Annotated in this window: 55 protein-coding genes (1 of these 55 running past the window's edge); 37 read left to right on the forward strand and 18 right to left on the reverse strand. The window is 63.9% G+C overall.

What is annotated here, in order from left to right; translation table 11 throughout:
• The first annotated feature begins 80 nt into the window (after positions 1-80).
• From ahcY to secA, 8 genes are all read left to right on the forward strand, one after another.
• On the forward strand, positions 81-1,559 hold the full coding sequence (gene ahcY, locus AC1Q61_RS21110) for an adenosylhomocysteinase (RefSeq protein WP_003940766.1): 1,479 nt from the start codon (positions 81-83) through the stop codon (positions 1,557-1,559).
• An 80-nt stretch (positions 1,560-1,639) separates the two neighbouring features.
• Positions 1,640-2,281, forward strand: coding sequence for a dTMP kinase (locus AC1Q61_RS21115; protein WP_007731190.1), 642 nt, complete (start codon positions 1,640-1,642; stop codon positions 2,279-2,281).
• 116 nt (positions 2,282-2,397) lie between these two features.
• A complete protein-coding gene (gene mtrA / locus AC1Q61_RS21120; RefSeq protein WP_003941013.1) occupies positions 2,398-3,075 on the forward strand; it encodes an MtrAB system response regulator MtrA in 678 nt (225 codons plus the stop codon).
• A complete protein-coding gene (gene mtrB, locus AC1Q61_RS21125; protein WP_019747781.1) occupies positions 3,072-4,811 on the forward strand; it encodes an MtrAB system histidine kinase MtrB in 1,740 nt (579 codons plus the stop codon). The genes mtrA and mtrB overlap by 4 nt, the downstream gene beginning before the upstream one ends.
• Positions 4,808-6,586, forward strand: a complete 1,779-nt coding sequence (gene lpqB, locus AC1Q61_RS21130; RefSeq protein ID WP_003940768.1) for an MtrAB system accessory lipoprotein LpqB — start codon at positions 4,808-4,810, stop codon at positions 6,584-6,586. Before mtrB ends, lpqB begins: the two co-directional genes overlap by 4 nt.
• A gap of 33 nt (positions 6,587-6,619) precedes the next feature.
• Positions 6,620-7,351, forward strand: a complete 732-nt coding sequence (locus tag AC1Q61_RS21135) for a ComF family protein (RefSeq protein ID WP_003940811.1) — start codon at positions 6,620-6,622, stop codon at positions 7,349-7,351.
• A 175-nt stretch (positions 7,352-7,526) separates the two neighbouring features.
• On the forward strand, positions 7,527-8,207 hold the full coding sequence (gene hpf, locus AC1Q61_RS21140; protein WP_003940893.1) for a ribosome hibernation-promoting factor, HPF/YfiA family: 681 nt from the start codon (positions 7,527-7,529) through the stop codon (positions 8,205-8,207).
• A 131-nt stretch (positions 8,208-8,338) separates the two neighbouring features.
• Positions 8,339-11,182 carry a preprotein translocase subunit SecA gene (gene secA, locus AC1Q61_RS21145; RefSeq protein WP_007731191.1) on the forward strand — a complete coding sequence of 948 codons (2,844 nt, stop codon included), beginning with the start codon at positions 8,339-8,341 and terminating at the stop codon, positions 11,180-11,182.
• Between the two features lie 36 nt (positions 11,183-11,218).
• Here secA and AC1Q61_RS21150 read toward each other — a convergent pair whose 3' ends face one another.
• Positions 11,219-11,848 (reverse strand): Rv3235 family protein, encoded by a 630-nt coding sequence (locus AC1Q61_RS21150; RefSeq protein WP_042922160.1) that lies wholly within the window; start codon positions 11,846-11,848, stop codon positions 11,219-11,221.
• Positions 11,849-11,867: 19 nt separating this feature from the next.
• Between AC1Q61_RS21150 and AC1Q61_RS21155 the strand changes: the two genes are divergently transcribed.
• The 6 genes from AC1Q61_RS21155 (at position 11,868) to AC1Q61_RS21180 (ending at position 18,098) form a co-directional block, all read left to right on the forward strand.
• Positions 11,868-12,293 (forward strand): HAD-IA family hydrolase, encoded by a 426-nt coding sequence (locus AC1Q61_RS21155; RefSeq protein WP_003940859.1) that lies wholly within the window; start codon positions 11,868-11,870, stop codon positions 12,291-12,293.
• Positions 12,287-13,696: a WS/DGAT/MGAT family O-acyltransferase gene (locus AC1Q61_RS21160; protein WP_007731194.1), complete on the forward strand. Its 1,410-nt coding sequence runs from the start codon at positions 12,287-12,289 to the stop codon at positions 13,694-13,696. Before AC1Q61_RS21155 ends, AC1Q61_RS21160 begins: the two co-directional genes overlap by 7 nt.
• Positions 13,697-13,719: 23 nt before the next feature.
• Positions 13,720-14,220: a DUF6912 family protein gene (locus tag AC1Q61_RS21165; protein ID WP_030535010.1), complete on the forward strand. Its 501-nt coding sequence runs from the start codon at positions 13,720-13,722 to the stop codon at positions 14,218-14,220.
• Between the two features lie 92 nt (positions 14,221-14,312).
• The gene (locus AC1Q61_RS21170) at positions 14,313-15,431 is read left to right on the forward strand and encodes a ferredoxin reductase (RefSeq protein WP_003940928.1); all 1,119 of its coding nucleotides are present in this window, start codon (positions 14,313-14,315) and stop codon (positions 15,429-15,431) included.
• A 24-nt stretch (positions 15,432-15,455) separates the two neighbouring features.
• Entirely contained in the window at positions 15,456-16,718 is a 1,263-nt protein-coding gene (locus AC1Q61_RS21175) for a fatty acid desaturase family protein (protein WP_003940901.1), read from the forward strand.
• A 138-nt stretch (positions 16,719-16,856) separates the two neighbouring features.
• Complete coding sequence (locus tag AC1Q61_RS21180) at positions 16,857-18,098, forward strand: fatty acid desaturase family protein (RefSeq protein WP_003940700.1); 1,242 nt, start codon at positions 16,857-16,859, stop codon at positions 18,096-18,098.
• A gap of 98 nt (positions 18,099-18,196) precedes the next feature.
• On the opposite strand, the gene rsgA is transcribed toward AC1Q61_RS21180, so the two are convergent.
• Complete coding sequence (gene rsgA, locus AC1Q61_RS21185) at positions 18,197-19,234, reverse strand: ribosome small subunit-dependent GTPase A (protein WP_007731200.1); 1,038 nt, start codon at positions 19,232-19,234, stop codon at positions 18,197-18,199.
• The gene (gene aroA / locus AC1Q61_RS21190; protein WP_042922161.1) at positions 19,183-20,496 is read right to left on the reverse strand and encodes a 3-phosphoshikimate 1-carboxyvinyltransferase; all 1,314 of its coding nucleotides are present in this window, start codon (positions 20,494-20,496) and stop codon (positions 19,183-19,185) included. Before aroA ends, rsgA begins: the two co-directional genes overlap by 52 nt.
• A gap of 49 nt (positions 20,497-20,545) precedes the next feature.
• On the opposite strand from aroA, the gene AC1Q61_RS21195 reads away from it, so the two are divergent.
• The gene (locus tag AC1Q61_RS21195) at positions 20,546-21,298 is read left to right on the forward strand and encodes an SOS response-associated peptidase (protein ID WP_064112594.1); all 753 of its coding nucleotides are present in this window, start codon (positions 20,546-20,548) and stop codon (positions 21,296-21,298) included.
• A 3-nt stretch (positions 21,299-21,301) separates the two neighbouring features.
• On the opposite strand, the gene AC1Q61_RS21200 is transcribed toward AC1Q61_RS21195, so the two are convergent.
• Complete coding sequence (locus tag AC1Q61_RS21200) at positions 21,302-22,015, reverse strand: SIMPL domain-containing protein (protein WP_042922163.1); 714 nt, start codon at positions 22,013-22,015, stop codon at positions 21,302-21,304.
• Positions 22,016-22,039: 24 nt separating this feature from the next.
• Positions 22,040-22,534, reverse strand: coding sequence for a Cys-tRNA(Pro) deacylase (gene ybaK, locus AC1Q61_RS21205; RefSeq protein WP_030535005.1), 495 nt, complete (start codon positions 22,532-22,534; stop codon positions 22,040-22,042).
• Between the two features lie 207 nt (positions 22,535-22,741).
• Between ybaK and AC1Q61_RS21210 the strand changes: the two genes are divergently transcribed.
• Both AC1Q61_RS21210 and rsrA read left to right on the forward strand, forming a co-directional pair.
• The gene (locus AC1Q61_RS21210; protein ID WP_042922166.1) at positions 22,742-23,440 is read left to right on the forward strand and encodes a sigma-70 family RNA polymerase sigma factor; all 699 of its coding nucleotides are present in this window, start codon (positions 22,742-22,744) and stop codon (positions 23,438-23,440) included.
• Positions 23,437-23,718: a mycothiol system anti-sigma-R factor gene (gene rsrA / locus AC1Q61_RS21215; RefSeq protein ID WP_003940722.1), complete on the forward strand. Its 282-nt coding sequence runs from the start codon at positions 23,437-23,439 to the stop codon at positions 23,716-23,718. Before AC1Q61_RS21210 ends, rsrA begins: the two co-directional genes overlap by 4 nt.
• A gap of 102 nt (positions 23,719-23,820) precedes the next feature.
• On the opposite strand, the gene AC1Q61_RS21220 is transcribed toward rsrA, so the two are convergent.
• Entirely contained in the window at positions 23,821-23,895 is a 75-nt protein-coding gene (locus AC1Q61_RS21220; RefSeq protein WP_022597109.1) for a 50S ribosomal protein bL37, read from the reverse strand.
• A 136-nt stretch (positions 23,896-24,031) separates the two neighbouring features.
• Between AC1Q61_RS21220 and AC1Q61_RS21225 the strand changes: the two genes are divergently transcribed.
• Both AC1Q61_RS21225 and AC1Q61_RS21230 read left to right on the forward strand, forming a co-directional pair.
• Entirely contained in the window at positions 24,032-24,247 is a 216-nt protein-coding gene (locus tag AC1Q61_RS21225) for a biotin/lipoyl-binding carrier protein (RefSeq protein ID WP_007731208.1), read from the forward strand.
• Positions 24,248-24,255: 8 nt separating this feature from the next.
• On the forward strand, positions 24,256-25,758 hold the full coding sequence (locus tag AC1Q61_RS21230; RefSeq protein ID WP_003940890.1) for a sensor histidine kinase: 1,503 nt from the start codon (positions 24,256-24,258) through the stop codon (positions 25,756-25,758).
• Between the two features lie 119 nt (positions 25,759-25,877).
• Here AC1Q61_RS21230 and AC1Q61_RS21235 read toward each other — a convergent pair whose 3' ends face one another.
• Together AC1Q61_RS21235 and AC1Q61_RS21240 are read right to left on the reverse strand one after the other, a co-directional pair.
• Positions 25,878-26,132, reverse strand: a complete 255-nt coding sequence (locus tag AC1Q61_RS21235; RefSeq protein WP_003940950.1) for a WhiB family transcriptional regulator — start codon at positions 26,130-26,132, stop codon at positions 25,878-25,880.
• Between the two features lie 255 nt (positions 26,133-26,387).
• Positions 26,388-27,344, reverse strand: a complete 957-nt coding sequence (locus tag AC1Q61_RS21240; RefSeq protein ID WP_007731209.1) for a diacylglycerol/lipid kinase family protein — start codon at positions 27,342-27,344, stop codon at positions 26,388-26,390.
• Between the two features lie 41 nt (positions 27,345-27,385).
• On the opposite strand from AC1Q61_RS21240, the gene AC1Q61_RS21245 reads away from it, so the two are divergent.
• Positions 27,386-27,856, forward strand: a complete 471-nt coding sequence (locus AC1Q61_RS21245) for a hypothetical protein (protein ID WP_007731217.1) — start codon at positions 27,386-27,388, stop codon at positions 27,854-27,856.
• Positions 27,857-27,898: 42 nt separating this feature from the next.
• On the opposite strand, the gene AC1Q61_RS21250 is transcribed toward AC1Q61_RS21245, so the two are convergent.
• Positions 27,899-28,378, reverse strand: coding sequence for a GNAT family N-acetyltransferase (locus tag AC1Q61_RS21250; protein ID WP_003940724.1), 480 nt, complete (start codon positions 28,376-28,378; stop codon positions 27,899-27,901).
• Positions 28,379-28,395: 17 nt separating this feature from the next.
• Entirely contained in the window at positions 28,396-29,019 is a 624-nt protein-coding gene (locus AC1Q61_RS21255) for an acid phosphatase (RefSeq protein WP_080712671.1), read from the reverse strand.
• A gap of 71 nt (positions 29,020-29,090) precedes the next feature.
• On the opposite strand from AC1Q61_RS21255, the gene AC1Q61_RS21260 reads away from it, so the two are divergent.
• The gene (locus AC1Q61_RS21260; RefSeq protein ID WP_030535000.1) at positions 29,091-29,888 is read left to right on the forward strand and encodes a ParA family protein; all 798 of its coding nucleotides are present in this window, start codon (positions 29,091-29,093) and stop codon (positions 29,886-29,888) included.
• 13 nt (positions 29,889-29,901) lie between these two features.
• Here AC1Q61_RS21260 and AC1Q61_RS21265 read toward each other — a convergent pair whose 3' ends face one another.
• Positions 29,902-31,104 (reverse strand): Rv3212 family protein, encoded by a 1,203-nt coding sequence (locus AC1Q61_RS21265; RefSeq protein ID WP_275231471.1) that lies wholly within the window; start codon positions 31,102-31,104, stop codon positions 29,902-29,904.
• A 9-nt stretch (positions 31,105-31,113) separates the two neighbouring features.
• Positions 31,114-32,718, reverse strand: coding sequence for a DEAD/DEAH box helicase (locus AC1Q61_RS21270; protein WP_030534998.1), 1,605 nt, complete (start codon positions 32,716-32,718; stop codon positions 31,114-31,116).
• 377 nt (positions 32,719-33,095) lie between these two features.
• On the opposite strand from AC1Q61_RS21270, the gene AC1Q61_RS21275 reads away from it, so the two are divergent.
• Positions 33,096-33,791, forward strand: a complete 696-nt coding sequence (locus AC1Q61_RS21275) for a ferritin-like fold-containing protein (protein WP_029255047.1) — start codon at positions 33,096-33,098, stop codon at positions 33,789-33,791.
• A 107-nt stretch (positions 33,792-33,898) separates the two neighbouring features.
• Positions 33,899-34,129, forward strand: a complete 231-nt coding sequence (locus AC1Q61_RS21280; protein WP_003942312.1) for a DUF3107 domain-containing protein — start codon at positions 33,899-33,901, stop codon at positions 34,127-34,129.
• Between the two features lie 69 nt (positions 34,130-34,198).
• On the opposite strand, the gene fasR is transcribed toward AC1Q61_RS21280, so the two are convergent.
• Positions 34,199-34,870, reverse strand: coding sequence for an HTH-type transcriptional activator FasR (gene fasR, locus AC1Q61_RS21285; RefSeq protein ID WP_003942309.1), 672 nt, complete (start codon positions 34,868-34,870; stop codon positions 34,199-34,201).
• A 328-nt stretch (positions 34,871-35,198) separates the two neighbouring features.
• Here fasR and AC1Q61_RS21290 point away from each other — a divergent pair, with 328 nt between their 5' ends.
• The 3 genes from AC1Q61_RS21290 to AC1Q61_RS21300 are packed head-to-tail and all read left to right on the forward strand — an operon-like array spanning position 35,199 to position 38,380.
• The gene (locus tag AC1Q61_RS21290; protein ID WP_007731223.1) at positions 35,199-36,245 is read left to right on the forward strand and encodes a DUF3152 domain-containing protein; all 1,047 of its coding nucleotides are present in this window, start codon (positions 35,199-35,201) and stop codon (positions 36,243-36,245) included.
• A gap of 47 nt (positions 36,246-36,292) precedes the next feature.
• A complete protein-coding gene (gene moeZ, locus AC1Q61_RS21295) occupies positions 36,293-37,480 on the forward strand; it encodes an adenylyltransferase/sulfurtransferase MoeZ (RefSeq protein WP_125050606.1) in 1,188 nt (395 codons plus the stop codon).
• A gap of 45 nt (positions 37,481-37,525) precedes the next feature.
• Positions 37,526-38,380, forward strand: a complete 855-nt coding sequence (locus AC1Q61_RS21300; RefSeq protein WP_007731227.1) for a TIGR02569 family protein — start codon at positions 37,526-37,528, stop codon at positions 38,378-38,380.
• Here the strand turns inward: AC1Q61_RS21300 and AC1Q61_RS21305 are convergent.
• Entirely contained in the window at positions 38,377-39,057 is a 681-nt protein-coding gene (locus AC1Q61_RS21305; RefSeq protein ID WP_020907120.1) for a FadR/GntR family transcriptional regulator, read from the reverse strand. The two genes, AC1Q61_RS21300 and AC1Q61_RS21305, sit on opposite strands and share 4 nt — an antisense overlap.
• A 93-nt stretch (positions 39,058-39,150) precedes the next feature.
• Between AC1Q61_RS21305 and AC1Q61_RS21310 the strand changes: the two genes are divergently transcribed.
• The 7 genes from AC1Q61_RS21310 to AC1Q61_RS21340 all read left to right on the forward strand — a co-directional run bounded on the left by AC1Q61_RS21310 (position 39,151) and on the right by AC1Q61_RS21340 (position 47,467).
• Positions 39,151-40,413, forward strand: coding sequence for an MFS transporter (locus AC1Q61_RS21310; protein WP_019747810.1), 1,263 nt, complete (start codon positions 39,151-39,153; stop codon positions 40,411-40,413).
• A 113-nt stretch (positions 40,414-40,526) separates the two neighbouring features.
• Positions 40,527-41,927, forward strand: a complete 1,401-nt coding sequence (locus AC1Q61_RS21315; RefSeq protein WP_085989607.1) for an MFS transporter — start codon at positions 40,527-40,529, stop codon at positions 41,925-41,927.
• A 49-nt stretch (positions 41,928-41,976) separates the two neighbouring features.
• Positions 41,977-44,478, forward strand: a complete 2,502-nt coding sequence (nirB, locus tag AC1Q61_RS21320; RefSeq protein WP_003942314.1) for a nitrite reductase large subunit NirB — start codon at positions 41,977-41,979, stop codon at positions 44,476-44,478.
• A 90-nt stretch (positions 44,479-44,568) separates the two neighbouring features.
• Positions 44,569-44,982 carry a nitrite reductase small subunit NirD gene (nirD, locus tag AC1Q61_RS21325; protein WP_042922175.1) on the forward strand — a complete coding sequence of 138 codons (414 nt, stop codon included), beginning with the start codon at positions 44,569-44,571 and terminating at the stop codon, positions 44,980-44,982.
• Positions 44,979-46,139 carry a uroporphyrinogen-III synthase gene (locus AC1Q61_RS21330; RefSeq protein WP_073512809.1) on the forward strand — a complete coding sequence of 387 codons (1,161 nt, stop codon included), beginning with the start codon at positions 44,979-44,981 and terminating at the stop codon, positions 46,137-46,139. Before nirD ends, AC1Q61_RS21330 begins: the two co-directional genes overlap by 4 nt.
• Positions 46,126-46,875 (forward strand): sirohydrochlorin chelatase, encoded by a 750-nt coding sequence (locus tag AC1Q61_RS21335; RefSeq protein ID WP_037130090.1) that lies wholly within the window; start codon positions 46,126-46,128, stop codon positions 46,873-46,875. Before AC1Q61_RS21330 ends, AC1Q61_RS21335 begins: the two co-directional genes overlap by 14 nt.
• A complete protein-coding gene (locus tag AC1Q61_RS21340) occupies positions 46,820-47,467 on the forward strand; it encodes a maleylpyruvate isomerase family mycothiol-dependent enzyme (RefSeq protein WP_073512808.1) in 648 nt (215 codons plus the stop codon). Before AC1Q61_RS21335 ends, AC1Q61_RS21340 begins: the two co-directional genes overlap by 56 nt.
• Positions 47,468-47,502: 35 nt before the next feature.
• On the opposite strand, the gene AC1Q61_RS21345 is transcribed toward AC1Q61_RS21340, so the two are convergent.
• The gene (locus AC1Q61_RS21345; RefSeq protein WP_003942311.1) at positions 47,503-48,270 is read right to left on the reverse strand and encodes an 8-oxoguanine DNA glycosylase OGG fold protein; all 768 of its coding nucleotides are present in this window, start codon (positions 48,268-48,270) and stop codon (positions 47,503-47,505) included.
• Between the two features lie 89 nt (positions 48,271-48,359).
• On the opposite strand from AC1Q61_RS21345, the gene AC1Q61_RS21350 reads away from it, so the two are divergent.
• Together AC1Q61_RS21350 and AC1Q61_RS21355 are read left to right on the forward strand one after the other, a co-directional pair.
• On the forward strand, positions 48,360-48,938 hold the full coding sequence (locus AC1Q61_RS21350; protein WP_042922177.1) for a hypothetical protein: 579 nt from the start codon (positions 48,360-48,362) through the stop codon (positions 48,936-48,938).
• Positions 48,935-49,279: a hypothetical protein gene (locus AC1Q61_RS21355; RefSeq protein WP_007731243.1), complete on the forward strand. Its 345-nt coding sequence runs from the start codon at positions 48,935-48,937 to the stop codon at positions 49,277-49,279. Before AC1Q61_RS21350 ends, AC1Q61_RS21355 begins: the two co-directional genes overlap by 4 nt.
• A gap of 5 nt (positions 49,280-49,284) precedes the next feature.
• On the opposite strand, the gene AC1Q61_RS21360 is transcribed toward AC1Q61_RS21355, so the two are convergent.
• From AC1Q61_RS21360 to AC1Q61_RS21370, 3 genes are read right to left on the reverse strand one after another with little or no spacing between them, the layout of a single operon-like run.
• Positions 49,285-51,030 carry an NTP transferase domain-containing protein gene (locus tag AC1Q61_RS21360; protein WP_042922202.1) on the reverse strand — a complete coding sequence of 582 codons (1,746 nt, stop codon included), beginning with the start codon at positions 51,028-51,030 and terminating at the stop codon, positions 49,285-49,287.
• Between the two features lie 50 nt (positions 51,031-51,080).
• Positions 51,081-51,377: an MGMT family protein gene (locus tag AC1Q61_RS21365; RefSeq protein ID WP_003942322.1), complete on the reverse strand. Its 297-nt coding sequence runs from the start codon at positions 51,375-51,377 to the stop codon at positions 51,081-51,083.
• A 10-nt stretch (positions 51,378-51,387) separates the two neighbouring features.
• Positions 51,388-52,176: an alpha/beta hydrolase gene (locus tag AC1Q61_RS21370; RefSeq protein ID WP_042922178.1), complete on the reverse strand. Its 789-nt coding sequence runs from the start codon at positions 52,174-52,176 to the stop codon at positions 51,388-51,390.
• Positions 52,177-52,228: 52 nt separating this feature from the next.
• Here AC1Q61_RS21370 and AC1Q61_RS21375 point away from each other — a divergent pair, with 52 nt between their 5' ends.
• Entirely contained in the window at positions 52,229-55,591 is a 3,363-nt protein-coding gene (locus tag AC1Q61_RS21375; RefSeq protein WP_215515829.1) for an ATP-dependent helicase, read from the forward strand.
• Positions 55,592-57,671, forward strand: partial view of an ATP-dependent helicase gene (locus AC1Q61_RS21380; RefSeq protein WP_047271670.1) — the 5' portion only. 1,313 nt of this gene lie beyond the right edge of the window; 2,080 of the gene's 3,393 nt are visible here — the first part of the coding sequence; it begins with the start codon at positions 55,592-55,594; its stop codon lies beyond the right edge, outside the window.

Below are 57,671 nucleotides of genomic sequence, written 5' to 3' on the forward strand. Positions count from 1 at the left end.
GGGCGGGAGAGGGCGTCTAACCGATAGCCTGGTACACCGATAGGCTTGTGCAGAGTATGCACGTCAACCAGGAGAGGCAGATGACGACCTCAGTTTCAACAACGCCCGTGGCCGAGAGCCGTAACGGCATCGACTTCAAAGTTGCAGATCTTTCGCTCGCGGAGTTCGGTCGCAAGGAAATCCGTCTGGCAGAGCACGAGATGCCCGGCCTCATGGCGCTTCGTCGCGAATACGCAGAGGTGTTGCCGCTCAAGGGCGCTCGCGTTTCCGGCTCGCTGCACATGACCATTCAGACCGCGGTGCTGATCGAGACGCTGACCGCGCTCGGCGCCGAGGTCCGCTGGGCTTCATGCAACATCTTCTCCACGCAGGATCACGCTGCCGCCGCCATCGTCGTCGGTCCGCACGGCACCCCGGAAGAGCCCAAGGGCGTTCCGGTTTTCGCCTGGAAGGGTGAAACCCTCGAAGAGTACTGGTGGGCAGCCGAGCAGATGCTGACCTGGCCGGGTGAGCCTGCCAACATGATTCTCGACGATGGCGGCGACGCCACCATGCTGGTGCTCAAGGGCGCACAGTTCGAGAAGGCCGGCGTCGTCCCGCCGACGGACGACGACCAGGATTCCGACGAGTACAAGGTCTTCCTTGCACTTCTGCGTCAGTCCCTCGAGTCCGACAAGGGCAAGTGGACGGCAATCGCCGAGTCCGTCCAGGGCGTCACCGAGGAGACCACCACGGGCGTTCTGCGCCTGTACCAGGTTGCCGCTGCCGGTGAACTCACGTTCCCCGCTATCAACGTCAACGACTCGGTCACCAAGAGCAAGTTCGACAACAAGTACGGCACGCGCCACTCGCTGCTCGACGGCATCAACCGCGGCACCGACGTTCTGATCGGCGGCAAGGCTGCGCTGGTCTGCGGTTACGGAGACGTCGGCAAGGGTTGTGCCGAGGCACTTCGCGGCCAGGGCGCTCGCGTCGCGGTCACCGAGGTCGACCCCATCAACGCCCTGCAGGCGCTCATGGACGGCTTCGAGGTCAAGACAGTCGAGCAGGCCATCGGCTGGGCCGACATCGTGATCACGTCCACCGGTAACAAGGACATCATCACGTTCGAGCACATGAAGGCCATGAAGCATCAGGCCATCCTGGGCAACATCGGTCACTTCGACAACGAGATCGACATGGCCGGCCTCGAGAAGTCCGGCGACGTCACGCGGATCAACATCAAGCCGCAGGTCGACGAGTTCACGTTCGCCGACGGCCACTCGATCATCGTGCTGTCCGAAGGCCGCCTGCTCAACCTCGGCAACGCGACGGGCCACCCGTCGTTCGTGATGAGCAACAGCTTCTCCAACCAGGTCATCGCGCAGATCGAACTGTGGACGAAGCCGGACGAGTACGACAACGAGGTCTACCGCCTCCCGAAGCACCTCGACGAGAAGGTCGCCAAGATCCACGTCGAGGCACTCGGTGGCACGCTGACCAAGCTCACGAAGGATCAGGCAGAGTACATCGGCGTCGACGTCGAAGGCCCGTACAAGCCCGAGCACTACCGCTACTGACCCGGTGATTCGTCGCTGAGGATGTAGCGTCCGCCGTCCCCCGGTCTGCGCAAGCAGGCCGGGGGATAGGCTTGTCCGCCGTGGGAACACTGGTGGCATTGGAAGGCCTCGACGGCGCTGGAAAGCGAACGTTGATCGGCAAAGTGGAGAGCGAACTCCGCCGCGGCGGCACGTCGATCGCGACTCTGGATTTTCCGCGGTACGGGAAGTCGATCCACGCAGATCTTGCTGCCGAGGCACTCAAAGGATCGCACGGAGACCTGGCTGAATCCGTGAACGCGATGGCAGTCCTGTTCGCCCTGGACCGCGCGGGTGCGGCGGATCGGATCTCGGACCTGTTGTCCGCCAACGACATTGTTCTCCTCGACCGCTACGTGGCGTCCAACGCCGCCTACAACGCGGCGCGCGCGCATCAGGGCGTGGACGGCGAGATGGTCGCCTGGGTCCGTGAATTGGAGTTGGGTCGACTCGCTCTTCCCGCTCCCGATCTGCAGTTGTACCTCGACGTGCCGGTAGCTCTGGCCGAGCAGCGTGCCCGCTCGCGTGAGGCCGAGGACGCGTCGCGTCAGCTCGACGCCTACGAGCGCGACGGCGGCCTGCAGGCCAGAACCGGTGAGCTCTACAAGCAGTTGGCAGCGACGGACTGGGTCTCGCCCTGGTGGATCGTGGGGCCGGAGACGGACCCGGGCGAACTGGCGCGCAGGCTCGCGGATTTCGCGTGATCGGTCACCCTTGCGGCCGGGATTCGAACTTTCCGGCACAGTAGAGGGAAAGACGCGGCACGCCGCACGGCCTCGTAACGGTCTGATTCATCGCTCCGAGATGCAACGATAGGGATATGAAACCAAGGATTCTGGTTGTCGACGACGACACGGCACTCGCCGAGATGCTCACGATCGTGCTGCGTGGTGAGGGTTTCGATCCCTACGTGGTAGGCGACGGAACCCTGGCGCTCGCGGCAGTGCGTGAGACCCGGCCCGACCTCGTCCTGCTCGATCTCATGCTTCCCGGAATGAACGGGATCGACGTATGCCGGGTTCTGCGTGCGGATTCCGGCGTGCCCATCGTGATGTTGACGGCCAAGACCGACACCGTCGACGTCGTGCTCGGCCTCGAATCCGGTGCGGACGACTACATCATGAAGCCGTTCAAGCCGAAGGAGCTGGTGGCGCGGGTGCGTGCTCGCCTGCGCCGTACGGAAGAGGAGCCGGCCGAGCTGCTGAGCATCGCCGACATCGTGATCGACGTTCCGGCACACAAGGTCAGCCGCGGCAGCGAGCAGATCTCGCTCACACCACTCGAATTCGACCTGCTGGTCGCATTGGCGCGCAAGCCGCGCCAGGTGTTCACCCGTGAAGTCCTCCTCGAGCAGGTGTGGGGATACCGCCACGCCGCCGACACCCGCCTGGTGAACGTGCACGTTCAGCGTTTGCGCGCCAAGGTAGAAACTGATCCCGAGAATCCCGAAGTGGTTCTGACGGTCAGGGGGGTCGGCTACAAGGCCGGACCGCCGTGAGCGGAGTTTCCAGGTGGCGTCGTCGTCTCAACCGACGGCTGACGCCATTTCTGCGGTGGTGTCACTCGATGAGCAACACCCTCGCGCACACGTGGCGACGCTCGCTCCAATTGCGAGTGGTCGTCTCGACTTTGACGTTGTCCTTGATCGTCATCGTCATTCTCGGTGTCGTGCTGACCAGCCAGATCACCGATCGGCTGTTGGAAACGAAGATCACCGCGGCGACCGAGGAAATGGACCGAGCCCGCGGCATCGTCGAAGACCAACTCGCGGGCGTCGACGATTCGACGGCGCTCAACGTTCAATTGGAAAGCGCTGCATCCGGACTGACGAGCCGTCGAAACCAGACCTCGGGCCAGGCCTCCGGGTCAGCCGGCACCTTCGACCCGGTGCTCATCGTGCCGGGGGACGGGCCGCGCCAGCCGACGAGTTCGGGACCGGTCGATCAGATCCCCGACAACCTTCGCGAGTTCGTCAAACGCGGCCAGATCAGTTACCAATTCGCGACGGTGTCCAACCCGAACGGTTACTCCGGACCCGCGCTGATCATCGGTAGCCCCACCGCGTCGTCGATATCGGGACTCGAGCTGTATCTGATCTTCCCGCTCGCCAGCGAAGACCGAAGTCTGTCTCTTGTTCGAAGCACCCTGCTGATCGGTGGAGCCGTGTTGCTGGTGCTCTTGGCGGCGATTTCGCTGTTGGTTGCCAGACAGGTCGTGCTTCCCATCCGATCGGCCTCGCGAATCGCAGTGCGTTTCGCAGACGGCCGACTCAAGGAACGAATGCCGGTCCGCGGCGAGGACGACATGGCGCGCCTGGCCATGTCCTTCAACGAGATGGCCGAGAGTCTGTCCAAGCAGATCACCCAGTTGGAGGAGTTCGGCAGCCTCCAGAAACGCTTCACCTCCGATGTCAGCCATGAACTGCGCACACCACTGACCACGGTCCGGATGGCCGCCGACCTGATCTACGACGGCAGCGAGAACCTCGACCCCATGCTGCGTCGGTCGTCGGAACTGCTTGTCGCCGAACTGGACAGGTTCGAAGGGCTTCTGGCGGACCTCCTCGAGATCTCCCGCCACGACGCCGGTGTCGCGGAACTTGCGTCCGAACAACTCGACGTCCGTATGTGTGCGCGAGCGGCCGTTTCCACGGTTCGCCATCTCGCCCGCGAATCCGGCACCGAACTGATCGTGGACATGCCCGACGAGCCGGTCATGGCAGATGTCGATCCGCGCCGCGTCGAACGCATCCTGCGAAATCTCCTGGCCAACGCCATCGACCACGGTGAGGGGAAGCCGATTCTGCTTCGCCTTCGCGCCGACGACAATGCCCTCGCCTTCATCGTCCGCGACAGTGGCGTCGGGTTGCGTCCGGGCGAGGAGAAGTTGGTCTTCAACCGGTTCTGGCGATCGGACCCGTCCCGCGTGCGCCGCAGTGGCGGCACCGGACTCGGCCTCGCGATCAGCGTCGAAGACGCGAATCTGCACGACGGCAAGCTCGAGGCCTGGGGCGAACCGGGAGTCGGCGCCTGCTTCCGGCTGACGCTCTCGCGCACCCGTGGCAAGAAAGTCGTGTCGAGCCCACTGCCTCTCAAGCCGACGACCACAAAGTTCGTCCGCACGCCGAGCGAAGCCGACATCGTCGCCGATACCGTCGGCGAGGTCACGTCGTCCCTGCCGACTCCGCGCGAATCGGACTCGCGGAACGAGTCCAACGGTGGGGATCGATCATGATCGGAACCCGCCGCCGTCTGGCACTTCTCGCAACAACGCTCAGCGTGCTGTTGCTGACCGGCGCGTGCGCGAGTTTGCCGGAATCCTCCTCGCCGCAGGCAATCGGAACTCTGGCAACCGCTGTGCCCGGAACCTCCGTCGAATCACCGGCCTCGGGGCGAGAGCCGGACCTGCTGGTACGTGACTTCGTCAAGGCGAGTACCGATCCGTCCAACCGGCACGCCGCAGCCCGTCAGTACCTGACCAAGGACGCTTCGGCGCGTTGGGACGACGCGGCAAGTGCTGTCATCGTCGACAAGGTCGATGTGCTCTCGGTTTCTCGAACCAGCACCGAAGCCGTCTACACGATTCGTGTGAACAAGGTCGGTCGCCTCGACCCGGGAGGACTGTACGTTCCCGAAGAGGGCAGCTTCGAAGCGAGGATGACCCTGGCGTTGACCGACGGCGAATGGCGGATCAGTGATCTGCCTCCCGGCGTGATCATGGAGCGTCCGCAGTTCCTCGGCGCTTACCAGCGGAAGTCGTTGTTCTTCCTCGACCCCACCAGCCAGACGGTCGTCCCCGATCTTCGCTGGATCTCCGGCGGGCAGGACCAGGTGGCGGCTCAGCTGATCGGTCTGATGATCGACGGACCGAAGGCAGCGCTGGCGCCGGCTGTGCGAAACGAACTGGGCAATGGCGTGTCGGTGATCGGTCCGATCACCAAGGCCGACGGTAAGCCGGGACAGGTCGGAGTCGGTCTCGGTGGTGTGCGCATCAACTTCCGCCTTGACAACCCGATGGATGCTGCTACTCGCGGTTTGTTTGCAGCACAGGTCATTTGGACGCTCGCCAACGCCGATGTGGCAGGGCCTTACGTTCTGGAGATCGACGGCGAACCGCTGGACGCGGCTCATGCCGACGGCTGGACCACCGCCGACGTCGCATCCACCAACCCACTGGCCACCACGAGTGCAACCGTCGGACTGCACGCACTGCGCAACGGTTCACTGGTGAGTGTCACCGAGCAAGAGGCGACTCCGGTGCCCGGTTTCGCGGGCAATGCGGGCAACCTCACGGCGGCTGCTCTCTCACGGGACGGCAAGTTGGTGGCAGCCGTCGCGGACACCGCTCGGCCGGATCCCGGCACAAGATTCGACTTGTCGCTCGGGACATACGGCGAAGGGTCCGTTCCGGTACTCGAAGGCAGCGCCATCACCAGGCCTTCGTGGGAGCTGGACAACAACGCGGTCTGGACGGCTGTGAACGGCAATACCGTCGTTCGGGTCGTCCGTGAACCAGGCACCGGCCGGGTGTCGGTCACCAACGTCGACGTCGGGGCCCTGACGTCGGTCGGTTCGACGATCTCGGAACTGCGTCTGTCGCGGGACGGCGTGCGAGCGGCGATGATCATCGACGGCAAGGTCTACCTGGCTGTGGTCGTGCGCACCGCCAGCGGGGTCTACGCCCTGACGAGTCCACGCGCAGTGGCGTCCGGCTTGGGCAGTACCGCGCTCTCACTCGACTGGAGCAACAGCGACACCATCGTAATCGCGCGCAGTGGAGCCGACATACCGGTCGTCCAGGTCGCGATCGACGGCTCACGAATGGACGCGCTGCCGAGTGGAAACCTGACCGCTCCCGTCACCTCCGTGGATGCATCGCCGACCACCGAGTACGTCGCCGACGCGCGTGCGGTGTTCCAACTGAACAACAACGACCCCGCCGGGGATCGCCGCTGGCGTGAGGTGACCGTGCTGACCGGACAGAAGGCGATTCCGGTTCTGCCTGGCTGACGTCTCTGCGCTCTGGTGAATGTCTGCGCTCTGATGCATGTCGGTGCTCAGGTTCATGATTCGGCCATGGGGGACAAGAAATTCGGTGCCGGTCTGCTCGACCTGCTGTTGCCACGCGAGTGTGGTGGGTGTGGCCGCTCGGGGACTCTGTGGTGCGGTGAGTGCGCGGAACTGCTGCGCGATCATCCGCTTCAACTGAGTCCGCGCGTGGATCCGGGCGTGCCCGTCTGGGCACTCGGCCGCTACGACGGCCCCAGGCGACGCAGTGTGATCGAGATGAAGGAACGGGGTCGTCGGGACCTCGCGATGCCTCTGGGGATCGCTGTGGCCGACGCGTTGGCCACTCTGGAACGGTGGGGCGAGCTCGGCAGCGGGGGTCGTCCGCCGATCGTGCTGGTGCCGGCTCCCACGCGCGCCCGAGCGGCGCGATCTCGCGGGGGTGATCCGGTTCGCCGGATAGCCGAAAGTATGCGCGGAAAGCGGGAAATTGGTTCTGTCGCGGGTCGTCCGGTACGTGTCTGTCCGATTCTCCGGATGACGCGAGGTGTACGTGACTCGGTGGGACTGTCCGCGGCCGACCGGGTGACCAACGTGAACGGTCATGTGTCTCTCGACACCACTGCGATCTCTTCGATTGCCGGGGACAGTGACATCGTCCTGCTCGACGACGTCCTCACCACGGGAGCGACTGCGGCAGAGTCGGTTCGGGCCCTCTCGCTCAGTGGGATTCGGACAACTCTCGTGCTTGTCCTTGCAGGGGCTTAGATGAATTTCGTTGGAACAGTGGCACTCGCGCGCGTTACGTACTAGCGTCGGCGGCACACCCGAAAATACTGGTAGGAGGTGGTACTTCGATACTGGTGCCGGGCGGATCCCCTCTCGGTACTTGCAGAATTTGCCGCCGCCCACCGTGGGGCGGGGCCGTAATTGGGAGGTACGAGTGACGACCCCTTCGCAAGCCTCGTTTTTCATCGAGGACGCCACCATCGAGCGTTCCGAGAATGCCGCAGCTCCGAGATCCGACGTCGTAGTCAAGGGACGAAATGTCGAGATCCCCGATCACTTCCGAATCTACGTTTCGGAAAAGCTGGCGCGACTCGAACACTTCGACCCCTCCATATTCCACTTCGACGTGGAACTCCAACATGAACGCAACCGACGACAGGCCAAGAGTTGCCAGCGCGTCGAGATCACCGCTCGAGGTAAAGGCCCGGTGGCCCGAGCCGAAGCGTCCGCAGACAGCTTCTACGCCGCCTTCGAATCGGTGATCGACAAGCTCGAGAGTCGCCTCCGTCGAACCAAGGACCGCAAGAAGGTCCATTACGGCGACAAGCGACCGGTGTCCGTCGCGGAGGCAACCGCCTCCCTCGTCGACGCAGACTCACTCGGAGTCACACCGGACATTTCGCTGAACGGTCAAGAGCCGGACGAGTACGACGGCCCGGGACGCGTGGTCCGCACGAAGGATCACCCGGCCGAGCCGATGACCATCGACGACGCTCTCTACGAGATGGAACTGGTCGGACACGACTTCTTTCTCTTCCATGACAAGGAGTCGGACAAGCCGTCCGTCGTCTACCGTCGTCACGCTTTCGACTACGGATTGATCCGCCTGACATGACCCAATCGGTGGTGGGTTTGCTCGCTCGCCGCCGGTAGCGCCTACCATGGAATCCGGCCGGAGTTTTCGGACCCCGGCCGGATTTTCAGTGTGTGACCCCCTGTCGCCGAAGATTGAGGACGAAGAAGACTGTGCCGTCGCTGTCGCTATCGAAGCTGCTCCGTGTTGGTGAAGGTCGCATGGTCAAGCGGCTCAAGCACATCGCCGAGCATGTGGAATCTCTGTCGCCCGATGTCGAAGGCCTGACAGACGAGCAACTCAAAGCCAAGACCACCGAGTTCCGTGAGCGCTATGCCGCCGGGGAAACTCTCGACGAGTTGCTGCCCGAGGCATTCTCGGTTGCCCGCGAGGCGTCGTGGCGCGTGATCGACCAGAAGCACTTCCACGTGCAGATCATGGGCGGCGCGGCCCTGCACTTCGGCAACGTCGCCGAGATGAAGACCGGTGAGGGCAAGACCCTGACCTGTGTTCTTCCGGCATACCTGAACGCGATCGCGGGTGACGGCGTCCACGTGGTGACGGTCAACGACTACCTCGCCAAGCGTGACTCCGAGTGGATGGGCCGCGTTCACCGCGCCCTCGGCCTCGAGACCAGTGTGATTCTCTCGGGCATGACGCCGGCCGAGCGCCGCGTCGCCTACGCAGCCGACATCACGTACGGCACCAACAACGAGTTCGGCTTCGACTACCTGCGCGACAACATGACGCATTCGTTGGACGACCTGGTCCAGCGTGGCCATGCGTTTGCCATCGTGGACGAGGTCGACTCGATCCTCATCGACGAAGCCCGAACCCCCCTCATCATCTCGGGCCCGGCCGACGGCTCCAGCAAGTGGTACAGCGAGTTCGCGCGCATCGCGCCGCTGCTGAAGAAGGACGTTCACTACGAGGTCGACATCCGCAAGCGCACCATCGGTGTGCACGAGGCGGGCGTCGAACTGGTCGAGGACCAGCTCGGTATCGACAACCTGTACGAAGCCGCGAATTCGCCGCTGGTGAGCTACTTGAACAACGCGATCAAGGCCAAGGAGCTCTACACCAAGGACAAGGACTACATCGTCCGCGACGGTGAGGTCATCATCGTCGACGAGTTCACCGGCCGCGTGCTGGTCGGCCGCCGCTACAACGAGGGCATGCACCAGGCGATCGAGGCCAAGGAGAAGGTGGAGATCAAGGCGGAGAACCAGACCCTTGCCACCATCACCCTGCAGAACTACTTCCGTCTGTACGACAAGTTGTCGGGCATGACGGGTACCGCCGAGACGGAAGCTGCCGAGCTTCACCAGACATACACGCTCGGTGTGATCCCGATCCCGACCAACCGTCCGATGGTCCGAGTCGACAACGGTGACCTCATCTACAAGACCGAGGAAGCCAAGTTCGACGCGGTGGTCGACGACGTCGTCGAGCGCCACGAGAACGGCCAGCCCGTCCTGATCGGTACCACCAGCGTCGAGCGCTCGGAGTACCTGTCCAAGCAGTTCACCAAGCGCGGCGTTGCCCACAACGTCCTCAACGCCAAGTTCCACGAGAAGGAAGCGACCATCATCGCCGAGGCCGGTCGCTCCGGCGCGGTCACCGTCGCGACCAACATGGCCGGCCGCGGTACCGACGTCGTGCTCGGTGGTAACCCGGACATCATCGCGGACATCGCGCTGCGCAAGAAGGGCCTCGACCCGGTCACGACGCCGGACGAGTACGAGGCAGCCTGGGACGCAGTCCTGGACGAGGTCAAGGCTGAGGTCAAGGCAGACGCCGAAAAGGTCCGCGATGCCGGCGGCCTGTACGTCCTGGGCACCGAGCGTCACGAATCGCGCCGAATCGACAATCAGTTGCGTGGTCGTTCCGGACGTCAGGGTGATCCCGGCGAATCGCGGTTCTACCTTTCGCTCGGTGACGAGCTCATGCGCCGCTTCAACGGTTCGGCACTCGAGTCGATCATGACGCGCCTGAACCTGCCCGACGACGTCCCGATCGAAGCCAAAATGGTCTCGAAGGCCATCAAGAGCGCTCAGACCCAGGTGGAGCAGCAGAACTTCGAAATTCGCAAGAATGTCCTCAAGTACGACGAGGTCATGAACCAGCAGCGAACGGTCATCTACAAGGAGCGCCGCCAGATCCTCGAGGGTGAGGACATGGAAGGCCAGGTCGAGCAGATGATCACTGACGTGGTCACCGCCTACGTCGACGGTGCCACCGCTGAGGGATACGTCGAGGACTGGGATCTCGAGCAGCTGTGGACGGCGCTGAAGACGCTGTACCCGGTCGGCATCGATCACAAGACGTTGGCAGGGGAGGACGGCGCAGGCATCAACAGTGACCTGAGCCGTGACGACCTGCGAACCGCTTTGCTCGAAGACGCCCACGCGGCGTACAAGAAGCGCGAAGCCGAGATCGATGCGATCGCCGGCGAAAACGGTATGCGTGAACTCGAGCGTCGTGTCTTCCTCTCGGTCCTGGACCGTAAGTGGCGTGAGCATCTCTACGAGATGGATTACCTCAAGGAGGGAATCGGTCTGCGCGCGATGGCCCAGCGCGATCCGCTGGTCGAGTACCAGCGCGAGGGTTACGACATGTTCATCGGCATGCTCGACGGATTGAAGGAAGAGTCCGTCGGATTCCTCTTCAACCTGCAGGTCGAGGCAGCTCCGGCGCAGCCCGCAAGTGGAATTTCCGTCACCGCGGGCTCTGCCGCCGCGGCGTCCGCCACGGCGCCCAAGCCGCTCCCCACGCAGGAGGCTGCGGCCAGGACAGCCGGAACTGCTGCCCCGACGGCTTTGCGCGCCAAGGGACTTGACGACGAAGGTCCGTCGCGTCTGACGTACACCGGCCCGGACGAGGACGGCAAGGCAAAGGCAACACGTGACTCGGCTGCCGACACCGGCGACGGTGCCGCCTCTCGTCGCGAACGTCGTGAAGCCGCACGGACGCAGTCGAAGAGCAATCGAGCTCCGAAGTCCAAGCGCAAGCGCTGAGGTATTAGCGCAGTCAGTACTCGGCAGGCTGGACGGTCACACCACGTGTAGTGCGGTGACCGTCCAGCCTGTTTCGTCTGTGTGGTCGATCCGGCCTGCGACGGCAAAAGTCTGCGTGCCTCGTGTGTACGTCGCACAGACTTCGGCGGTACTCTCCGACACTGCTTGAACGTGGGTGCGGTGAACCGCCGCGCCGCCCAGCTTCCGGGCCGAGGAATCCGAAGTGTAAAGTTGCGCAACAACTTCCAGGACGGACGGCGTCAACACGCCCTTGAGTTGCCGTGGATTTCGTCGTCGGTCGACGGTTTCGAGAACCAGACGTAGTGATCGGTTCCAGAAGATGTCGGCACCTACCAGCCGCGGTTCCGGAGCGTGAGTGAACCCGGTACTGGGCGACGTTCCGTTGTGTGGCGTCTTTCGCGGGCGACGCAGCATCCGGTCTGTTCGGCACTGCGTTCGGTCTGGCCGGCACTGTGGCCGCGACAGCACGACGGTATGCGGGTGAGGCTCGAATTGCGGCGCCGGCTCGAGAACGATCTTGCAGTCCTGCTCCATGACATCCCCCCGGATGATCCTGCGTCCGAGACAGCTGTCTCGGACTTCGCTCCCCCGAGCGATGGTGAGAAGCATGACACGAATCGCTCGAGATGTCGCCGTGATCACCATCGCGACTTAGGGTGATGGCGTGCGGGGACTTCTGTTGGATGTCGGTGGCGTGCTGTTCGGTCCGGGATCGGATCTCGACGGCTTGAGCGCGGTCGTGCGCGCGGTGAAGGCCCGCGGAATCGTGACGGGAATCGTCAGCAACGATCCCGGCGGCGCCAGTGCTCAGTGGTTGCGGGATCTCGGCGACGGGGTCTTGGTCGACGACGTGATCTTGTCCGGTGATGTCGAGATGGCAAAGCCCGACGCCGAGATCTATCTGTTGGCAGCGAGTCGTTTGGGCGTCGAGCCGGAGGATTTCGTTTTCGTGGATGATCTCGAAATCAACGTCCGGGCGGCTGTGGCCGTCGGGATGGTCGGGGTCCATCACGTCGGCTCGGAATCGACCATCGAGGAGTTGTCGATTCTGTTCGATCTCGGCGAAGGAGGGGACACGAAGCCATGGTGAACAGACTGACGACTCAGGATGCCGCTTTCTACTTCCTCGAAGCCGGGACGACGCCGATGCATGTCGGCTCGTTGGGGATCTTCAGGCAACTGCGAAACGGGATCGATCACGAGGAGTTGCTTCGACTTGTCGAAGAGCGGCTCGGATCGGTTCCGCGGTACCGACAGAGAGTTCGCGAGGTGGCGTTCGGTCTGGCCCGCCCCGTCTGGGTGGACGACTCGGATTTCGACATCACCTATCACGTACGCCGATCGGCTCTGCCCAAACCAGGTTCCGACGAACAGCTGATGGATCTGATCGCGCGGCTGACGTCGAGACCACTCGACAGCACGAGGCCGTTGTGGGAGATGTACCTGGTCGAGGGGCTGACCAGAAACAGATTTGCCATCTTCACGAAGTCTCATTCGTCGTTGGTGGACGGCGAGGCGGCTCCAGAGATCAGTCAGGTGATCTTCGATCCGGAGAAGAATCGAGCGCCAGGCCCCGAAGAATTGTGGATGCCCGCCAGGCCGCCGAGCGACACCAGCTTGTTGGTCAGTGCACTGGCAGATCTCGTGACGAGCCCGGGGGAGGGGATCGCGCGGGCGCGTGCAGCGTTCAACGACGTGACCACGTCCGTCACCGAGGCAGTGAGTGCACTCGGGAAGCTTGCAGAAGTGGTTCGAACGGCGACCCAGGTGGCCCCGTCGAGCCCGCTCAATGCCACCATCTCGCGCAATCGGCGCCTTGCGGTGGCCAAGACGTCTCTGGAGGACTATCGACGCATTCGTGCGCGGTACGGGTGCGAGATCAACGACGTGATCCTGACCGTCATCGCGGGTGCGATGCGGAACTGGTTGCTCTCGCGCGGTGAACCGGTGACCGAGGCGACCATCGTGCGAGCGATGGTGCCCATGTCGGTCTACACCGACGGCCCGGAGAGTCCTGACGTCGACGATCCGCAAGCGCCCGGACATGTTTCCTCGTTCCTCATCGACCTGCCTGTCGGTGAACCCAACGCGGTGGTTCGGCTCTCGCACGTGGCCCATGCGACGGAGGCATTCGCGCGTCAGGGTCGGCGGGTCACCGCGCAGACGATGGTGCGAATGTCCGGGTTTGCGCCGGCGACGCTGCATGCGATGAGCTCGCGTGCGGCCAGCAGTCTGTCGCAGCGAATGTTCAACTTGATGATCACCAATGCGCCAGGGCCGCAATTTCCGCTCTACCTCGGTGGGGCTCGGATGCTCGAGATGTATCCCGTGTCGCCACTACTCAAGAATCAGACACTCAGCATCGCCCTGACGTCGTACGACGGGAATGTCTACTACGGTTTGAATGCCGACCGTGACGCGATGTCGGACGTCGACGTCGTTCGTTCGCTGATCTTCGAGTCACTCGAGGAATTGACGGATGCGAGTCGGTGACGAACGAGCATGAAGGTGGTCTCATGAGGGTGTACGTACCGGCGACGGTCGAGATTTTGCAGCAGTTGGTCGCAGATCAGGAGTTCGACCCTATGAGCCGGACGGCTTTTGCGGTCACCCCGACTCTGCGTGAGTCGTACGCGGCGGGGGACGACGACGAGTTGGCCGAGGTCGCCATGGGTGAGGCTGCGCGTGCGTCGCTGCGGCTGATCGCCGGAACCGAGGGTGACGTCACCTTCCGGCGTGCTGTCGTTGCCGCCGACGTCGACGATGCCGATGTGAAGTTACGGCCCGATCTCGACGATTCGGTAGTCCGATTGGCGGGTCCTGTCACGATGGCTCAGGTTGCATCTGTGCATGTCGACCTCGAACAGGCAGAATCGGACATCGAGCGCGCTGCTGGCATAGTCGACGCGGCGGATCTCGGTGACGCCGATGCCGAGTTCACGCTCGGTGACGCGGAGGACCACGAGTTGGCGTGGTACGCCGCGCAGGAGTTGCCGTTCTTGCTCGACCTGCTGTGAATGTGCTTACCGTGAAGTAACCTACGGTACCGTAACCTGATAACCTACGGTACCGTAGGCAGTGGGTTCGGAAGGTGAGAGGTGGAGGTCTGATGGGTCTGAAGGACTGGATCGAGGCACCGGCAGCGTCGGTAGTTCCGGCAGCGCGGTCGAAGCTCAATCTGCTTCGCGGTGCGGCGGCTCGGCTGACCACACCATTGCTTCCCGACGACTATCTGCACCTCGCGAATCCGTTGTGGTCCGCGCGCGAGCTGCGCGGCCAGATCGTCGAAGTCCGGCCCGAGACCACGGACTCGGCGACCATCGTCATCAAGCCGGGTTGGGGATTCGACTTCAACTACCAGCCGGGGCAGTACATCGGCATCGGTCTGCATATCGACGGCCGTTGGCATTGGCGGTCGTACTCACTTACCTCGCCTCCCAACTGGGAGAACAAGCGCATTTCCATCGCGGTCAAGGCCATGCCCGAGGGCTTTCTCTCGAGCCACCTCGTCAGCGGGGCCGTGCCGTCGGGAACCATCGTTCGACTGGCCACGCCTTCGGGCAACTTCGCGTTGCCGGATCCGCCACCGGAGAAGATCCTGTTCATCACCGCCGGCAGTGGCATCACTCCGGTCATGGGCATGTTGCGGACGATGAACCGGCGCGGTCAATTGCCCGACGTCATGCACATCCACTCGGCTCCGACGGAATCCGACGTGATGTTCGCCGACGAACTCACAGCACTGCACGCCGAGCACGAGGACTTCGTGAGCCACGTTCAACTCACGCGACGTGACGGAAAGTTCAAACTCAGTTCTCTCGACACGGTCTGCCCCGACTGGCGCGAGCGCCACACCTGGGCGTGCGGACCCCTCCCGTTGCTCGACGAGCTCGAAGACGTCTGGAAGGCGGAAGGCATCGAGGATCGACTCCACATGGAGCGGTTCGCCGTATCGCGCATCGATGCTTCGGCCGACGGTGGCACGGTCACGTTCGAGAAGTCGGGTAAGACGATCACCGTCGACGGTGCGACGACGCTTCTGGAGGCAGGCGAGCAGTCCGGTGCCTTGATGCCGTTCGGTTGCCGCATGGGCATCTGCCAGACGTGTGTCGTACCTCTCGTTGCCGGCCACGCGATCGACCTACGCTCGGGAAAACAGCACGCGGAGGGCGAGCGCATCCAGACGTGCATCTCCGCCGCCGCCGGCGACTGTACGCTGGACGCATAGCTTCTAGGCACACGGAGGACCACGGTGGCCATCACCGATATCAAAGAGTTTTCGCACCTCACCGAGGCCGATGTCGAAGCTCTCGGACGTGAACTCGATCAGATTCGACTCGACATCGAAGACTCTCGTGGGATCCGGGACGCCCGCTACATTCGTCGCGTCATTCGCGTCCAGCGGGCGTTGGAGCTCGGCGGGCGTATCGCGTTGTTCGGCAGTCGGTACCGACCGGCATGGTTGGTCGGCACGACCCTGCTGAGCCTGTCGAAGATCATCGAGAACATGGAGCTCGGGCATAACGTCATGCACGGGCAATGGGACTGGATGAACGATCCCGAGATTCACTCCGTCTCGTGGGAGTGGGATCAGACCGGTCCTTCCGAGCATTGGAAGCGCGCCCACAACTACCAGCACCACACGTACACCAACGTCGTCGGTATGGATGAGGATCTCGGTTTCGGGATTCTGCGTATGACTCGTGACGAGCCGTGGAAGCCGATCAACCTCTTCCAACCGATCGCCAACGTGATCTTGGCGGCCACGTTCGAGTGGGGCATCGCGCTGCACGACCTCACGGCGGCAGCCGAGTTGGAGGGCGCGGAAAAGGGGCAGCTGAACTCGCAGGCGAACAAAGACTTCGCGCGCAAGATCTTTCGTCAGGTGGGTAAGGACTTCATCTTGTTCCCGGCGCTGACGGGGCCGGCGTGGAAGTCGACCATGTCGGCCAATGCGACCGCGAACCTCGTGCGCAACCTTTGGGCGTACGTCGTCATCTTCTGTGGCCACTTCCCGGACGGTGCCGAGAAGTTCACGGTTGCCGAATTCGAGCAGGAGACTCGTCACGAGTGGTACCTGCGCCAGATGCTCGGTAGTGCGAACTTCAATTCCGGCAAGCTCATGGGACTCATGAGCGGCAATCTGAGCTACCAGATCGAGCACCACGTGTTTCCTGATCTGCCGAGCAACCGCTATCCCGAAATCGCTGTGAAGATGCGTGCGTTGTGCGAGAAGTTCGATCTCCCGTACACCACCGGTTCGCTCTTCAAGCAGTATCTTCTGGCTCTGCGTACCATCCACAAGTTGGCTTTGCCGGACAAGTGGCTGACCGCAACCTCGGACAATGCTCCGGAAACGTCTTCGGAACTGCGGTTCCGCGACTCGGGATTCCGGGACGCAGCCATGGCGATGGTCGAGGACCTTCGTACCGATCCGATCACCGGTAAGCGTCTCGGTTTGTTGACCGCACTCAAGTCGCAGGCCCGTTCCCGAATGCCGAAGCGCCGGAAGTGATATAGGTTACATCGGGAAAAACCTAACCTACGGTGCCGTAAGTTACGCTACAGTAGGTGCAGTTGATCTGAACGATTCGAATCGATGATCGTTCTGCACTTACTACTTTGCGCCTAACTCACTGCTAGGAGGCTTTCCATGGCGATTGCAGATGTCAAGGAATACGCACATCTCACGGACGCCGACATCGAGGCGCTCGGCCGCGAACTCGACGCGATTCGTCGCGACATCGAGGAGTCGCGCGGCGAGAAGGATGCGCGATACGTGCGCAACGTCATTCGTCTGCAGCGTTCGCTCGAAATCGGCGGCCGCGCAGTGCTTTTCGCCAGCCGTCGTCGTCCGGCGTGGCTCGCCGGAGTTGGCCTGCTGACGCTCTCGAAGATCATCGAGAACATGGAACTCGGGCACAACGTGATGCACGGGCAGTGGGACTGGATGAACGACCCGGAGATTCACTCCACCTCGTGGGAGTGGGACGTCACCGGCCCGTCTGCGCATTGGAAGCAGACCCACAACTACCTGCATCACAAGTACACCAACGTCCTCGGAATGGACGACGACGTCGGATACGGACTCCTCCGCGTCACCCGCGATCAGCGCTGGAAGCCCTTCAACGCCGGCAACCTGGTCTACAACACGCTGCTCGCGCTGTTCTTCGAGTACGGCATCGCCGCTCAGCACCTCGAGCTCGGCAAGGTGGCCAAGGGCCGCGCCGACAAGGAAGAGACGCAGCGCAAGCTCCGTGAGGTCGGCGAGAAGATCGGCAAGCAGGTCCTGCGCGACTACGTCATCTACCCAGCCATCACCGGCCCGGCGTGGAAGAGCACGTTGTCGGCCAACTTCACCGCCAACACTCTGCGGAACGTGTGGACCAACGCGGTCATCTTCTGCGGCCACTTCCCGGACGGTGCCGAGAAGTTCACCAAGGAAGACATCGACAAGGAAACGCAGGCTCAGTGGTACCTGCGTCAGATGCTCGGCAGCGCCAACATCGAGGGCAGCGCGCTCATGGACTTCATGACGGGCAACCTGAGCTACCAGATCGAGCACCACCTGTTCCCCGATCTGCCCAGCAACCGCTACAAGGACATCGCGGTCACGGTGCGTCAGCTCGCGGACAAGTACGACTTGCCGTACACGACGGGCCCACTTGCCGTGCAGTACGCCAAGTCCTGGCGAACCATCGCCAAGCTGTCGCTGCCCAACAAGTACCTCAAGGACACCGTCGACAATGCGCCCGAGACGGCGTCGGAGCGGATGTTCGACGGCGAACTGACCTCGACTGTCGATCCCGTGACCGGGCGTCGCAGTGGCCTCAAGAGCGCCATCGCACGTAAGCGCAAGAGCGGAAAGCTGCGCAGCCTCCTCGGCCTGCGCTGATCGTCGACTGCGCTGACCGTAGACAGCAAGCGGCCCGACACCATTCGATGGTGTCGGGCCGCTTTGCTGTTCTCGCCCGGAACGTCGCTCGGGGGCGCTCAGTACTGATCGTTGGACTTGATCGCTTCCAGCAGTTGTCGCACAGCGACGACGCGTCGAGCTGATTTGCCCTCCAGCAGGTCGAGCTTGCATTCGGGATCTGCCGGCGGTCCGAGGTGCGTGCATCCGCGCGGGCAATCCTCGATCGCCGCAGCGAGATCCGAGAACGCCGCCACCACGTTCTCGGGCGAGATGTGCGCCAGACCGAACGAACGGATGCCCGGGGTGTCGATCACCCAGCCGCCACCGGCGAGCGGGAGTGCCACCGATTGCGTCGACGTGTGCCGGCCCTTGCCGACGCCGGATACGATGCCGACCGCTCGATTGGCATCGGGGACAAGGCGATTGACCAGTGTCGACTTTCCGACGCCGGAATGTCCGATCAGGGCGGTCAACTTGTGCTCGAGGATCTGCGTCAGTTCGTCCAGGGGATCGTCGCGACCGGCGACGACCACTTGGATGTCGAGGTCGGCGAACGTGCTCGCGAATTCCTCCGGCGGTTCGAGGTCGCTCTTGGTCAGGCAGACGATCGGCGTCAGGCCACCCACGTAGGCGGCGACCAGTGCGCGCTCGACGAAGCCGGTGCGCGGTGGGGGATCGGCGAGTGCCACGACGATGAGAAGCTGCTCCGCGTTCGCGACGACGATACGTTCGAAGGGATCGGTGTCGTCGGCGGTCCGTCGCAGAACCGTCGAACGCTCGGAGACCCGGACGATGCGCGCCAGGGTGTCGGTTTTGCCCGACAGATCGCCGACTATGTCCACCTGATCGCCGACGACGATGGGGGTTCGGCCAAGTTCGCGGGCGCGCATCGTGACGATCAGCCGGTCGGGATCGCCGCCGAGGACGCAACCCCAACGGCCACGATCCTTCGACACCACCATCCCCGATTCGGCCGAGAGATGTTCGGGCCGAGTCTTCGTACGGGGGCGGGATCCGCGCCCGGGGCGTACCCGGACGTCGGACTCGTCGTACTGCCGCGGACTCAGAAGCTTGCCTTCGGTGTCGCCGGCGAACTCTCGAGCATGTCGATCCACATGTTCTCGAAGCCCGGCAGTGTCTTGGCCGTGGTTCCGACATCGTCGACCTCGACACCGTCGACGACCAGGCCGATGATGGCGCCGGCTGTTGCCATGCGGTGGTCGGCATACGAGAGCCATTGTCCGCCATGGAGTTCCGCGGGAACGATCGTCAGGCCGTCATCGGTTTCGGTGACGGAGCCGCCGAGTTTGTTGATCTCGTCGGCGAGGGCGGCGAGACGGTCTGTCTCGTGCCCGCGCAGGTGCGCGATTCCTCGTAGATGCGAGGTGCCCTCGGCGAGGGCCGCCAGGGCCGCCACGGTGGGGGTCAGCTCTCCCACGTCGTGGAGGTCGATGTCGATGCCGCGCAGTTTCTCCGGGCCGCGGACGGTCAGGACACCATCGGCGAGAGTGACGTCGGCCCCCATCGAGGCGAGGATCCCGCGGATCGCGTCGCCGGGTTGCGTCGTCGACGACGGCCACATCGGGACGCTGACGGTTCCGCCGGTCACTGCGGCAGCGGCCAGGAACGGTGTGGCGTTGGAGAGATCGGGTTCGATCGCCCAGTCCACGGCGCGCACCGGCCCCGGTGCCACACGCCAGGTGTCCGCGTCACCGCCCGTGGCCGGCGTCGTCACGGAAACTCCGGCCTCGCGGAGCATCTCGACGGTCATGTCGATGTGTGGCATGGACGGGACAGGCTTGCCGTCGTGGTGAACGGTGACACCCTCTTCGAACGCAGCAGCCGAGAGCAGGAGACCGGAGACGAACTGCGACGAACCGGATGCGTCGATGGTGACCGTCCCGCCGCGTAGGGACCCGGTTCCGGTGACGGTGAACGGGAGTGCGTCACCCTCGATCCGAGCGCCGAGACCGCGCAGTGCTTCCAAGATGGTGCCGAGCGGTCGTGTGCGTGCTTGCTCGTCGCCGTCGAAGTGGACGATGCCGTCGGCCATCGCGGCGAGTGGCGGCAGGAAGCGCATCACGGTGCCGGCCAGGCCGCAGTCGACCTCGCCGCCGCGCAGGGGTCCAGGGGTGATGCGAAGCGTGGTCGCATCACCGGCTTCCTCGACGCCGATGCCGAGGTCACGCAGAGCTGCGATCATCAGGTCGGCGTCACGGCTGCGGAGTGCACCGGTGATCGTGGACGGGCCATCCGCAAGTGCGGCCAGAATCAGAGCTCGATTGGTGATGGACTTGGATCCGGGCAGCGTCACCACTGCATCGACGGGTGCTTGGGCCCTCGGGGCGCTCCACAGACTCAGACTCACATGGTCCATCTTCTCTCATCGGTGGGGGAATGGTCGAAACCGTGCCACCCTGGGTGTCATGTGCGGAAGGTATGCGACCACAGCGGACCCGGCCACCCTGGCGGTGGAACTCGATGCGCTCGACGAGACCGACCACTCGGCGCCCGTCGAAGCCGACTACAACGTGGCCCCCACGACCGAGGTGTTGACTGTCGTCGAACGCCACGATCGGGAGAACCCCGACAGCGATCCGACCAAGAGGATTCGGCGGATGCGGTGGGGATTGGTGCCGTCGTGGACCAAGGAACTGGGCAAAGGCCCGGTCCTGTTCAACGCCCGCGCCGATTCGCTGGCGGAGAAGCCGGCGTTTCGGACCGCCTTCAAGTTCAAGCGTTGCCTGGTCCCCATGGACGGGTGGTACGAGTGGCAGACCGAGGCCACCGGCGGGAAGAAGGCAGCGAAGATTCCTTACTACATGCACCCCGACGACGGATCACGGCTGTTCATGGCGGGCGTGTGGTCTGCCTGGCGGGACCCGAGGGTCGAGAACGCGAGCCCCGTCCTGAGCTGCTCGATCGTCACGGTCGACTCTCTCGGTCACCTCGAGCAGGTTCACGACCGCATGCCCCTCGCCCTGCCTCGTGACCGCTGGGAGGCGTGGCTCGATCCCGACAACACCGTCGATTCGGCCCTGCTCGAGCCGGTACCGGACCTCTTCGAGCGGATCGAGGTCGATCGAGTCCGGCCGCTGGTCAACAGTGTCAAGAACAACGGACACGAGTTGATCGAGCCGGACGTCGACCGTGCCGGCGAGCAGATCAGCCTGCTCTAGTGGTCAGCCGAGAGCCCAGGTGACGGTCACTTCGAACGAGACCTGCTGGGTTCCCGGGGCGAGAACCATGTCGGACATCGAGGCGTCGGGAGCGCGCATGGTCTGACCGCCACTCGTGTCGTGTGCCTCGGTGATGGTCACGACGTTCTCGAGCGACGTCCCGGACAGATCCGCGTACTGCTCGGCACGGTTCTTCGCGTCCTCGAAGGCCCGGGTGCGAGCGTCGGCCAGAAGCTGAGAGTCGTCGTCGATGGCGAAGGCGACGTTGCCGAGCCGTGCCGCGTTTCCGCCCGTCGCGATGCCGGCGTCCAGGACAGAAGAGGCTTTGTCGAGATCGCGGACGACGATTCGTACCGAGTTGGTCGCCCGGTAGCCGGTCACGTTGCCGCCGACGAACGGTCCACCACTGGCGTCGTACTGCGGCTGGACGGACAGATCGCTTGTCTGTACGTCCTCGGGGGCCACCCCGGCGGCGACTATCGCGTCGATCATCTGACGGGCCTTGTCATTCGACTCGGAGACCGCCCCCGATACGTCCGGGGCAACCACTTCGATGCCGATGTCGGCATTGAGGATGTCCGGCGCTCCGCGGACCTGCCCTGATCCGACTACTGTGACTTCCTTGGCGGCATTGTCCGAACTCCCGCAGGCCGTCAGCGAGACGGTGAGGGCTGCCGTCGCAGCGGTCAGTGCAAGAGTTTTCAGGTGTGGTCGCATGGTGAGACCGTAGCGACCGGATACTCAGCCCGCCGTGATTTGCGCCGTGACCGCGCCACTGAGCTGCGCTAGGTCCGTCGGAGCCAGCTCGATTTCGAGCCCGCGTCGGCCGGCGCTGCAGAGAATGCGGTCCCAGTCGAGCGCCGACGCATCGATCACTGTCGGCAGTTTCTTGCGCTGGCCGAGCGGTGAGATACCGCCGAAGACGTAGCCGCTCGAGCGCTCGGCTTCGGCGCGATCGGCCATGACGGCTTTGCTCGCACCGAGGGCAGCGGCTGCACCCTTGAGGGAGAGCTTGTCCGGGACCGGCAGGACCGCGACGGCGAGCTTGCCGGTGTCGAGTTTGACGACCAAGGTCTTGAAGATCTGTGCGGCCTCGACGCCTGTCGACTCTGCCAGTGCAGTGACCGCCTCGTCGCCGAAAGATTCGGCGCGAGGATCGTGGTCGTAGCTGTGGACGCGGTGCGGTGTCTTCGACTTGTCGAGAAGTACGGTCGCAGGGGTCGCTGTTCCGGCCATGAGGAACACCCTATGCGGATCGCCGACAGGTGCATCCGACCAGGCCGGGAACAGAGTCGCTGACTCCCGTGTTGGTACCAGTTGATGAAACTTGTCCCGAGAAGCGAAGGAGCGACCGTGCTGGCTGTGTGTGAGCCACCACCGGCCCGTGGGTCGGATCTTCAGTTGGCGGTAACCTTGATCCCTACGGCTAGTGAAGGGATCAGAGTGCTGGAACACGACCGGCCCAAGGACGAACCGTCAGGGGTAGCTGAACCTATCGACGGCGCTGTGTCCGAAACGCCCGAAACTGCGGATGAGTTAATTGCCCGGTTCGAGCGCGACGCGCTCCCGCTGCTCGACCAGTTGTACGGCGCTGCCCTGCGCATGACGCGGAATCCGGCTGATGCCGAGGATCTCGTGCAGGAGACGTACGTCAAGGCGTACACCGCTTTCCGTTCGTTCCGTGCCGGTACCAACCTGAAAGCCTGGCTGTACCGGATTCTCACGAACACCTACATCAACTCGTACCGAAAGAAGCAGCGCCAACCCGCGCAGTATCCGACGGACGAGATCACCGACTGGCAGTTGGCCGCCACCGCCGAGCACACTTCGACGGGGCTGCGATCGGCCGAGGTGGAGGCGCTCGACGCGTTGCCTGACGACGACATCAAGGCGGCGCTGCAGTCGCTTCCCGAGGAATTCCGTATGGCCGTGTACTACGCCGATGTCGAAGGATTCCCGTACAAGGAGATCGCGGAGATCATGGGCACACCCATCGGAACGGTGATGTCGCGACTGCACCGTGGTCGCAAGCAATTGCGTGGTCTTTTGGCCGATGTCGCAAAAGACCGGGGATTCAATCGGGACGGCGCGGTCGACACAGCCACAGTCGCAGCCACCGAGACGGAAGGTGTCACACGATGAGTGAGCAGGACGAATTCGAAAGGCTCGACTGCTCGGCAGTCATCGCCGACGTCTGGTTGATGCTCGACGGTGAATGCGACGATTCAAGTCGTGCTCGCCTGCAGCGTCATATCGACGATTGTGGATCGTGCCTCGAGGCCTACGGGATCGAAGAGAAGGTCAAGAGCCTGATCAACCGTAAGTGCGGTGGAGACCACGCGCCGGAAAGCCTGCGTCAGAGGCTCACCGTCGAGTTGCGTCGGACCATCGTCATAACGACTACCGAAACCGACAGCTAGCCCGTCAGCGAAGATCTGAGCGGCAGCAGTCGGAAGGCAGTAACGCCGAGGGGGGGGGAAGCAATGCTCCCCCGCCCCTCGGACGTTTTGTTGCGCTACATGTCAGGCGTTTGGACGCTTGCCATGGTTAGCGGCGTTGCCCTTACGGCTGCGCTTCTTACGACCACGCTTACCCATGATTGGTCTCCCTTCTGTTTCTTTCGCGTCATTGTTTCACGCCGATGCCGGTGTGGTTCCATTGGCAGGTCGATCGAGTGATCCGTCGACGTATTTTCGTGGTCAGAGTGCAGTTCCGACAGAAGTGAGGTTCACGATGGCAGAAGACGTGCGCGCCGAGATGGTTTCGACGGTCTACCAGGTCGTCGTGAGCGAGGGAGACGTCGTTGCGGACGGCGACACCCTGGTCATCCTCGAATCCATGAAGATGGAGATTCCCGTCCTGGCCGAGGTTCCGGGAACGGTGACGACGGTGGGCGTCAAGGTCGGCGACGTGATTCAGCAAGGCGATCTGATCGCCGTGATCTCCTAAGCCGGACGATGTCCACTCTCAGTGACCTCCTCGCCGAACACACCGATCTTCCCGGTGCGGCGGTCGACCATCTCCAGCGCGTCGTGGGGGAGTGGCAACTGCTCGCCGACCTCTCCTTTGCCGACGTTCTCTTGTGGGTGGGCACCGAATCGGAGAAGAACCGATCCGAGGGGACGGTCATCTGCGTCGCGCATTGCCGGCCGACAACGGCATCGACGGCTTTTCCGGAGGATGCGGTCGGAACGGTCGTTTCCGAGTCCGAGCACCCGCAGGTTCTTCGCGCTCTCGTGGAGGGCCGCGTCGTGCGCGGGGAAGACGAGACGTGGCGTGAAGGAATGCCGCCGCGTCGGGAAGCCGTTCCGGTGCGTCTGGACGGGCGAGTCATCGCTGTTCTGAGCCGCGACACCAACCTGTCGCACCAGCGAGCGCAGAGTCCGCTCGAACTCGCGTATCTCGATTGCGCCGAAGACCTGTGTCAGATGATCAGCGACGGAACCTTCCCGATCCGAGAATCGCGCTCCGACACGAACTCGAGCCCACGTGCGGGCGACGGCTTCATCCGTCTCGATACCGAAGGCACAGTCGTCTATGCCAGCCCGAACGCGCTCTCGGCCTATCACCGGATGGGTCTGAGTTCGGATCTGGTGGGTCAAGACCTCGCAGCGCTGACCCGTTCGTTGGTCACCGACCCGTTCGAGTCTCAGGAAGCTGCGGGATACATCCGAGATACGTTGGCGGACAAGCCCGGTCGCCGTATGGAGATCGAGGCGCGCGGGGCGACCGTTCTGCTGCGGGCCCTGGTTCTCAAGCCTGGCGGCCGGCATGTCGGTGCTGCGGTCGTCGTCCGCGACGTCACCGAGGTCAAGCGTCGTGATCGCGCTCTCCTGAGCAAGGACGCAACCATCCGCGAGATTCACCATCGAGTGAAGAACAATCTGCAAACCGTCGCGGCGCTTCTGCGTCTACAGGCCAGGCGAACCGGCAACGACGAAGCGCGACAAGCGTTGACAGAGTCGGTGAGACGCGTGACGTCCATCGCCCTCGTTCACGACACCTTGTCGATGTCGGTGGACGAAGAGGTGGATCTCGACGAGGTGATCGACCGGTTGGTTCCCATGCTCTCCGATGTCGCGGGAGTAGGTGTGCCGGTGACGATTCGGCGTGAGGGCAGTTTCGGAGTGTTCTCCGCCGAGCGCGCCACCCCGCTGGTCATGGTGCTGACGGAGTTGGTGCAGAACGCGATCGAGCACGCTTTCGATCCGGGTGTGACCGGCACGGTCACACTCAGTGCCGAGCGTTCTGCACGCTGGTTGGACGTGATCATCCACGACAACGGGCGCGGACTGCCGGAGAACTTCGACCTCGAGAAGTCCGATCGGCTCGGACTCCAGATCGTGCGGACTTTGCTGGGCGCCGAACTCGGTGGCTCGCTCGGACTGCACCCGGGAAGCGGAGGCGGTACCGACGCGGTTCTGCGTGTGCCGCTCGGTAGACGTTCTGCGCGTTACTGATTCGAGCCGCGTTAGCGATTCGAGCAGACAAAAAGCCCGGCACCATGTGGTGCCGGGCTGTCGTCTTCGACTGTGCAGAGGGGCTGTTCTCCGCCGCGAGTCGAACGTCTCGGTTCTACCTAGACGGAAGTGCGTGCACGGGTACGTGCGTTACGACGCTTGAGTGCGCGACGCTCGTCTTCGCTCATTCCGCCCCAGACGCCTGCATCCTGGCCGGACTCGAGAGCCCACGACAGGCACTCGGCGGTGACGGGGCAGCGGTTGCAGACAACCTTGGCATCAGCGATCTGAGCGAGGGCCGGTCCACTGTTTCCCACAGGGAAGAACAGTTCGGGATCCTCGTCGCGACAGATTGCGTTGTGGCGCCAGTCCATCTTTTTTCGCTCCTTAATTGGGTGTGTATTCACACCATTTGGTACCAATGAGTTTGTGTGTGCGTCATCAATGTTTCCGCACTGTTACTTGTGAATGCTTTCACGAACTCGCGGTATGTCAATAGGTTTGAACGGGTTCGTGGGCCAACTCACTAATTTGTGACACACCTGACGGCCACCTGGGCGTCACCGGCATTTTACCCGATTTCGACCTTTTGGCACCAGAGTTTTTGCAGGTCAAACGTGTTGCCTGACTCACGTCGTAATCGGTGCGAACACTTCCAGTGCATCCGGGACCGAGGTGAATTCGACCTTTTCACGAAGTCCGATGTAGTCGCCGTCCATCTGGAGTCCGATCGGTCGCGACGATTCGATGGTGATTGTCGGGACGTCGTCGGTGCGTAAGAGGACCTTCGATTTCGGCTCCGCGCCGCGTGCGAGTAGTTGCCGCACAACCCGCAGGGACGGCAGAACTTTGGTGCTCGTCATGGCGAAGATGCCGAGTCCACTGTCGAAGGTCGTTCCCGGATTGGTGTGTACGGGACGCTCTTCCAGATATGTCCACGGGCTCGAGTTCGAGACGAATGCGTAGTGGACTCCGGAGACGGGATCCTGATCGGGAAGGTGGACGGTCAGCGCTGGTTCGGCTCGCTTGGCACGGAAGAACGCCGCGATCGCGGTTCGGACATACCGGGCGGGTGTGGCGGCGTCACCGTTCTTACGGCTGGCGTCGACGGCCTCGCACACATCGGCGTCGAGGCCCATTCCGGCGTTGAACGTGAACCAACGGTTGTCGCAGTGTGCGAGCCCGATTCGGCGCCTGGTCCGTTCGGAGAGGAGGTCGACGAGTTGGTTCGTGGCGTCGATCGGGTCGGCGGCAATACCGAGTGAGCGCGCGAAAACGTTTGCCGAGCCGCCTGGGACGACAGCGATCGTCGGGATCGGACCGACCGGAACCGATTTCATCGACGCGGGATGCGGTGACCCGAGCAGTCCGTTGACCACTTCGTTGACCGTTCCGTCGCCACCGTGGACGATCACCGAGCCGAAGCCGTCTTCGTGGGCTTCGCGCGCCAGTTCGGCAGCATGACCCCGATGTGTGGTGTGCGCCACAGTAAGTCGCACCCGACTCTCGAGGGCGTGTGCCAACAGGTCACGACCGGCAGCGGTGGTGGAGGTGGCATTGGGGTTGACGATCAGCAGTGCGCGCACGGGGCATGAGCCTATCCGGTGTCGTGTTCTAGGCTGGCCTCGTGCCGAATACCGCCAGTCCGAACGCCCTGCCCAAGACAGTCACATGGGCGGGTGCCCTCGTGACGCTTCAAGGGCTGGTTGCCGCCGGGTTCGCGATCGTCGCAGTGATTCGCGGTGCAACCGGCCACGATCAGAGCGTCACCAACGGATACGGATTTGCCGCCTGGGTCGCGATCCTCGGCGGCGCGGTGTTGGCTGCCGGTATCGCTTTGCTGACGGGCCGCCGGTGGGGCCGGGCAATCGCCGTCGTCGCACAGTTGCTGCTCCTGCCGGTCGCCTGGTCGCTCCTGACCGATTCGCATCAGGTGCCGCTCGGCATCGTTCTGGGTGTCGTCGTTCTCGGCGCTCTGGGCTGCCTGTTCTCGGCTCCGACGTCTCGATGGATGGCAGCGGAGTACGGAGCGTACGCAGACGAGGTGTCGCCGGAAGAGGGACGCCCGGACGAGACCGACGAGCCGCGGGACAAGTAGGACGGAACGCCTACGCTGCTTCAGACCTACTCAGCTTCCGCTCTACTCAGCTTCGGCGGCGAGAGCTCCGAGGTGAGTACCGGTCAGGCGATACGTGGTCCACTCCGTCTTCGCGTCGGCGCCGAGTGACTCGTAGAACTTGATCGAGGGGGTGTTCCAGTTGAGCACCGACCAGGACAGCCGGGTGTAGTCGTTGTCGGTGCACTCCTTGGCGAGTGCGGCCAGAAGAGCCTTCCCGTGGCCTGATCCGCGCTGACTGGGCTTGACGTAGAGGTCTTCGAGGTAGATACCGTGGGCGCCGTCCCACGTCGAGAAATTGCGAAACCACAACGCCATGCCGACGACGTCGTCGGCCGAATTCACAGCGACGTGCGCGAAGGCCGTCGCGGCCGGCCCGAACAAAGCCTCGCCGATCTGTTCCGCCTTCACGGTGCACTCGTCGAGGGCCTTCTGGTAGTCGGCCAACTCGTAGATCATGTCTGTGATCGGCTGGACGTCTGCGGGCGTGGCGCGTCGGATCATAAGGAGAATCTTAGGCCTCAAGCCTCGACGAGCGGCGGCACGTTGTGATGGACGAGGTGGGTGGCGCCATGCTCGTAACCGAGAACCGAGTATGCGCCGGGGGACAAGGCGAAACGCTTTCCTTCCGTCACCGGGAGCTCGAGCCAGCGGGCGATGAGTGCGCGTGAGAAGTGGCCGTGTCCGATCAGGATCACGTCCCGCTCGGGTAGTTGTGAACGCACCGTCGACAGCACCATGTCGGTGCGGGCGTGGATCTGATCGGCCTGCTCGCCGCCGGGGCACGGGTGCGTCCAGACGGTCCAATCGGGCACCGTTGCGCGGATCTCGGGCGTCGTGAGGCCTTCGTAATCGCCGTAGTCCCATTCGGACAGTGCATCCCAGGTTCGCTCTTCCGGCAGGCCGGCGAGATCACCCGTCAACTGTGCGCGCAGCCGCGGACTCGTCAGAATCATGGGGTTCCGGAGGTCGAGGGTTCGCAAGCGATTTCCGGTCGCGGTTGCCTGCATCTCGCCGAGCGGAGTCAGCGGAACCTCGGTCCGGCCCGTGTGTTTCCCGGTGCGTGCCCACTCGGTTTCACCGTGTCGCATGAGTACGACGCGAGCACCGAGGGGGATCGACGAGGGGGCGGACTGGGACGTCATGTCGACCATCATTGCAGGCTGCCTCGCGTGTGTAGCTCGCCTCCTGGCGCGAAGTGCGCAAGGATCTACGTGTGACGACGGTTCTCGCAGTGGCGAATCAAAAGGGCGGCGTGGCTAAAACCACCACCGTCGCTTCTCTCGGTGCGGCTTTGTCCGCGCTCGGACAACGAGTTCTGGTGGTGGATCTCGACCCGCAGGGCTGCCTGACGTTCTCGCTCGGACACAACCCGGATCGCCTCGAGCGTTCGGTCAACGAGGTCCTGGCGGGTGATCTCGACGCGGTCGACGCCGTGCTGAAGACGGACGACGGTATGGATCTCCTGCCGGCCACGATCGATCTCGCGGGCGCCGAAGCGCTGCTCCTGATGCGACCCGGTCGAGAGTTCGCGCTCAAGCGGGCGCTGTCTCCGCTCCTGGGCTCTTACGACGTCATCATCATCGACTGCCCACCGTCGTTGGGTGTGCTCACACTCAACGGATTGACTGCGGCGCAGTCGGTTCTGGTTCCACTGCAATGCGAAACCCTCGCACACCGCGGCGTCGGACAGCTGCTGCGTACGGTTCGTGAAGTCCAAGCCATCACCAACCCGGATCTTGTTCTGCTCGGCGCACTTCCGACTCTGTACGACGCTCGAACCACGCACAGTCGCGACGTGCTCGCCGATGTCAGCGACCGCTACTCCCTGGCCGTTCTGGCGCCTCCGATCCCACGCACCGTCAAGTTCGCCGAGGCGTCCGCGTCGGGCGCGACGGTCCTCGCCGGACGAAAGAACAAGGGTGCGGATGCCTATCGTGAACTCGCGGACAATCTCGTAAAGCATTGGGCTGGAAACGAAGTCGTGACTTTCGCGCCGGAGCTGGCGATCTGAGGAAGGTGAGCTTCTAGCGCAGCGCGAACAAGGTATCGCCGCGCTGTTCCAGAATCGTCTCGCCCGCACTGGCGAGCACGATCGGTGTCGCCGTCTCACCGCGGTCGACTGCGATCATGCGCTGCACCGCTCCGTCCGACGGACTGACGGCTGCAATGCCGCCCGGAACGGGGATGAGCATCTGACCGGCAACCATGCTTCCGGGTCCGGACGTTCCGTTGACGATCCACGTCGGAGCCAGATCGCTCAGGCGCAGGTTGACGGTCTGCGAGCCGGTCCACCACGTGATCGAAGCCTTGTCGGCGCGGGTGCGGGCGCCTTCGGTCACCGTTCCCTCGATCGGATAGTCGACGATCGGATTGCCGGATCCGTCGAAAATGGTGATGCGAGAAACGGTTCCGTTGGCGGCAGGGAGGTAGACGGCCGTCTTTTCGCCGGCCACGGCAAGCAGGCGGGCGCCCTCGGAGTCGAGGAGAATCGCGGATCCGTACTCTTCGGGTTCCTGGGCGTCCTTGGGTGCGGGATTCATCACCGTCAACCTGTTGGAGGCTTCACCGGGGCAGCGCTCGAGTACCGAGACTCGGTTGGCGCTCGACGCAGCGTCGAGCAGCGTGCATCCGGTGCGGGGTTGCTTGTTGGGGTTGACCTTCGCGTCGACCCGGCCGTACTCGAGGGTTCGGACGAGGTCCGAGCGCCACAGCTCCATTCGCTCACTGCCGCGCGAAATCAGGTAGGTGCCGTCCGCTGAAAGGCTGACCGCAGAATCGGCGTCGCTGTTGCGCTGGTCCTTTCGGGCGCCGGTGTCGGCGACCAGCGACGTGACCTGAGAGCAACCGCGATCGTCCTGATAGACGCTGACGACGCGATCCCACGAACCGATCGCGCCGCACAGCGGAATGTTGCGCGCGTATCGCCACACTTCTTCGCCCGTTGCCGGATCGCGGCCGATCACCTCGGAGTCGTCGGCGGTGACGACGGCATTTCCGACGGTGATCGGTGCCGTCGAGTCGGCACTGGGAGATTCCCACGTCTGCTTCAGGATGTCGGGTAACAACACCGACGTCGACAGAGGTGGGAGTGGAGATTCGGCGGTGACCGAGGTGGTTCCGCGCGCATCACTGCGCAACCACACAACGGTCACCGCCACGATTACGGCCAGCGCGATTGCCAGCGCACCGATCACATCTGAGCGAGTACGCCTTTCGGGAGCCAGCACATCGGCAGCTTACTCTGCGGCGCCTGCCGTCGCGGAAGCCGCGGGGCGACGACGCCGACGGCGACGCGGCTTGGCCGCTCCGTCTTCGTCCGAGTTCTCGGCAGCGGTTGCCGCGGGTGCCGAAGGGGGAGCTGTGGTGGCGCCGGCGGTGGTGGACGTCGCGGCGTCGGTCGAAGCGCCGGCGCGGGTGCGGCGACGGGTCCGGTTGCGGCGGGGAGCGGCCTTCTCTTCGTTGCCGTCCGAGTCGGTCGACTTCGGCGCGTCTGCTTTGTCCGTTGCTGCCTTGTCCGTTGCTGCCTTCTCAGGGGCGGCCTTGGCCTTGCGAACAGTGCCCTTGGCATCGGCCGGAATGGACAACTCTTCGTAGAGGTGCGGCGAGCTGGAGTAGGTCTCGACCGGGTCGGGGATTCCGAGGCTCAGTGCCTTGTCGATGAGCTGCCAGCGAGGGATGTCGTCCCAGTCGACCAGCGTGACGGCGATGCCGGTGCGTCCGGCGCGGCCGGTACGACCGATGCGGTGGACGTAGGTCTTCTCGTCCTCGGGGCACTGGTAGTTGATGACGTGGGTGACGTCGTCGATGTCGATACCGCGGGCAGCGACGTCGGTGGCGACCAGAACGTCGACCTTGCCGTTACGGAAGCCCTTCAGCGCCTTTTCACGGGCGATCTGTCCGAGGTCACCGTGGACGGCACCGACGGAGAAGCCGCGTTCCGCGAGATCGTCGGCCACCTTCTGGGCTGTGCGCTTGGTGCGGGTGAAGATCATCGTCGCGCCGCGGCCTTCGGCCTGCAGGACGCGGGCGACCATCTCGGCCTTGTCGAGCGCGTGTGCACGGTAGATGTGCTGGCTGGTGCGATCGTGCACCGCGGAGGATTCGGCCTCTTCGGCGCGGATGTGCGTCGGCTGCGTCAGGAAGGTGCGAGCCAGGGTGATGATCGGGCCGGGCATCGTCGCGGAGAAGAGCATCGTCTGACGCTTGTCGGGGACCATGCCCATGAGGCGTTCGATGTCGGGGAGGAATCCCAGGTCGAGCATTTCGTCGGCCTCGTCGAGGACGAGAACGCCCACCTTGCCCAGGATCAGGTGCGACTGGTTGGCGAGGTCGAGCAGGCGACCCGGGGTGCCGACGACAACGTCGACGCCCTTCTGGAGTGCCGAGATCTGCGCCTCGTACGGACGGCCGCCGTAGATGGGCAGAACCTGGAGACCGCGGTCGCCGACCCGGAGGTACTTGCTGGCGTTCTCGAGGTCGCGGGCGACCTGGATGCACAGCTCGCGGGTGGGAACGATGATCAGAGCGCGGGGCGTGCCGTCGAGAACAGCTGTGCCGTTCTCGGCGGTGACGATGCGATGCAGGAGCGGGACGCCGAAACCGAAGGTCTTGCCCATTCCGGTGCGGGCCTGACCGATGAGGTCGTCACCGGCGAGAGCCAACGGAAGGGTGAGTTCCTGGATGGCGAAGGTGCGCTCGATGCCGATCTCGTTCAGTGCGCGGACGATTTCGTCGCGGACACCGAGTTCGGCGAAGCTCGGGGGTACATGGGTGTCGTCGAGCTGGACGGAAACGGTGTTCTCGGTTGCTTCGTCTTCGTGGTCGACAGTGATCTTGCTCAGGGGACTAGCCTTTCCTCGTGGCGGTACGCACGCACAAGGTAAGGGGCCAGGCCGTAAGTCGGCCGATGTCGATGCCCTCTTTTTCTTCGGTCATGCCTACGCCTCAGCACTGAATTCCACTCGGACGAATTCGAACCGTCCGGAGATCTCGGCGAAGCGGGCGACAACCGTCGATGCAGGTGCGCGCACATTATCGGTGGGGTTCGTGTGAATACAGCCGTCCCGGCTAACCAATTGGCCCGGGGGAACTGGCGAACTCCCAAGACCATTGTAGCTGCACGTTGTCCGTCCCTCGCGATGACATGTCGAAGATCACCGAATCGGACATGCGGTCCTTGCCGGTCGCGTCGGCCGTCGAAGCACTACAGTTCGTAGTCATGGGCGCACACGATCTTGATGCTTCGACGGACGCTGGAACCGGAGGCCGAGTCGCTTCCGATCACCCTGGCGTGATCGATTTGTTTGCCGTTCTCGCGTATGGCGAGATTTCGGCGTTCTACCGTTTGGCGGAGGACGCACAAATGGCACCGGACCTGCGAGGCAAGGTGGCGTTCGCCAGCATGGCCGCCGCCGAGATGGACCACTTCGAGACTCTGGAAACGGCGTTGACGGAACGTGGCCACGAGATCTTCGCCGTCATGGACCCGTTCGTTCGAGCTCTCGACAACTACCACGCGTCGACGACACCGTCGACGTGGCTGGAATCGCTCGTGAAGGCGTACGTCGGCGACGGAATCGCTGCCGACTTCTATCGCGAGATCGGGCACTCCCTCCCGGCGGATGTCGCGGAAATCGTCGAGGACGTGCTGTCCCAGACGGGCCACTCGGAGTTCGTGGTGCTCGAGGTGAAGGCAGCAGTGGAGGCCAGTACTCGCGCCAAGGACCGGTTGATGCTGTGGGGACGCCGTCTTCTGGGCGAAGCAATCACGCAGGCACAGTTCGTGCTGGCGCAGCGTGAAGATCTCACCGATCTGGTGATCTCCGCCTCCGGCGACCTCAACGGAGTTGTCGCGTTGTTCGACGGCATGCAGGCGAAGCATGCCGAGCGGATGGCGATTCTCGGACTCGTCTAGGTGCCTGTTCGCTCTGGGCACAGCGTGCAGAGGAGCGTGGGCGGTCGTTGCTGCATTAGCCTTGCGTCGACAACGGATGTAATTCACGAACAGTTCGGAGGTTGACCGTGGAGGTCAAGATCGGTGTAATCGACAGCCCGCGTGAGCTCATCGTCAACAGCGAACAGACCCCTGACGAGGTCGAGACACTGGTCGCGGCTGTCCTCGGTGGCCGCGAGCCGGTTCTGGCTCTCGTCGACGACAAGGGCCGCAAGTTCCTGGTGCAGGCTTCTCGTGTGGCGTACGTGGAGATCGGTCCGTCCGATATCCGCAAGGTCGGATTCGCGCCTACCGTCTGACGCGTAGCCGTAACAGCAGAATGGGCGGGCAGTCGTGAGACTGCCCGCCCATTCTCGTTCGGGTTCCGGTTACTTCGTTTCGGCTTGCAGCGGCACGTGTGAGAGACCGCCCCACGCGAGGGTCACGGTGATTTCCACGGCTTCTTCCTTCGGGATCGGCCGCGCGGCCTCGAGCCAGTACCGCGCAGTGAACTGGCTGGCACCGACAAGACCGACCGCAAGGATGCGCGCGCGGTACGGATCGAGTCCGGAATCCTGACTCACCAGGTCGAACACGGCGTCGACGCAGGCTTCGGTGGCTTGTTCGACGCGTGTCTGGACCTGAGGTTCGCCCATGATGTCGGACTCGAACACCAGGCGGAAGCCCTGGGAGTCGTTGTCGACGAAGTCGAAGAACGCCTGGACCGCGGCGCGGACACGCTGTTTGTTGTCCGTCGTCGATCGCAGGGCCTGGCGTACACCCGAGATGAGGCTGTCGACGTAACTCTGCAGGACTGCGACGTACAGTTCGAGTTTGCCTGGGAAATGTTGGTACAGAACTGGCTTGCTGACACCGGCACATTCGGCGATCTCGTCCATGCCGGCCGAGTGGTACCCGTTCGCAACGAATACCTCACTTGCAGCTGCGAGGAGCTGGAGGCGGCGCGCATCGCGCGGGAGGCGGGTGCTGCGACGTGTTCCGGCAGGCTTGCCAGCCGTTGTACCGCGATCGGAGTCAGTCCGATCCGCGAGTTCTGTCATGTCGCTTCCAATCTGAGCAAAAGTAATTCGGTCGGCGCGCGGATCCGCGAGTCGCGTGTGCGTACCCGCCAGTATCCTCCGTCACACCGGTCGTAGCCGAATGAACGATACCGTGTGTCGCCCGGGCGAGTCGCGCGTGCCTCGGTGAGCGAGACCAGCGGTCTTTCTCGTTACAGGACGGGCTGCCATGACACGCCAGGACCAGCAAGTTTCGGTCAGCCCGGGCGAGCGACTTGCCGTGTGTGAGATTCTGGACGACGTGACTGACCCAGGGGGACCGCGCATGCGTGGACGAACTACGCAGAACCCTGAACGTGAGGAACGTCGAATGCGTAGCGGAACTGGAGCGCCTCGCGACGAACGTCGGCCGGAGGTGCCGGATGATCGTGCCTACGGCGAACGCGACTATCGCGGCATTTCCTCCCATCAGCCTTTGCGCGCCCAATGGGATCCGACCAAACGAGAAGTGGGCCGAACCCCGCGTAATCCGCGACCGGACCGGGCAGCGCGAAAGCAGAGCAAGCTCGGGCGCTTCGTCTCGACCTACGGTTGGCGGGCCTACGCGATTCCGGTTCTCGTGGTGCTCACCATTCTTGTGATCGTCGATGCGGTACGGCCGGACGCCACAGACTCCGCGAGCAAGACGTCGGCCACCGCCGACCTCGCGCACAGCACCGACGGAACCGATGTCATCGGTGCCCCACCGGCCGGAGACGGAACTTTTGCCTCGTCGATACCGTCCGGTGCCCTTCCCGACGGTGGTCCGTTCACCGTCGCGGGGGGTGGAACGTGGCACGTCGTACCAGGTACGACGGGCAAGGTCGGACAGGGAACCGAACGCGAGTTCACGTACACGGTCGAGATCGAGGACGGCGTCGACACGACCGGCTTCGGCGGAGACGAATCGTACGGACGCATGGTCGACCAGACCCTGGCCAATCCGAAGAGTTGGACCAACGATCCCAAGGTCGCGTTCCGGCGCGTCGACGCCGGCGAGCCGGACTTCCGGATCTCCTTGACCTCACAGATGACGATCCGCGAAGGCTGTGGATACGAAATCGAACTCGAAGGATCCTGCTACAACCCGAGCATGGACCGAGTCCTGCTCAACGAACCGCGATGGGTGCGAGGCGCCATTTCGTTCCAGGGCGACATCGGCTCGTATCGGCAGTATCAGATCAATCACGAGGTCGGCCATGCCATCGGATACGCCGCTCATCAGCCGTGCGAGACCGAAGGTGGACTCGCACCGATCATGATGCAGCAGACCTTCGGAACCGCGAACAACGACATCGCTAGGCTTGATCCCGAGGGCGTCGTTCCGATGAACGGACTCACGTGCCGCTTCAATCCGTGGCCGTACCCCCGAGCGTGACCGGATCGAGAATCCCTGATCTCGTCTTGAACTAGGAGTGTTTCGCGGTGTCTGCAACACCCGTCGTATTGCCACCACTGGTGGAGCCGGCAGCCGAGTTGAGCCGGGAGGAAGTTGCCCGATACAGTCGGCACCTGATCATCCCGAACGTAGGCATGACCGGTCAGAAGCGGCTCAAGAATGCACGAGTCCTGTTCATCGGCGCCGGTGGATTGGGTTCACCGGCACTGCTCTATCTCGCGGCCGCAGGAGTGGGCACCATCGGGATCGTCGAGTTCGACGAGGTCGACATGTCGAACCTGCAGCGTCAGGTGATTCACGGACGCTCCGACGTCGGACGCCCGAAGGCGCTCAGTGCGAAGGAGTCGATTCTCGAAATCAACGAGCACGTCGACGTCCGGTTGCACGAGTTCCGCCTGGACAACTCCAACGCGGTCGAACTGTTCTCCGAGTACGACCTGATCCTGGACGGTACGGACAACTTCGCGACGCGGTACCTCGTCAACGATGCTGCCGTCATCGCGGGAAAGCCGTACGTGTGGGGCTCGATCTACCGCTTCGAAGGGCAGGTCTCGCTCTTCTGGGAAGACGCCCCGGACGGCGCGGGACTGAACTATCGCGATCTTTACCCGGAGGCGCCGCCGCCAGGCATGGTCCCCTCGTGCGCCGAGGGTGGTGTGCTCGGAGTCCTGCCTGCGACCGTCGGTTCGATCATGGCGACCGAGGCGGTCAAGCTCATCACGGGGATCGGCGAACCGCTTCTCGGACGCCTGATGATCTACGACGCACTTGCGATGACGTTCCGGACGATCCGCCTTCAGCGTGATCCGACTCGCGTGCCGGTCACCGCCTTGATCGACTACGACGCGTTCTGCGGTGTCGTGTCCGAAGAGGCGAGTGCCGCTGCTGTCGGTTCGACGATCACGGCGCCCGAACTGGAGGCCATGATCGGCGAGGGACGGTCGATCGAGCTGGTCGACGTACGAGAACCTGTTGAATGGGACATCATGCATCTGCCGGGGGCCGTGCTGATCCCGAAGGACCGCATCCTGTCCGGTGAAGCTCTGGCGACGTTGCCGCAGAACAAGCAGATAGTGCTGTACTGCAAAACCGGCATTCGTTCCGCCGAGGCACTGGCATTTCTCAAGAACGCCGGTTTCTCCGACGCGGTCCACGTTCAAGGCGGCGCGATCGCCTGGGCGAACCAGGTGGATGCGAGTCTGCCGGTCTACTAGGCGCGCCTCGCGGGAGGCGGCGCCGCGCACCGGTAGCGTTGGGGTGTGAGCACAGGCCAACCTCCCCAGCACGTGTGCTCCACCTTCGGCCTCCGTGAAGTCGATCCCATCCCACTCGGTGCGGATTGGGACGGCGGGTGGCTGTGTGGAGACGTCGTCCTTTCAGCAGTCGCGGATCATGCCCGCGCAGCGTGGTCGGCGAAGGTGCGAGAGAACCTCGAAGTCGACGGCGTTCGGCTGGCTCGACCGGTGCGTTCGACCGACGGTCGTTACGTCGTCTCGGGCTGGCGTGCCGACACCTTCATCGTCGGATCGCCGGAACCACGTCACGACGAAGTGGTCTCGATGTCCTGCCGACTGCATGCGGCGACGGCCTCGCTCGAGCGTCCGCGCTTCCTTGCGCAACCGCCCGTGCCGCCGTGGGCCGAGGTCGACGTATTCGTCGCCGCTGATCGCGCGGCCTGGGAAACGGTTCCGCTGAGGATCGCGAAGGGCGTCGAGCAACTCGAGACGCCCACTCCTGACGGTCGCAAAAGTCTGGAACTGATCGCCGGGCTCGCTACTTTGCGTAAGCCGGTGCAGAGCCCGGACCAGCTCGTGCACGGCGATCTGTTCGGGACAGTGCTGTTCTCGGGCAGTATGGCGCCCGGAATCACCGACATCACGCCGTATTGGCGGCCGGCTGCGTGGGCCGCCGCCGTCGCTGTGGTCGACGCGATCTCGTGGGGCGGTGCCGACGAGGCACTGGTCGGCCGGTGGGAAGATCTCCCCGAGTGGCCGCAGATGCTTCTACGTGCGGTGATGTTCCGCTTGGCAGTTCATGTTCTGCATCCTCGCTCGACGGCGGACGCGTTCCCGGGGTTGGCCCGTACGTCCGACATCGTGCGCTTGCTGCTCTAGATCGGGGCGCCGGTACCGAAGTCCGAGACCAGGCCCTCGAACAGCTCGCGTGCGGCGTTCGAGGCGGCCACGGTGTTTCCGTCGACGACAGCGTTGACGAGGTTCGCGTGCTGCGAGTGGAATCCTTCGCCGGTTGCATCGATGTGTTGTTGGATCGTGGTCTCGATGACCGGGAGCAGGGAGTCGTAGAACTCCAGGTAGACCTCGTTGTGGCTGGCCGCGACGATTGCTCGGTGCAGGGCGACGTCCGCGGTGGTGGCGGCGTCGATGTCCTGACCCTCCCATGACGCGGTGCGAAGCTCGAGTAGTCGCGTCAGTTCGGCGATGTCGTCTTCGGTTCGCCGTGCGGCGGCGAGGGTGGCCGCGGTGATGTCGAGTGCGCGCCGTAGTTCGAGTACGTCCCGTTGGTGGGCACCGGCAAAGTAGTTGCCGAGAGTGCCACCGAGGTCGGAGACAGCAACGACGTAGGTGCCCGATCCCTGACGACGTTCCAGCATTCCGGCGTGTACGAGCGCCTGGACCGCCTCGCGCACGGTGTTGCGACCGGTCCCGGTCAGCTCCGACAGTTCCGGTTCGGTGGGGATTTTGGAACCGATCGGCCAGGTTCCGCTCCGGATCTCGTTGCGGAGTTGTTCGGTGACCTGCGAGATGAGACTTGCGCGTCGAACGGGTTGCACGTGGTTGTTTCCTCGGGTCCGGGTAAGTGGTGTGAATGTGACGTTAGATTACCGCGCTTGTGCGAGTTCGTCCGGTCATCCTATGATTTGCCGGTGACTGCTCAACTGGAGAGAACCGAAACCCGCTCGTTGATACAAGGCCGTGTGCTCGTCTTCGCTGCGATTGCGATGTCTGCGCTCGTACTTCGACTTGCGGTGACCTCGTTCTCGCCCTTGGCGGCCGAGATTCGCGACGAGATCGGCTTCTCCGCCTCGATCGTCGGTGTCTTCGGCATGGTTCCGACCGCAATGTTCGCCATCTTCGGTCTCATCACTCCCGCCATCGCGAAACGTATCGGGCTCGAGCGAACGGCCCTCGTTGCGATGCTCATGGCCGGCGTCGGAATGTTGTTGCGCGCCATGATGTCTCAGACATGGTCGTTGCTGGCCCTCTCGGCTCTGGCACTGGCAGGCATGGGAATCGGCAATGTCGTGATCCCGCCGTTGGTCAAGCGGTACTTCTCGGATCGCCTCGCCACCATGAGTTCGGTCTACATCGTGGCCGTGCAGATCGGCACCATCGTTCCGGCGTTCGTCGCAGTCCCGGTCGCCGACGCCTTCGGGTGGCGGTTCTCGATCGGCTGGTGGTCCGCCTTCGGCTTCGCCGCAGCAGTGCCGTGGTTGATCACCCTCGCTCGCTCGCGCAAGGCTCGCGCGAACGAAGCCGGGTCCGTCGAGAATGCATCGGATTCGGTTGCGGCAGTGGCAGAACAGCCACGCGGTCAGGTCTGGCGTTCTCCCGTGGCCTGGGGGATGGCCGGCATGTTCGGCATGACCTCACTGATCACGTATTCGATGTTCACGTGGATTCCGTCGATCCTTCGTGACGCCGGAGCCAGTGATGCCTTCGGCGGAACGATGGTCGGAATGTTCTCGGTGATCGGGCTCGTCGCAGCGTTCGGTGCACCGACGCTGTGCGCCCGCATGGCCAATCCCTTCCCTGTCGTGATCGCGTGTGCCGTCTGCTACCTGGTCGGCATGGGCGGGCTGTACTTTGCCCCGATGGCGGCGCCGGTCGTGTGGGTTGTCGTCCTGGGCCTCGGTCCGAGCACGTTCCCGATGTCGCTCACACTGATCAACCTGCGTACTCGTTCGCACATCGGTTCCTCGGCACTGTCCGGCTTCACCCAGGGCATCGGCTACTCCGTTGCCTGCCTCGGTCCGCTCCTGTTCGGCGTTTTTCACGACGTGTCCGGTGGATACGCTGCGCCGTTCGGCCTGCTCGTCGTCGCTGTGATCGTGGTGCTCCTGGGCGCCTACCAGGCATGCAAGCCTCGGATGCTCGAGGATTCCTGGCACGCACCTGCGAAAAACTAGCTCACACCCGGTCTTGTTACCGGGTGAGGATCAATTGACTTCGCGGTCATCGCACGCAGCACCGGCGCAATAACCGTTTTCTACCTTTGGGTCTCCAACATATTCAGGAGGCCCTGGTGAGTCATTACATCGAGCATTGGGATGCAGAGGACGTCGACGCCTGGGAATCCGGCGGCAAGGACATCGCGAAGCGGAACCTGATCTGGTCAGTGGTAGCCGAACACGTCGGCTTCTCGATCTGGTCGATCTGGTCCGTGATGGTGTTGTTCATGCCGACGGATATCTACGGCATCGACGCGGCCGGAAAGTTCTTCCTCGTCGCAGTGCCCACACTTGTCGGGTCGGTCCTCCGTATTCCCTACACGGTTGCCACCGCACGGTTCGGCGGTCGTAACTGGACCGTCATGAGTGCGCTGTTCCTCTTCGTGCCAACACTTCTCACGCTCTACCTGATGATGAACCCGGGTGCGTCGTACACCACGTTCATGTTGGTAGCGGCCACTGCAGGTATCGGCGGCGGCAACTTCGCGTCGTCGATGACCAACATCAATGCCTTCTACCCGCAACGCCTCAAGGGGTGGGCGCTCGGTCTCAATGCCGGCGGCGGCAACATCGGTGTGCCGATGATTCAGCTGATCGGTCTGCTGGTGATCGCCACCGTCGGTAATCGCGCTCCGTGGATCGTCTGCGCCGTCTATCTCGTGTTCATTGCGGCCGCTGCCGTCGGTGCCGCGCTGTTCATGGACAACCTGGGCAACCAGAAGTCGGACCTGCGCTCGATGGCCAAGGCACTCAAGTTCTCCGAGTCGTGGGTGATCAGCTTCCTGTACATCGGTACGTTCGGTTCCTTCATCGGATTCAGCTTCGCCTTCGGTCAGGTTCTGCAGATCAACTTCCTCGCCGGCGGTGCCACTCCGGCCGCGGCCGCGCTGCATGCAGCACAGATCGCCTTCATCGGCCCTCTCCTCGGTTCGATCGCTCGCCCCCTCGGCGGCAAACTGGCCGACCGGATCGGCGGCGGCAAGATCACCATGTGGACGTTTGTCGCCATGGCATTTGCGGCATCGATACTCGTGACGGCCGGAACGATGGACGACAACACCGCCGGCGTCGCCAGCGCCGGAATCATGGTGACATTCGTTCTCGGATTCATCGCTCTGTTCCTGCTCTCCGGCATCGGAAACGGATCCGTTTACAAGATGATCCCGGCGATCTTCGAGGCGAAGGCTCAGAGCTTCGACCACATGGATCGAAGCGAGAAGGCGACGTGGTCGCGCAGTATCTCCGGCGCTCTCATCGGATTTGCCGGTGCGGTAGGCGGTTTGGGCGGCGTCGGCATCAACCTGGTGCTGCGCGCGTCGTACAGCAGCCCCGCGAAGTCGGCGACCATGGCCTTCTGGGTGTTCCTGGCCTTCTACATCGCCTGCATCGCAGTCACCTGGTTCGTCTTCCTGCGCAAGCCGTCGACGCTGACCACAGACGTCGACGAGGCGAAGGTCGCAGTCACGGCGTGAGCGGTCCGCGGAATCTCAGAACTATCTCGTACCTCAGGAAGTAGGCGTCATGAGCAAGTCGGTTGTTGTCATCGGACACGGAATGGTCGGACACCGATTCGTCGAGGCACTGCGTTCGCGCGACGAAGCGAACAACTGGTCGGTGACCGTACTCTGCGACGAGCAGTACGCAGCGTACGACCGAGTCGGGCTGTCCTCGTACGTCGGAGCGTGGGACCCCAAGGAACTGGCACTGGCCGGCAACGATTACGTCGGCGACAGCCTGGTCGACCTCCGTGTGGGGGAGGGCGCGCTCGCGATCGACAAAGATGCACGCACGGTCACGACGACAACCGGCGAGACGATCTCCTACGACGCTCTGGTGATGGCGACCGGTTCGTATCCGTTCGTGCCTCCCGTACCGGGGCACGACGGCGACGGATGTTTTGTCTACCGCACCCTCGACGACCTCGACGGTATCCGGGCCGCCGCTGAGAAGGCTGGTCCTGGCGCTGTCGGCGTCGTGGTGGGCGGAGGTTTGCTTGGACTCGAGGCCGCAAATGCTCTCTCGCTCATGGGGATGACGGCACACGTCGTCGAGCACAATGCGCGATTGATGCCGATGCAGGTCGACGAGGGTGGCGGCGCACTGCTCGCTCGCCTCGTCACCGAACTCGGGCTCACTGTCCACACCGGTGTCGGGACGGCGGGAATTTCGCAGGCCGACAACGGAATCGTGGTCGAACTCTCCGACGGCTCCACCATCGACGCCGCGCTGCTCGTCTTCTCCGCCGGAGTACGTCCGCGTGATCAGCTGGCCCGCGACGCCGGGATCGCAGTGGGGGAGCGCGGTGGCATCCTGACCGACCTCGGCTGCGTGACTTCGGACGAGAACGTCTACGCAGTCGGCGAATGTGCTGCGGTGGAAGGCCGTTGCTACGGTCTGGTCGCTCCCGGTTACACGACGGCCGAGATCGTGGCCGATCGTCTGCTCGGCGGCGCCGCGGATTTCCCGGGCGCGGACATGTCCACCAAGCTCAAGCTCATGGGCGTCGACGTCGCCAGTTTCGGTGACGCGATGGCGACCTCACCGGGCGCCCTCGAAGTCGTCCTCAGCGACGCGTCCAAGGGGACGTACGCAAAGCTCGTGGTCTCCGACGACGCGAAGATCCTGCTCGGCGGCATTCTTGTCGGTGACGCATCGGCCTACGCGTCGCTGCGCCCGCTGGTCGGTCGCGAACTACCCGGTGACCCGGCGACATTGATCTCGCCTGCGGGGGAGAAGCCGGGTGCAGGCTCGCTGCCCGACGACGCCGAGGTGTGCTCGTGCAACGCCGTGACGAAGGGAGCCATCTGCGGTGCAATCGCAGCCGGCGCATGCGACATCGCTTCGGTGAAGGCGTGCACCAGCGCCGGAACCACCTGTGGCGGTTGCCTTCCCACCGTGAAGCAGCTGCTGGCCGATTCCGGCGTCGTGATGTCGAAGGCACTGTGCGAACATTTCGCGCAGTCGCGGGCCGAGTTGTTCCAGATCGTCCAGTCGACGCAGACCAGAACCTTCTCGGCGCTGATCGCCAAGTACGGCAAGGGCGCCGGTTGCGACATCTGCAAGCCCGTAGTCGCTTCGATTCTGGCATCGACGGACTCCGATCACATCCTGCACCGCCAGCAGGCGTCGTTGCAGGACACCAACGATCACTTCCTCGCAAACATCCAGAAGAACGGTACGTACTCCGTGGTACCTCGGATGCCGGGCGGCGAGGTCACGGGTGAGCAACTCATCGTCATCGGAGAAGTCGCGCGAGACTTCGGCTTGTACACGAAGGTGACTGGCGGTCAGCGCATCGACTTGTTCGGTGCCCGCGTCGAACAGTTGCCCGCGATCTGGAAGCGCCTCGTCGACGCCGGGATGGAATCGGGTCAGGCGTACGGCAAGTCCCTCCGGACGGTCAAGAGTTGCGTCGGTTCGAGTTGGTGCCGCTACGGTGTCCAGGATTCGGTGGGTATGGCCGTCGACCTCGAGAATCGCTACCGCGGTCTGCGTTCGCCGCACAAGATCAAGTTCGGCGTCTCGGGTTGCGCCCGTGAATGTGCCGAAGCGCGAGGCAAGGACGTCGGCGTCATCGCGACGGAGAACGGTTGGAATCTGTATGTGGGCGGTAACGGCGGACAGTCGCCCAAACACGCTCAGTTGCTTGCCGGAGGCCTCGACGACGCGACCTTGGTCAAGTACATCGACCGCTACCTCATGTTCTACATCCGTACTGCCGATCGCCTCCAGCGCACGGCGCCGTGGGTCGAATCACTCGAAGGCGGACTCGATCACCTCAAGGCCGTGATTTGTGAAGACAGCCTGGGTATCGGCGAAGAACTCGAGGCACTGATGGCCAAGCACGTCGAGGGTTACCAGGACGAATGGGCCGGTGTGCTGGGTGATCCGGAGAAATTGTCGAGGTTCGTCTCGTTCGTCAACGCACCGGAAGAAGCCGACCCGACGGTTGTGTTCGACGAGACCGGAGTGCGCAAGGTTCCGGTCCTGATGGGCATGCCGAGCATCCCCACGCGCCGGTAATAGTCGCGTAACCCGTGGGAAACACGGGATCCGTAGAAACGTAGACAAGAACCCGCGCGACGTTGTCGCCGGATCGACAGGAGGACTTCGATGAGTGTCATCGATGCGCAGATCGCCAAGCTGGATTCGGATCGACTCGAATGGACGTCGGCCTGCCCGCTGAGCCATCTGATCCCTGGGCGCGGAGTTGCCGTGCTTCTTCGCGGCGGCGAGCAGGTGGCACTGTTCCTACTCGAGGACGGCACACTCCGGGCTGTCAGCAACTTCGATCCGTACGGCCGCGCCGCGGTGATGTCTCGCGGACTCGTCGGCGACCGGGACGGTGAACCGATCGTGGTCTCGCCACTGCTCAAGCAGGCGTTCTCGCTGGTCGACGGCCGGGCGCTGGACGACTCGTCGGTTGCGCTGCCGGTGTACGGCGTTCGCGTGTGGGCTGGAGTCGTTCAGGTACACAGCCTGCAGATGCAGGGCGTTCGCTCGACTGTCTCCGATGCAGTCTCGTGAGTGACGACATGCCGTTGGCTGGATTCACGGTAGGTATCACTGCTTCGCGCCGCGCCGAGGAGTTCGCGACCTTGCTGACTCGTCGGGGAGCGGATGTCGTTCACGCTCCGGCGATTCGAATCATTCCGTTGGCCGACGACCGTGAGCTCGAAAGGGTGACACAGCAGATCATCTCGGATCCTCCCGAGGTGGTTGTCGCCACCACCGGGATCGGATTCCGGGGTTGGCTGGAAGCAGCCGACGGGTGGGGCGAAGCCGAAAATCTCGGATCCGCGTTGGGCTCGGCTCGTCTGCTCGCGCGAGGACCGAAGGCCAAGGGAGCAATCCGCGCGGCCGACCTTCGTGAGGAATGGTCACCGGCATCCGAGTCTTCCGCCGAGGTGCTCGAACATCTTCTGGCAGAAGGTGTCTCGGGAAAGCGGATCGCTGTACAACTGCATGGTGCGACCACCGAGTGGGAGCCGATTCCCGACTTCTGTCAGGTGTTGCGCGAGGCCGGCGCCGAGGTCATCGCGGTGCCCGTCTATCGATGGGAACCGCCGGAGGATCCGACGCTGCTCGACCGGATGATCGACGCCATAGCGTCAGCCGGAATCGACGCCGTCAGCTTCACCAGTGCACCGGCCGTAGCCTCGATGTTGATGCGCGCCGACAAGACCGGGGATCTCGCCGACATTCTCGACGCGATGCGGGGTCCGGTGGCGGCCATGTGCGTCGGCCCGGTCACCTCGGCGCCGCTCGAAGCCTTGAATGTACCGACCACAGCCCCGGCGCGGGCACGTCTGGGCGCGCTCGCGAGACACATCGTCGACGAACTCCCGCAGCGAGCCAACAAGATTCAAGCCGGCGAACACGAAATCAGCATTCGCGGCGGTTGCGTAGTCGTGGACGGTGAAGTGAAGCAATTGCCGCCGGCTGCGATGTCGTTGATCCGCACTCTCGGTGCCAGCCCCGGTCGAGTCGTCTCCCGCGACGAACTGCTGGCTTCTCTTCCCGGCGGCGGCGGCGACACCCATGCCGTCGAGACCGCCGTCGCCCGATTGCGCGCGTGCCTCGGCGCGCCCAAAGCCGTTCAGACGGTGGTCAAGCGGGGCTATCGACTTGCCCTCGACCCCGGCGACTACGTACAGAATCCAGGTGACTATGCAACGCGATGACGATGTCCTCGTCCTGGTAGCTCATGGCACGCGTAGTGCACGTGGCGTGGAAATGGTTGCCGCACTGGCCGACGCCGTCGGCACGCGCGTCGGACGCACGCGCGTTGCCTTTGTCGATGTGCTCGGTCCGTCACCTTCGGAAGTCCTCCGGGACACTCCGGGGCGAGCGATTCTCGTACCGGCGTTCCTGGCGTCCGGCTACCACGTTCACACCGATGTTCGACGCGAAGTGGCGATCAGTGAGCACTCGGCTGTGAGTGTGACGCCCGCACTCGGACCCGATCCGGCGCTTGCACGCGTGTTGCTTCGGCGCTTGACCGAAGCGGGGTGGAATCCGGGTGACGCGACAGTGCTTGCTGCCGCCGGGTCGTCCGATGCGCGGGCGCTGCGAGACGTCGAGCGTGCTGCGCTGATGCTTGCCGAAGCGGCGGGGACTCGTGTCGACATCGGGTACATCGCGACCGGGGAGCCGAAGGTAGCCGATGTTGTTGCAGCAGCACGCGTTCGCGGCGCGAAGCGAGTTTTTGTCGCCTCGTACCTCCTCGCGCACGGGCTGTTCCACGAAAGGTTGCACGCTGCAGGAGCCGATGGTGTGACCGAACCGCTCGGCGTCGATCCGGGAGTGGTGGACCTTGTCGTGAATCGGTATGAGAGTGCGCGAAGGGAACTAGTATCGCTGCATGACGTCTCACTCCGTAACGCCGACGTATGCCGACCTGGTCGCAGCAGTTCGTGAATCCGACGTCAAGGCACAGGCTCTCATCGGTGCACTGACCGAAGAGCAGGCGCGGGAGCCCTCCGGGCTCCCCGGGTGGAGTCGGGGACACGTCGTGACGCACATGTCGCGCAACGCCGACGCGCTGGGCAGATTTGTTGCCGGCGTGCAGGGCGGCGAATCGGGGGAGATGTATCCAGGGGGGCCGGATGCGCGCAATGCTGCAATCGAAGAGGGCGCAGATCGCCCGGCTGAATTGTTGGCCCTCGACTACCGCTTCTCGGGAACGAGGCTGGTCGACGCGTTGTGCGAGATCCCGACAGATCGACTGGACACACCGGTGCCGTGGCGCAAACCTGTGACGGCATTCGATCTACCGATCCTGCGCTGGAACGAGATCGAGATTCACCTGATGGACCTCGACATCGGTTACACCTGCCACGACTGGCCTGCCGAGTTCGTGGAATTCACTCTCGCCAGTCAGTTGGGCGCACTCGAGACGGCGTTCCCGGGTGTACGAGTGCCGTCGCTGTCCGACGCGGAGACCTTGGCCTGGTTGGTCGGGAGGCCGACGAGGGTGGGGCTGCCGACTCTCCCTGCCTGGCCGTTCTGAGATGCAGCCGTTCTGAGATGCAGCCGTTCTGAGAGTTAGAACAGGGTGGGGGCGCTCACGTCGTTGCGTGCTTGGGCCAACCGCGCACTCCACCTTTTCACCAACCACATCTCGACGATCTCGGGTTGGGTGCCGGCGGCATAGGCCCAGCTGTCGAGAAGTTCGCAGTACCGGCGGTAGCGACGCGTCGTGAAGCCGGTGACGGAAGGATCCTCGAGCCAGCCCTCGTGGATGAGCGTCGAGACTCCGTACTGGTCGATCATCTGAGCGCGTCGGCCTTCGTCCTGTACGCCCACTGCCCACATGAAAGCGGCCATCAGCGATACCCCGACACCGGGGGTGAGTGGCCACCCGGACCAGGTGTCGCGCCGGACGACGGGCATCGACTTGTTTTTCGAGCAGTGATCGAGAATGGCTGTGATCTGGGTCAGCGGATCCTCGTCCTCGCGGTGATGGGGATTGAAGACGTTGGGGAACCGCCGTGTGAAACGTCGGCTCTCGTGCGAGCCCTGCCAGGCCGCGCAGAGAAACAGTAGTCCGAGGCCGTCGTGCTGGGCGACAACGAGATCGCTCGACGGGCGAAGGTCGTTGCGTTGAACGATGGCTCGACCTTCGGTGATCACTTTGCCGTCGAGATCACGCCCGCGCAGGCTGATGGTGTGGCCGGCGTCCTTCAGGTGTGCGTTCCACCAATCCAGGTCGACGGTGGCTTCGTCGTCGAGGACGTGCAGTGGAAAGGTGCGGGAGCGGCACCACTCGACCAATGCGTCCGGCGGTTCGAATCCTTCGTCGACACGATTCATGGCGCGATGATCCCACGAGTCGCCGACAGTAATTCGTGCGACGCGCAGTCCACCGGGATGGAACCGGACACTCGCGGTACGCTCCGCTCATGAAATTCGCGTCCTCGCAGGTGCGGTCGGCGCTGTGGACGGTAGCCATCGCTTTGGCGGCCACGAGTCTGAGCGGATGTATCGGTGCCGTCGATCGGATGGATTTCGACAATCAGATGCGCGAACGTGGCGGTGGGATGACGTCGGAGTTGGTGCGAGGCGGGTTCGACAGCCTCGCACATAGATACGGCGTCGACGCGGTATCGGTGACCAGCATCGACATCAGCCCGATCGAGACGCTCGGAGTCACCGTTCGAGACCCCGGGAAGCCGACCCAGCTCGACAGATTCTCTTTCGACGGAGTCATTCTCGGCGAGCCGAGCCCCGTGCAAGTCAGTGTCACCGACGATCTCGATGCACGATCGTTCACGCTGGATCAAGTGCCGGCATTGACGAACCTCGAGAAGTTGGTCGACGACGCGCTGGAGAACAGCGGTGTCGACGACGGTGAAGTCACCGGGATCTCGGTCAGTCGCACCGAGGCGATTCGCGCATCCGTGATGGTGGAATCTCCACGCTCGCGGGCGCTGGTGGTCTTCGAGCCTGACGGAACTCCCTTCCTGGTGCACCCGCTGTGAGCCGCCGTATCGCTCCGTTGCTGATCTCCGTAGTGGTGATCGTGGTCGTGGGAATCTTTGCTGCACTACTGTCTTCGGTGATCTGGCCAGGACAGGTCGCTCATTTGGCGCCGATTTTCTGTGAAGCTCCCACATCGAGCGCGATGGTCGTCTCGGATACCTTTTCCGACGGCGACGGTACGTCCACCAATTTCACGCTGTATTGCGTCGGACCGCGCGGTCAGACCGTTGATGCCGGGTGGCTGCTGCCGTTCTTGGTGCTGTGGGGCGTGTATTCGCTGGTGCTTGCGATAGTGGTCGGCGTGGTCGGGGTCAACCGGCGTAGGCGCCCAAACGACTGACCCGATCAGCGTGGGAGGACAACCACTTCGGCGACGGCATCGTCTTCCGCGTGTGGCGGAACGAGTGCAAACGCGGAGCGCCCGATCAACCCCGCCAGGTGTGCGGTACGTACAGACGGTTCGGCGCGCCAGCGACCGTCGGCGGATTGTGTGACCGGCAGTAGGCGTACCGCATCGGAAGTCACCGCAGCGGCGTTCTCGATGATGCCGAGCAGTGGCGGTGGGGTGTCGCTTCCCGTCAAGGCGGCCACGACGGTGGGCAGCATCGTCAACAGGGTGGTCACTGCGGCGTACGGGTTGCCGGGGAGGCCGAGAACCACCCGACCACTGGGCAGGACAGCCGTTATCTGAGATCCGCCCGGGCGCGAGGCGACTCGCCCGACAATCGTGCGAGCGCCGAGTCGATCGAGCGCACTGCGCATTTCGTCGGCAGCGCCGCCGCCCGTGGCACCAATGACAACAAGCAGGTCCTGTTCAGTCGCATCCGCCAGTACACGCTCGAAACTGTCGGCCGTGTCCCTCAGGTGCGAATCCGCCACGCACCGTACGCCGTTGCTTTCCAGTAGGTAGGGGAGAATCCCACCGACGGAGTCGCGGGTCTGACCTTCACGCAGTGGACCGGTCCGCCGGATCTCGTCGCCGGTGACTGTCACGCGTGCCCGTACCGGACCACGGACGAGGGCGTCGAACACTTCACCGCTGGCAGCTGCGGAGACCACCGCCGGAGTCACCGCGGTACCAGTCGGGGCGATCGTGAATCCGGTGGTCCAATCTTCCCCTCGTGGTCGAGCGTCGTTGCGGTGCGGCGCATCCGGCAGTCTCCGTACCATCCGAGATGGCTCGTCGACGGACAGATACTCGTCACGAATCACCGAGGTGGCGCCGAGGGGCAGGTGTGCTCCCGTGGCAATGCGAATCGCTTCGCCTTCACCGAGTTCGAGTTGCCCGTCGGCGCCCGCGATACGGATCTCGGTGCGGATTCGCCAGGGACCCTCGCCGGAGACGGCGTACCCGTCCATCGCCGAGACATCGGATCGAGGAAGATCACCCAGGGCGACGAGAGGCTGCGCGAGCGTTGCTCCGAGACTGTCGGCGAGGGCGGCCCGGTGTGGTGACAATGCTGTCAGTGAGTTCCTGACGGCGGCGCGGGCTTGCTCGATTGTCAGGCGCGGATGGTTTCGCGCGCGGTCGATGTCCGCCGGTGTGTCGCAGTCAGTGGTGCCAGTGACACGCAGCGTCGAGAACGGTTCGGTGACAATCGCTTTCATAGGTTGATTCTCCAACCCCGAACTCTCCCGCAATGTGGACAGGCGTTGCCGGAGCTCGCGAAATGTCCACGCGGAGAGCAGGAATTGGGTTCGGTTGTTCTCGTCCACGGCACACGTCACCGGACTGTCCGTCGACGTGGCAGCTATCAAAGCGTCGACTGATACGGCCTCGATGTGCGGCAGATCGGACGCCAGGACCACCACCACGGCGTCGTCGGGTAACCGGGTCGCAGACAATCCGGCCCAGATCGCCTCGACAGGGCCGGCTCCGGCCGGAGTTTCCTGAGTTTGAGTGATGCCAGGATCAAGTTCAGGGCGATGTGGACCGACCACGACGACGGCGTCCAGATGCACCGTCGCTGAAAGCGCGATGTCGAGGAGCCTGCGGCCGTGAACGAGCAGGCCGGGTTTGTCGACACCACCCATTCGGGTCCCGCGACCACCCGCCAGAATGAGGGCGGCGGTCGGCGGCGTGACGGTCATACCTCCATGCTGCCCCATCGCCCGCGTCACGACGACCGGTGACACGTGAATCAGAAGTGATACCGAGCTTTCTTCAGGTCGATCCGACCGTCCTTGATCGGCACGCCTTCGAGTTCGAGCTTGGCGATCTGACGATGAGCCAGGTGCGCCGACGGTTTGCCGGAGGCGCCGAGAACCCGATGCCACGGCAGGTCGGCAGAGTCCGTTCGCATGATCCAACCGACCGTGCGAGCACTGGAAAGTCCTGCAGCATCAGCGATATCGCCGTATGTCGCCACGAAACCGGCCGGAATCGACGCGATGAGGCGCCGTACCTCTTCGATCTGCTCTTCGGTGGTGGCTGCCATGTCGGTTCCTTCAGAGCATGCTGCGAACGAGGGCGGCGACTTCGTCGGCCCGTACGTGCGGGACCATGTGGTCACAGTCGAATTCGACACCGGTCAGATTTTCACCGAGGTGCTCGGTGAGTGCTGCCCGGAGCTCGGCGGTGACGTACGGCGGTTGGACCTTCATCGCCTGAACCAGCACGGTGGGCATTGACGACGGAGGCAGCACGATCGGGCGAGCGAGTTCGCCCCACCCGGTCACGATCGCGGGCGTGGACAGGCGCCAGTTGACGCGTCCGTTGCCCAGTTCGATCAGGTGTTCAGCCATCTCGACGTCGAGGTCCTGGGTGGGAACCTCACCCCACGAGCCGTGAATCTTCTCGGAGTATGCCTCTGCCGCATCGGTGTAATCCGGTGAGCCGATTGTGAGTTCGGCCACTTCCTGCATGAAAGTCGGATCCAACCCGATCGCCGGGTCGAGCAGGACGAGCCCACGAACGCGTTCCGGTGCGGTGGCCGCGAGGTGCAGCGCCAGCATTCCGCCGAAAGAATGCGCGACGATCACCACCGGTCCGGTGGCATGTTCGTCGAGCGTCTCCAGCAGGCTCGCCACGTGGGATTCGATGTTCCACGGAGGAGCCCAGGTCGAGCGTCCGTGACCACGCAGATCGGGCGAGATCCAGCGCGCTTGGGGCAGTTGGTTCTCGGCCATCGACTGCCAACGTCGGCCGTGACCGGTCAGACCGTGCAGCGAAAGGATCTCCGGTGCCCCGACGGGTCCGTAGAGATACGTATGGAGTGCAGACACGAGGTCAATCATGCCGGATGCAGGCGATGTGTGAGTTGTCGGTGCGCTCTGGTGGAATGCCTGGGTGAGTGAGACGGCAACACGCAGCAAGGTCACCATCCCGCGGGCGCGGTTGGTGCACCGAACTGCGCCGTCTCCGATACCCCGAACGTGGGACGAAGGGACGGCCCGGCTGTTCGCGCCGCCGTCCGAGGATCCGTTCCAACTCGCGTTCGGCCCTGTTTCATTCGGCTCGGGGGCCGCCTGGAGTCCCTGGCAGGTACTCGGCAGCCCCGGAACCGGCAAGACGTCCCTTCTGGTGGATCTGGCAGTGCAGAAGATCTCCGGTGGCGAAGATCCTGAATCGGTCCTGGTGCTCACCCAGTCGCGCCGGGCAGCGACGCAGGTCCGCGAGCAGATCACGGCCGGGTTGCTCGGGTACGAACAAGAACGCGGACCGCAGGCAACTCGTGAGCCGTTGGTCCGCACCGTTCACTCGTACGCCTTTGCCGTACTCCGGCTTCAAGCCGCAGCGCACGGCAACGCGCCGCCACGCCTGATCACCGGCGCCGAGCAGGACTCGGTGCTCCGAGAGATGTTGCGCGGCGACATCGAAGACGGTGCGCTCCGGTGGCCGGAGCGCCTGCGACCCGCATTGGGTTTGAACGGCTTTGCCGTCGAACTTCGAGATCTGATGTTGCGAGCGAACGAGCGCGGACTCGGCCCCGAAGATCTGGTCAAGCTCGGCAAGAAGCGTGGACGTCCGGAGTGGGTGGCGGCCGGGCGGTTCGCCGAGGCCTACGAGCAAGGCGTGCTGCTACGCGGCAGTGTCGGTGTCGAGGCTCCGGAGGCGACGGCGCCGGCACTCGACGCGGCCGAGTTGATCGGTGCGGCATTGACCGCGTTCGCCACCGATCCCGAATTGCTTCGCTCCGAGCGCGCTCGGATCCGGCACCTACTCGTCGACGACGCACAACATCTGGATCCGCAGGCGGCGCAGCTGGTTCGGCTGATCGGAACCGCAACTGCGGGCACGGTCATCGCCGGTGATCCCGATCAGTCGGTCTTCGGGTTCCGCGGTGCGGATTCGGCGTTCCTACTCGGACTCGCCGAGCGCGGAGACGAGCGCCAGATCGTCCTGCCCACCACGTTTCGCAACAACGCCGACGTCGCGTCGATCGCGGCCAAGATCGCTGCGCGCCTGCCCGGCAACCTTGCTCATCGCATCGCGGTTCCATCCGATCTCACCGATGAGGACCCGGGGCGGGCGTCGGTGCGGGTTCTCGGTACGACGGCCAAAGAAGCGGCAGTCGTCGCAGATACCTTGCGCCGGGCGCATCTGCTGGACGGGATTGCTTGGTCCGAGATGGCCGTCATCGTGCGGTCGGTGCCGCGTACTCTCGCCCCTCTCCGGCGAGCCCTGCTCGCGGCCGGGGTACCCGTCACGACCGCTGCCACCGAATTGCCGCTGGCCAGGCAACACGGAGTGTCCGGCCTGCTGCTGGTCCTTCGGGCGCTCGGCGGCGATCAGTTCACCGGCGACGACGCGCTTGCCCTGATGGCCGGTCCCATCGGCGGCGCCGAGCCGGTCACCCTGCGCCGGTTGCGTCGTGGCCTGCGCCGGGTCGAGTTGGCATCGGGAAGTGATCGGGACTCCTCGGAGTTGTTGCGGCTCATTCTGATCGACGAGGATCGTGCGCAGTCCAAGCGCCTCATGGGCAAGTTGACAGACGTCGAAGCTGCGGCACTCAATCGCGTGCTGTCGGTCCTTCGCAAGGCCCGAGTGCCTCTCGAGCGAGGTCTCGGGGTCGAAGAAGTTCTGTGGGCGGCATGGCAGGCGACGGGGCTGGAACGACGCTGGGCGGCTGCGTCGGCGCGCGGCGGACCTATCGGCTCACAGGCCGATCGTGACCTCGACGCAGTCGTCGCACTTTTCGACGCGGCCGCCAACTACGTCGACCGGTTGCCGCGTTCGCAACTCGCCGGTTTCGTCGACTACTTGACCAGCCAGGAGATACCGACCGACTCGCGGAGCCGATCGGTCATCACTCCCGACGCCGTCACCGTGGTCAGCGCTCACGCCGCGGCGGGTCGCGAATGGGCGGTCGTGGCGGTGGCGGGTGTGCAGGAGGGACTCTGGCCGAGTTTGCGGGCACGCGGATCGCTACTGCGTACCGAAGCGCTGATCGACCTGGTCAACGGAGTCTCCGACGGCAGTGACTCGGCTGCCGAACGACTCTCGCGAACCGCACCGCTTCTGGCCGAAGAACGCAGGTTGTTCCTGGTTGCCTGTAGCCGTGCTCGTCGCCGTCTGCTGATCACCGCAGTCGAATCGGCTTCGGGGGACACCGACTTGGTGCCTTCGCGGTTCGTGGACGAATTGATCCGTGGTGACGCGTACTCGGACGATCCGTCCTCCGATCTCGACGTCGTTGCACCCGAGACCGGGGATACCCGGGTTCTGTCGCTGCCTGCACTGGTCGCACAGCTTCGCAGCGTCGTGTGTGATCCCGACATCGCGCATTTCGACCCCGAGAAGCATTCCCGGGCCGCTCGCCAGTTGGCACGTCTGGCTGCTGCCGGGGTACGCGGCGCGCACCCGGATCAGTGGTACGGCACAGCCGAGCCGAGTACCGCTGCTCCCATGTGGCAGCCCGAGGACGGACCGGTTTCACTATCGCCGTCCACCATCGAGCTTCTCGAAACATGCCCTCTCCGATGGGTGTTCGAGCGTCATGGCGGCAGCGACGGAGACAACACTCATGCGATCGCCGGTACGCTGGTCCATACCTTGGTGCAGGCATTGGCCGGCCGGATTCCACCGGATCAGGTCGAGAAGGCACTCGAAAATGCCTGGGAATCCATCGATCTGGGATCGCAGTGGTACTCGCGCCGCGAACTCAATCGAACTCGGGAGATGCTGGCGACGTTCACCGCCTGGATGAACGCAACTCGCGGCGAACTGACCGAAGTCGGCGTCGAGGTCGCGGTCGAGGGGGTCCTCGAACCACGTGAGGAGGGAGCGCCTGCGGTCAAGCTTCGTGGCCGGATCGACCGGCTCGAGCGCGACACCGAAGGCCGTCCGGTGGTTGTCGACGTCAAGACTGCGCGAAACCCTGTCAGCAACGAGACCGCGCAATCTCACGCGCAGTTGGCGGCGTACCAGGTCGCAGCGGCCGAAGGTGCGATTGCCGGCGAACCGGCCACACAACCCGGCGGTGCACGCCTGGTATTCGTGGCCAAGTCCAACAAGAAAGACGGTGCGGCGCAGCGAGTTCAGCCGCCGCTGACGGCCGAAGCCGTCGAGATGTGGCGAGACGTCATCCACAACGCAGCGGCAGCGACACAAGGGCCGCAGTATCTGGCCAGGGTCAACGACGGATGTAGACATTGCCCGGTGCGCTCGAGTTGCCCGGCACACGACGAGGGACGACAGGTGAGTAACTAAGTGGCTGCCGCGACGCAGAAGGCACGCCGACCGAAGATCGATCCTGTCGACCTGGCGGTCGCGCTCGGTCAACACCCGCCGACGCCGGAACAGGCGGCTGTCATCGCCGCACCGCTCGGTCCGACATTGGTCGTCGCCGGTGCCGGTGCCGGTAAGACCGAGACGATGGCTGCTCGCGTCGTGTGGCTGGTGGCCAACGGCTTCGTCGATCCCGAGGCCGTTCTCGGATTGACCTTCACGCGCAAAGCGGCACAACAGCTCACGTCGCGAATCCGCAAGCGCTTGGCGCGACTGGCGGGTTCGGACGTTCTGCGGGCACTCGACCCGACCGGCGGAGTGCGTTCCCGGATTCTGGCCGGGGAACCCGAAGTCAGTACCTACCATGCTTACGCGGGACGGTTGCTGTCCGAGCACGGACTGCTGTTGCCGATCGAACCCTCGGCGACGCTGTTGTCCGAGACCGAACTGTGGCAGGTTGCGCACCGCGTCGTGAGCGGCTGGGACAGTGATCTGGACACCGACAAGAATCCGGGGTCCATCACCGAAACCGTTCTGGCCCTTGCCGGTCAGTTGGCGGAGCACCTGGTCGACCCCGAGCAGTTGCTCGAGGCTCACACCGAGTTGGACAAGCTGATTCACACTCTGCCCGCCGGTCCGAAACAGCGGGGTGGGCCGAGCAAAGAGCTGTTGAATTACCTTGATGTGCAACACAAACGCATCGAGCTACTGCCCCTCGTTGCCCGGCTGGGTGAGACGCTGCGGCGTGAAGGCGCATTGGATTTCGGCAGCCAGATGTCGCTGTCGGCCCGTGTCGCCTCCGAACATCCCGAGGTCGGGCAAACCGAGCGTGAGCGCTTTCGGGTAGTTCTGCTCGACGAGTACCAGGACACCGGTCACGCTCAGCGAGTGTTGTTGTCCTCGTTGTTCGGCGGGGGAGCCGACGGCCGGTTGGCGCTGACAGCCGTCGGCGATCCGATGCAGTCGATCTACGGTTGGCGAGGCGCGTCGGCGGCCAACCTGCCACGGTTTGCAACCGACTTCCCGCTTGCCAACGGAAAGCCGGCTCCGACGCTCGAACTGCTCACCAGTTGGCGTAACCCGCCGGAGGCTCTCGAACTGGCAAACCTGTCGTCGGCACCGTTGCGCCGACGCGGTGTGGCCGTCAGCACACTTCGTGCGCGGCCGGGAGCCGTCGCCGGAGACGTTCGACTGGCGCTGCTCGGAGACGTCGAACAGGAACGTCAGTGGGTTGCGGAGAAGATCGCCGAAGAATATGAGGCGGCACGTGCCGAAGACCGCCCGACGCCCACGGCAGCGGTGTTGATCCGCCGCAACGCCGATGCTGCCCCGCTGGCCGAGGCTTTGCGGTCCAAAGGTCTGCCCGTCGAAGTGGTCGGACTCGGTGGGCTCCTGCACACACCCGAGGTGGCGGACGTGATCGCCATGCTCCGAGTGGTCGCCGATCCGCTGGCGGGCAGCGCCGCCGTTCGGCTGCTCACCGGAGCGAGATGGCAGATCGGCGCGAAGGACCTCGCCGCACTCTCGCAACGCTCCCGCGAACTTGCCATCTCCGCCGGATACGGAACAGCGGGTGCGGTCACGGACGCCGAGGCGCTCACCTCGGCAGTTCAGGACGCGCTGCCGGGGGAGAACGCCGAGCAAGCAGGATTGGTCGATTCGATCTCCGATCCAGGCCCGGCAGAACGTTATTCAGCTCTCGGGTACACACGCATCAACGCGATAGCGGCAGAGTTGGCGTCGTTGCGCGAACGTATCGGCCAGCCGCTCACCGAACTGGTGGCGGAGGTCGAGCGGGTGCTCGGTATCGGAATCGAGGCAGGCGCGCGAACCCGAGTCGGTGTCGTCGGGACCGCGGGCCGCGAGCATCTCGACGCATTTGCCGACGTCGTCGCCAATTACGCGACGCGTCCAACAGCCAATCTGCCCGGGATGCTCGCATTCTTCGCGGCCGCCGAACAGATCGAAAAGGGCCTCACTCCGGGCGAAGTGGAGGTGGCGCCGGATCGCGTGCAGATCTTGACCGTGCACTCGGCGAAGGGGCTCGAATGGGAAGTAGTGG

It is taken from the genome of Rhodococcus sp. MPR-R1B, from assembly GCF_058793255.1.

Excerpts from the sequence above, each read along its gene's own strand:
- ahcY (WP_003940766.1), top strand. The coding sequence starts at position 81 with ATGACGACCTCAGTTTCAACAACGCCCGTGGCCGAGAGCCGTAACGGC.
- mtrA (WP_003941013.1), top strand. The coding sequence starts at position 2,398 with ATGAAACCAAGGATTCTGGTTGTCGACGACGACACGGCACTCGCCGAG.
- lpqB (WP_003940768.1), top strand. The coding sequence starts at position 4,808 with ATGATCGGAACCCGCCGCCGTCTGGCACTTCTCGCAACAACGCTCAGC.
- AC1Q61_RS21135 (WP_003940811.1), top strand. The coding sequence starts at position 6,620 with ATGCATGTCGGTGCTCAGGTTCATGATTCGGCCATGGGGGACAAGAAA.
- AC1Q61_RS21150 (WP_042922160.1), bottom strand. The coding sequence starts at position 11,848 with ATGGTGATCACGGCGACATCTCGAGCGATTCGTGTCATGCTTCTCACC.
- AC1Q61_RS21160 (WP_007731194.1), top strand. The coding sequence starts at position 12,287 with ATGGTGAACAGACTGACGACTCAGGATGCCGCTTTCTACTTCCTCGAA.
- AC1Q61_RS21165 (WP_030535010.1), top strand. The coding sequence starts at position 13,720 with ATGAGGGTGTACGTACCGGCGACGGTCGAGATTTTGCAGCAGTTGGTC.
- AC1Q61_RS21170 (WP_003940928.1), top strand. The coding sequence starts at position 14,313 with ATGGGTCTGAAGGACTGGATCGAGGCACCGGCAGCGTCGGTAGTTCCG.
- AC1Q61_RS21180 (WP_003940700.1), top strand. The coding sequence starts at position 16,857 with ATGGCGATTGCAGATGTCAAGGAATACGCACATCTCACGGACGCCGAC.
- aroA (WP_042922161.1), bottom strand. The coding sequence starts at position 20,496 with ATGGACCATGTGAGTCTGAGTCTGTGGAGCGCCCCGAGGGCCCAAGCA.
- AC1Q61_RS21195 (WP_064112594.1), top strand. The coding sequence starts at position 20,546 with ATGTGCGGAAGGTATGCGACCACAGCGGACCCGGCCACCCTGGCGGTG.
- AC1Q61_RS21200 (WP_042922163.1), bottom strand. The coding sequence starts at position 22,015 with ATGCGACCACACCTGAAAACTCTTGCACTGACCGCTGCGACGGCAGCC.
- ybaK (WP_030535005.1), bottom strand. The coding sequence starts at position 22,534 with ATGGCCGGAACAGCGACCCCTGCGACCGTACTTCTCGACAAGTCGAAG.
- rsrA (WP_003940722.1), top strand. The coding sequence starts at position 23,437 with ATGAGTGAGCAGGACGAATTCGAAAGGCTCGACTGCTCGGCAGTCATC.
- AC1Q61_RS21225 (WP_007731208.1), top strand. The coding sequence starts at position 24,032 with ATGGCAGAAGACGTGCGCGCCGAGATGGTTTCGACGGTCTACCAGGTC.
- AC1Q61_RS21230 (WP_003940890.1), top strand. The coding sequence starts at position 24,256 with ATGTCCACTCTCAGTGACCTCCTCGCCGAACACACCGATCTTCCCGGT.
- AC1Q61_RS21235 (WP_003940950.1), bottom strand. The coding sequence starts at position 26,132 with ATGGACTGGCGCCACAACGCAATCTGTCGCGACGAGGATCCCGAACTG.
- AC1Q61_RS21250 (WP_003940724.1), bottom strand. The coding sequence starts at position 28,378 with ATGATCCGACGCGCCACGCCCGCAGACGTCCAGCCGATCACAGACATG.
- AC1Q61_RS21255 (WP_080712671.1), bottom strand. The coding sequence starts at position 29,019 with ATGACGTCCCAGTCCGCCCCCTCGTCGATCCCCCTCGGTGCTCGCGTC.
- AC1Q61_RS21275 (WP_029255047.1), top strand. The coding sequence starts at position 33,096 with ATGGGCGCACACGATCTTGATGCTTCGACGGACGCTGGAACCGGAGGC.
- fasR (WP_003942309.1), bottom strand. The coding sequence starts at position 34,870 with ATGACAGAACTCGCGGATCGGACTGACTCCGATCGCGGTACAACGGCT.
- AC1Q61_RS21290 (WP_007731223.1), top strand. The coding sequence starts at position 35,199 with ATGCGTAGCGGAACTGGAGCGCCTCGCGACGAACGTCGGCCGGAGGTG.
- nirB (WP_003942314.1), top strand. The coding sequence starts at position 41,977 with ATGAGCAAGTCGGTTGTTGTCATCGGACACGGAATGGTCGGACACCGA.
- nirD (WP_042922175.1), top strand. The coding sequence starts at position 44,569 with ATGAGTGTCATCGATGCGCAGATCGCCAAGCTGGATTCGGATCGACTC.
- AC1Q61_RS21335 (WP_037130090.1), top strand. The coding sequence starts at position 46,126 with ATGCAACGCGATGACGATGTCCTCGTCCTGGTAGCTCATGGCACGCGT.
- AC1Q61_RS21340 (WP_073512808.1), top strand. The coding sequence starts at position 46,820 with ATGACGTCTCACTCCGTAACGCCGACGTATGCCGACCTGGTCGCAGCA.
- AC1Q61_RS21345 (WP_003942311.1), bottom strand. The coding sequence starts at position 48,270 with ATGAATCGTGTCGACGAAGGATTCGAACCGCCGGACGCATTGGTCGAG.
- AC1Q61_RS21350 (WP_042922177.1), top strand. The coding sequence starts at position 48,360 with ATGAAATTCGCGTCCTCGCAGGTGCGGTCGGCGCTGTGGACGGTAGCC.
- AC1Q61_RS21360 (WP_042922202.1), bottom strand. The coding sequence starts at position 51,030 with ATGACCGTCACGCCGCCGACCGCCGCCCTCATTCTGGCGGGTGGTCGC.
- AC1Q61_RS21365 (WP_003942322.1), bottom strand. The coding sequence starts at position 51,377 with ATGGCAGCCACCACCGAAGAGCAGATCGAAGAGGTACGGCGCCTCATC.
- AC1Q61_RS21370 (WP_042922178.1), bottom strand. The coding sequence starts at position 52,176 with ATGATTGACCTCGTGTCTGCACTCCATACGTATCTCTACGGACCCGTC.